At 39.2% G+C, this 57,671-nt stretch carries 39 protein-coding genes (1 of these 39 running past the window's edge); 14 read left to right on the forward strand and 25 right to left on the reverse strand.

The window, feature by feature from the left end; genetic code table 11:
- Positions 1–290: 290 nt before the first annotated feature.
- The 11 genes from AB5217_RS03215 to AB5217_RS03265 form a co-directional block, all read right to left on the reverse strand.
- Entirely contained in the window at positions 291–2,138 is a 1,848-nt protein-coding gene (locus tag AB5217_RS03215; RefSeq protein WP_195647021.1) for a S41 family peptidase, read from the reverse strand.
- Positions 2,139–2,170: 32 nt separating this feature from the next.
- Complete coding sequence (locus tag AB5217_RS03220) at positions 2,171–4,705, reverse strand: PL29 family lyase N-terminal domain-containing protein (protein ID WP_229115776.1); 2,535 nt, start codon at positions 4,703–4,705, stop codon at positions 2,171–2,173.
- 82 nt (positions 4,706–4,787) lie between these two features.
- Positions 4,788–7,010, reverse strand: coding sequence for a hypothetical protein (locus tag AB5217_RS03225; RefSeq protein ID WP_368112650.1), 2,223 nt, complete (start codon positions 7,008–7,010; stop codon positions 4,788–4,790).
- 21 nt (positions 7,011–7,031) lie between these two features.
- A complete protein-coding gene (locus tag AB5217_RS03230; protein ID WP_195647023.1) occupies positions 7,032–8,087 on the reverse strand; it encodes an Omp28-related outer membrane protein in 1,056 nt (351 codons plus the stop codon).
- Between the two features lie 9 nt (positions 8,088–8,096).
- Positions 8,097–9,215 (reverse strand): Omp28-related outer membrane protein, encoded by a 1,119-nt coding sequence (locus tag AB5217_RS03235; RefSeq protein ID WP_195647024.1) that lies wholly within the window; start codon positions 9,213–9,215, stop codon positions 8,097–8,099.
- A 5-nt stretch (positions 9,216–9,220) separates the two neighbouring features.
- Complete coding sequence (locus AB5217_RS03240) at positions 9,221–10,315, reverse strand: Omp28-related outer membrane protein (protein WP_195647025.1); 1,095 nt, start codon at positions 10,313–10,315, stop codon at positions 9,221–9,223.
- A gap of 35 nt (positions 10,316–10,350) precedes the next feature.
- A complete protein-coding gene (locus AB5217_RS03245; RefSeq protein ID WP_195647026.1) occupies positions 10,351–11,955 on the reverse strand; it encodes a DUF6029 family protein in 1,605 nt (534 codons plus the stop codon).
- 34 nt (positions 11,956–11,989) lie between these two features.
- Positions 11,990–12,478, reverse strand: coding sequence for a TlpA family protein disulfide reductase (locus AB5217_RS03250; protein WP_117933654.1), 489 nt, complete (start codon positions 12,476–12,478; stop codon positions 11,990–11,992).
- Between the two features lie 37 nt (positions 12,479–12,515).
- Positions 12,516–13,409, reverse strand: coding sequence for a Calx-beta domain-containing protein (locus AB5217_RS03255; protein ID WP_234115677.1), 894 nt, complete (start codon positions 13,407–13,409; stop codon positions 12,516–12,518).
- A 37-nt stretch (positions 13,410–13,446) separates the two neighbouring features.
- Positions 13,447–15,030 (reverse strand): RagB/SusD family nutrient uptake outer membrane protein, encoded by a 1,584-nt coding sequence (locus AB5217_RS03260; protein WP_229115777.1) that lies wholly within the window; start codon positions 15,028–15,030, stop codon positions 13,447–13,449.
- A 20-nt stretch (positions 15,031–15,050) separates the two neighbouring features.
- Entirely contained in the window at positions 15,051–18,020 is a 2,970-nt protein-coding gene (locus AB5217_RS03265; RefSeq protein ID WP_195647029.1) for a SusC/RagA family TonB-linked outer membrane protein, read from the reverse strand.
- Positions 18,021–18,958: 938 nt separating this feature from the next.
- On the opposite strand from AB5217_RS03265, the gene AB5217_RS03270 reads away from it, so the two are divergent.
- From AB5217_RS03270 to AB5217_RS03295, 6 genes are all read left to right on the forward strand, one after another.
- Entirely contained in the window at positions 18,959–19,447 is a 489-nt protein-coding gene (locus AB5217_RS03270) for a hypothetical protein (protein WP_195647030.1), read from the forward strand.
- A 251-nt stretch (positions 19,448–19,698) separates the two neighbouring features.
- On the forward strand, positions 19,699–20,856 hold the full coding sequence (locus tag AB5217_RS03275; protein WP_195647031.1) for a PD-(D/E)XK nuclease family protein: 1,158 nt from the start codon (positions 19,699–19,701) through the stop codon (positions 20,854–20,856).
- Positions 20,857–20,877: 21 nt separating this feature from the next.
- On the forward strand, positions 20,878–21,780 hold the full coding sequence (locus tag AB5217_RS03280; RefSeq protein WP_195647032.1) for a helix-turn-helix transcriptional regulator: 903 nt from the start codon (positions 20,878–20,880) through the stop codon (positions 21,778–21,780).
- A gap of 66 nt (positions 21,781–21,846) precedes the next feature.
- On the forward strand, positions 21,847–22,971 hold the full coding sequence (locus tag AB5217_RS03285) for a hypothetical protein (RefSeq protein ID WP_234123146.1): 1,125 nt from the start codon (positions 21,847–21,849) through the stop codon (positions 22,969–22,971).
- Complete coding sequence (locus tag AB5217_RS03290; RefSeq protein ID WP_195647034.1) at positions 22,961–23,245, forward strand: HAD domain-containing protein; 285 nt, start codon at positions 22,961–22,963, stop codon at positions 23,243–23,245. Before AB5217_RS03285 ends, AB5217_RS03290 begins: the two co-directional genes overlap by 11 nt.
- Entirely contained in the window at positions 23,220–23,447 is a 228-nt protein-coding gene (locus AB5217_RS03295; RefSeq protein ID WP_195647035.1) for an HAD domain-containing protein, read from the forward strand. The genes AB5217_RS03290 and AB5217_RS03295 overlap by 26 nt, the downstream gene beginning before the upstream one ends.
- 99 nt (positions 23,448–23,546) lie before the next feature.
- On the opposite strand, the gene AB5217_RS03300 is transcribed toward AB5217_RS03295, so the two are convergent.
- Positions 23,547–23,771 carry a hypothetical protein gene (locus AB5217_RS03300; RefSeq protein ID WP_195647036.1) on the reverse strand — a complete coding sequence of 75 codons (225 nt, stop codon included), beginning with the start codon at positions 23,769–23,771 and terminating at the stop codon, positions 23,547–23,549.
- A gap of 356 nt (positions 23,772–24,127) precedes the next feature.
- Here AB5217_RS03300 and AB5217_RS03305 point away from each other — a divergent pair, with 356 nt between their 5' ends.
- A complete protein-coding gene (locus AB5217_RS03305) occupies positions 24,128–26,617 on the forward strand; it encodes a hypothetical protein (RefSeq protein WP_234123148.1) in 2,490 nt (829 codons plus the stop codon).
- A gap of 234 nt (positions 26,618–26,851) precedes the next feature.
- Here AB5217_RS03305 and AB5217_RS03310 read toward each other — a convergent pair whose 3' ends face one another.
- Genes AB5217_RS03310 through AB5217_RS03325 form a run of 4 tightly spaced genes read right to left on the reverse strand, consistent with a single transcriptional unit; the run spans position 26,852 to position 30,340 of the window.
- On the reverse strand, positions 26,852–27,529 hold the full coding sequence (locus AB5217_RS03310; RefSeq protein ID WP_195647039.1) for a hypothetical protein: 678 nt from the start codon (positions 27,527–27,529) through the stop codon (positions 26,852–26,854).
- Positions 27,526–28,125 (reverse strand): transglycosylase domain-containing protein, encoded by a 600-nt coding sequence (locus AB5217_RS03315; RefSeq protein ID WP_195647040.1) that lies wholly within the window; start codon positions 28,123–28,125, stop codon positions 27,526–27,528. Before AB5217_RS03315 ends, AB5217_RS03310 begins: the two co-directional genes overlap by 4 nt.
- 58 nt (positions 28,126–28,183) lie before the next feature.
- Positions 28,184–29,344, reverse strand: coding sequence for a restriction endonuclease (locus AB5217_RS03320; protein WP_195647041.1), 1,161 nt, complete (start codon positions 29,342–29,344; stop codon positions 28,184–28,186).
- A gap of 54 nt (positions 29,345–29,398) precedes the next feature.
- Positions 29,399–30,340: a hypothetical protein gene (locus AB5217_RS03325; protein ID WP_118418858.1), complete on the reverse strand. Its 942-nt coding sequence runs from the start codon at positions 30,338–30,340 to the stop codon at positions 29,399–29,401.
- A 181-nt stretch (positions 30,341–30,521) separates the two neighbouring features.
- Here AB5217_RS03325 and AB5217_RS03330 point away from each other — a divergent pair, with 181 nt between their 5' ends.
- Positions 30,522–31,511 carry a DNA-methyltransferase gene (locus tag AB5217_RS03330; protein ID WP_118418835.1) on the forward strand — a complete coding sequence of 330 codons (990 nt, stop codon included), beginning with the start codon at positions 30,522–30,524 and terminating at the stop codon, positions 31,509–31,511.
- Positions 31,492–34,275 (forward strand): N-6 DNA methylase, encoded by a 2,784-nt coding sequence (locus AB5217_RS03335; protein WP_004326016.1) that lies wholly within the window; start codon positions 31,492–31,494, stop codon positions 34,273–34,275. Before AB5217_RS03330 ends, AB5217_RS03335 begins: the two co-directional genes overlap by 20 nt.
- A 50-nt stretch (positions 34,276–34,325) precedes the next feature.
- Here the strand turns inward: AB5217_RS03335 and AB5217_RS03340 are convergent, their stop codons facing one another.
- From AB5217_RS03340 to AB5217_RS03360, 5 genes are all read right to left on the reverse strand, one after another.
- Positions 34,326–36,089 carry a helix-turn-helix domain-containing protein gene (locus AB5217_RS03340; protein ID WP_234115679.1) on the reverse strand — a complete coding sequence of 588 codons (1,764 nt, stop codon included), beginning with the start codon at positions 36,087–36,089 and terminating at the stop codon, positions 34,326–34,328.
- A gap of 385 nt (positions 36,090–36,474) precedes the next feature.
- Positions 36,475–37,089, reverse strand: coding sequence for a DNA polymerase ligase N-terminal domain-containing protein (locus tag AB5217_RS03345; protein WP_004327293.1), 615 nt, complete (start codon positions 37,087–37,089; stop codon positions 36,475–36,477).
- Between the two features lie 262 nt (positions 37,090–37,351).
- Positions 37,352–38,143: a head GIN domain-containing protein gene (locus AB5217_RS03350; protein WP_195647042.1), complete on the reverse strand. Its 792-nt coding sequence runs from the start codon at positions 38,141–38,143 to the stop codon at positions 37,352–37,354.
- Between the two features lie 70 nt (positions 38,144–38,213).
- The gene (locus AB5217_RS03355; protein ID WP_195647043.1) at positions 38,214–39,008 is read right to left on the reverse strand and encodes an alpha/beta hydrolase; all 795 of its coding nucleotides are present in this window, start codon (positions 39,006–39,008) and stop codon (positions 38,214–38,216) included.
- Positions 39,005–40,012 carry a quinone-dependent dihydroorotate dehydrogenase gene (locus AB5217_RS03360; RefSeq protein WP_195647044.1) on the reverse strand — a complete coding sequence of 336 codons (1,008 nt, stop codon included), beginning with the start codon at positions 40,010–40,012 and terminating at the stop codon, positions 39,005–39,007. Before AB5217_RS03360 ends, AB5217_RS03355 begins: the two co-directional genes overlap by 4 nt.
- A 252-nt stretch (positions 40,013–40,264) precedes the next feature.
- Here AB5217_RS03360 and AB5217_RS03365 point away from each other — a divergent pair, with 252 nt between their 5' ends.
- The 5 genes from AB5217_RS03365 to AB5217_RS03385 all read left to right on the forward strand — a co-directional run bounded on the left by AB5217_RS03365 (position 40,265) and on the right by AB5217_RS03385 (position 50,328).
- Complete coding sequence (locus tag AB5217_RS03365) at positions 40,265–42,733, forward strand: glycosyl hydrolase family 95 catalytic domain-containing protein (protein WP_234115680.1); 2,469 nt, start codon at positions 40,265–40,267, stop codon at positions 42,731–42,733.
- A 13-nt stretch (positions 42,734–42,746) separates the two neighbouring features.
- Positions 42,747–43,949: a glycoside hydrolase family 105 protein gene (locus AB5217_RS03370; protein WP_195355709.1), complete on the forward strand. Its 1,203-nt coding sequence runs from the start codon at positions 42,747–42,749 to the stop codon at positions 43,947–43,949.
- Between the two features lie 20 nt (positions 43,950–43,969).
- On the forward strand, positions 43,970–45,436 hold the full coding sequence (locus tag AB5217_RS03375; RefSeq protein ID WP_195647046.1) for a glycoside hydrolase family 140 protein: 1,467 nt from the start codon (positions 43,970–43,972) through the stop codon (positions 45,434–45,436).
- 31 nt (positions 45,437–45,467) lie between these two features.
- Complete coding sequence (locus AB5217_RS03380) at positions 45,468–49,328, forward strand: family 78 glycoside hydrolase catalytic domain (protein WP_070782962.1); 3,861 nt, start codon at positions 45,468–45,470, stop codon at positions 49,326–49,328.
- Between the two features lie 112 nt (positions 49,329–49,440).
- Positions 49,441–50,328 (forward strand): SDR family NAD(P)-dependent oxidoreductase, encoded by an 888-nt coding sequence (locus AB5217_RS03385; RefSeq protein ID WP_070782964.1) that lies wholly within the window; start codon positions 49,441–49,443, stop codon positions 50,326–50,328.
- 79 nt (positions 50,329–50,407) lie between these two features.
- Here the strand turns inward: AB5217_RS03385 and AB5217_RS03390 are convergent, their stop codons facing one another.
- From AB5217_RS03390 to AB5217_RS03405, 4 genes are all read right to left on the reverse strand, one after another.
- Positions 50,408–51,199, reverse strand: coding sequence for a patatin-like phospholipase family protein (locus tag AB5217_RS03390; RefSeq protein WP_004327282.1), 792 nt, complete (start codon positions 51,197–51,199; stop codon positions 50,408–50,410).
- 202 nt (positions 51,200–51,401) lie between these two features.
- On the reverse strand, positions 51,402–53,366 hold the full coding sequence (locus AB5217_RS03395; protein ID WP_004327281.1) for a DUF3826 domain-containing protein: 1,965 nt from the start codon (positions 53,364–53,366) through the stop codon (positions 51,402–51,404).
- Positions 53,367–53,372: 6 nt separating this feature from the next.
- Positions 53,373–54,713, reverse strand: a complete 1,341-nt coding sequence (locus tag AB5217_RS03400) for a glycoside hydrolase family 28 protein (RefSeq protein ID WP_004327280.1) — start codon at positions 54,711–54,713, stop codon at positions 53,373–53,375.
- 200 nt (positions 54,714–54,913) lie between these two features.
- On the reverse strand, positions 54,914–57,671 hold the 3' portion of the coding sequence (locus AB5217_RS03405) for a glycoside hydrolase family 78 protein (protein WP_070782966.1). The gene runs 77 nt beyond the window's last position; the window shows 2,758 of its 2,835 coding nt (coding positions 78–2,835); the start codon falls outside the window, past its right edge — the gene reads right to left on this strand; the stop codon is at positions 54,914–54,916.

Genomic DNA, 57,671 nt, shown 5'->3' on the forward strand with positions numbered 1-57,671 from the left:
GGAAAAGGCTAATGACTAAAAAGGGATCATTAGCCTTTTTATTTTAATACACTATATAGAATCGCGGAGACGCTTACATTCACTTTCAGAATCATCATCCGAACAACTACTTATTAATCCTAACATTCCAATGAATATGATTAATTTATATAACGATTTATTCATCATAGTATCCCATTTTATTTCTATTTATTTATAGAGCAAAAATGGGGATGCCCTCACTAACACCTTACCGAGAAGCATCCCCTTAAACTTAAGAGAAAATTTATTTCACAAGAGATTTAGTCTTACTAATATAAGTTTTCCACTTCCGGCTTGTTATAAATGAGCGAGCCAAAAGTTCCCACAGGGCGTTTCAAAGGTACAGATGGTACTCTAATGATTTCATCTTGTTGCGAGCGGGTCATTCCTGATCTTCCGCTACGTTTCACAGGTTCTCCTGTAGTCGGATCCACTCCTTGAACATCACATAGTGCCCAATATAATGGATAATTGAAATCAAAATTATCCCAATCTCCGAAAGCATAAGGAAATACATTATCAATATCATCCTCATAGCTTGAGTTTTGATTGTTCAACATGACATCCGGATCAATGCCATCAGCATAATCACCCCAATCCTTAGCATTGAAAGAACGGAAAGTAATCGGAGCAAATTCATAATATTTATTTCCATATTTATACTCTTGCACTTCCATTCCCACGTTCTTTCCCTCCGTGCGGCTACCAAATAATTTCACAGGGAAGTCGATTCCTCTTAATCCATTAATTATCAATTCACTGGCGGAAGCCGTTTCTTCTGAACAGATGATTCTTACAGAATTAAGATTTAGATCATCACCATCTCCAAAACGGATATATTCATCCGCACCGGAACTACGTTGCATTTTCATAAATACATCCGAACGATGTGATGTACCAGCGATGGAAGCTGCTAAATAACGGGCTAATTCAACTGAACCTCCATTATTGAAACGCAAATCTAAAATCAAATCTGTGATACCTTCTGCTTTGAACTGTTGAATTACATATTTCAAGTCTTCCTCAAAGTTCAAATCAAAACTTAGATAAACCAAATAACCGATGTTGAATTTATTCTCTTTTTTATCTTTTATAAACATCGAATTCAAGATAGGACTATTGTTGTAAGCACCGGTAGTTAATGTAGTCGTTCCATCCACTAAATCATAACCACCCTGTTTTTCATCAAAGATTTTGCGTCTATAGCCGATCTTAAAAGTTTCACCTCCACCTGCATAAAACAAAGTACTCATATATTGCTGGTAATTATTCTTATTCAAAGTAACCCCATCAACAGAAACAATCACGTCGCCCCGTCTCAATCCGGCTTTGGTAGCAGGAGATTCTAAATACACATATCCAATAGATAACCCAATAGTTGTTCTATCCGGCATATAAGAAGAGAAAAACGTACCAAGCCCCGATCCTACGACACTTGTTGCACGAGTATTTGCACGCGTTCTACCGGAACCAGTAGTCTCCGTAATATAAGAATAGATATAACGCTTGCCGGCATTGACAGAGAATGCACGATAAGTACCTCCATCCTCCATGTTGGTTTTCATCGGTAAAAGATAAGTTGTCAGAAATTTATCATAAGATACTGATTTATAATCTATATCCAATGTATTATATTCATCCTTAAAGAGATAATGCTCCTTCAAATATTTATCCATAAACTCATTAAGAGCCAGATCTACTGCTGTTCCGGAGCCTCCTTTTTGTGTAATAGTACAAACAGTAACAGGAGTTTTATATCCTTCTACTTGTACGACTACTGTCAGTATTCGTTCCTTTTCGGTTTCATTTTTATCAACCTTTACTCTGAATCCTCCCTTACCAGCAGCCGAATTGCCACTAATATTAGTCATTGAGGCCCAATCCGATCCCGTAGAATATTGCAGGGAAGGAGTCCATTTACCTACAGCAGTAAATGAAATATCAACCGTCTCTCCATATTGAGAAACCGCTTTTTCGGTTTCATTGCTGATTGCGGTAATTCCGTTATCCGTATCGTCTCCCACTTCTCCGTCGTCACTATCCGAACAGTTACTGAACGTAAACAGACACAAGACAAGTAATACTACACTATAAAAACTATAAAATATATTTTTCATTTATCTTTTTATTAAATTGGAAAACTAAAAAATTATTCTGCCGGGGCTTCCACGACAGTTTTGGAAACTTCATAAAAGCGTCCTTCCTCATCTATCCAGGTTACATTAATATTCGTTGGTAATGAAGTATATTTAGAACCTGAATAAGTAGATGTTTGCTTCTCCCCATGTGCCATCACAGATCTTATCTGTTCATCATACATGCCGGTCAGATAGTCGGCAGGTGCCACATATACGTAAAACATCTTACATGCAGTTTTAGGAATTACAGTATACGAGATTGTATAAAACTTATCTTTCACTATCTTATCAATCTTCACCTCCGGAACACTGGCATTCCACAAGTCCGTATCTTTTATCCGGACATAGGTTACCTTTTTGCTCGTATATTCCTTTTTAACCATTGTTGTAGACGGATTACCGTCAGCATCAACCGCTATCATATAGAGTACATATTCTGTATTAAACTGTATATCCTCAATGAGCAATTGATGGTTGTTCAAGTCAGCTACCGCAATTTCAGTCACTTCATTGTTCATTATCAAAGCTTGCTTTACCATTTCTTCATCTCCCCAATACGGATAATTCTTGAACTCGCTCATTTTCATGTGAATATATCGGTATTTCACAGGGTTACCAGTCGGTGTCAATGTCAAAGTAGTAGATAAGGTTCCCGCTTCGATAGATACATCAACCGAAATAGAAGAATTATACGACATTTCTTTTGAATCGGCCTGTACTTTAATTAATGAGCCCAATTGTCCTTTATTATCCAAAGCCACCGCAACCAAAAATCCCTTTGTTCCCGGTTCTAAAGAAGCCCTTTCAAAATCAACAGCCTCTTTAGATAAATTTCCGTTCTCGATAAGATACGAAATAATCTCTTTTTCTGTAGCATAGTGGGTTATAGCCTGTTCTGTCATATAAGAGTAATAAAATTTGTAACAGTTTGTCCCCGGAGTGATGGGGGCGTTAACACTAGTTACCGTAGATTTTATTGTCCCTATATTCACTGTAGCAGTTCCACCATACGTCAGCGCAGGAATTGAAATCTCCACTGCTGCCAGTTCTTCTGTTGTATATCCCTTTTCTATCTTATAAGGAATAGCCCAAAGTACATAAGTTGTTCCCGGTATAACTCTTGGCAAAAAATCCAACACCTTACCTTCTAATGGTCCGTTATAATCAGAAGACTGTTTGGTTCCGCCACCAAAGGCAAGATCTTCTATTACCATATCGGGTGAATAGTTGGCTTTATTCGTAATCCCGGTATAATAAGACTCACAGCCTTTTCTAGTCGCAGAAACCGTTGCACCTTCAAATGTTATATCCGATACCTTCAATTCTACAGTCGCAGCAGTCTTTATCACAGTTGCAATCACATCATCAGGCAAACACGCTTCATCCATTTCCGGTGATGGCACTGCCCAGATCATATATGTCATTCCGGCTTCAGGATCCTTGCCCAGTAATTCTGCCAACGCAACTTTATCAAGAGCTTTTGTTTTCATATACATACGGGCAGAATATCCGTTTACCAGTTCAGCTACAGATTCTGCACTATATTCACTGATTTCCAACACTCCCAGATAATACACTTCTATTCCACTTGCCAAAGTGGTGGAAACCATCTGTCCCTCAACTGATATATTCACAGGAGCCTCCCCTATCACTACCGGAATTTCCGAAATAATACTCTTTCCGTTAGATGCAACAGCTACTATAGCAACCTTACCACCACTCTCTGCATACTGATTCTCTTTCACAGGAGCAATAATGGTCAGTCCTTTTCCTGTTAACGAAGTTTTCCAACCGTCGGGTTTCGTTACAGTATATTTTGAAATACCACTCATCTCAACCGGTATCAGTTTCTCTTCACCGTTCGCAAAATATTGCTTTCCTGACAACATCTCGCATTTCAAATCTTTAGATTTCAAGACTTTCAATACCGTACCATCCTTCAGTGTGAAATAAGCATAATCATCGTCCTCACTTACTCCACTAAAAAGAGAAGTATCTCCCGTAGATTCACCGGAGGCATACACACCAGTAGATTCCCAAGTCTTTCCACCATCAGAAGAAATCTCCCACTCCTTCGTTTTTGTATTGATACGAATCTTAGGAGCAGTGCCCGTCACAGGCATTTTATTGCCTTCATCATCTTTTAAAAACGTTTTCTTACCATCCGTACCGGTCATTCCCCAGTAATAAATGCCATCTTCATCTTTTATCACGGTTATTTGTGGAACATCTTCCCCATTTCCTCCATTCCGAATGGTAATCTCTGTCTTATCCGAAAATTTAATAGTATAACTACCATCTTCATTCTCCAATACAGAAGCTATTGATTTATTTTGTGAGAGAGCATCAGTCAGTGTCTTCAACGTAGAAATATCGCTTTGTACATTTTGCAAGGAAGCTTCTAATTTATCCATGCGATCTTCCAGACCGGAAATAGAGTTTTTTAGATCATCGTCGTTATAACATGACGAAAACATTACTATACATACAGCCATCAGGAAAAACATCTTTTTCCTGCACTCCATAAAAAATTGAATTCTTCTCATATCCATATTTTTTTGATGATTAGAGAAAAGCCGCACGACAGACTTTCACACCATCGTGCGGAATAATTTATTTTAGCAACCCCTATTTAGCATGAGGATGTTTACCCAGTTTTTTCAGATCAAGATAAATAGTACTTCCACTCATCATCGCCCCCGGAGTATTCTTTTTCACTTCTTCCTTAATGATCATATTGGCAGGAATCCGTTTATCTTTCTTGATAACCTGTGGTTTTGCCGTTCCTATCATCCCCTTTGCTGATTTCGGAGCATCCGGGAACAATACGGAAGGATCTGTTATTATACCTTTGTCCTTATCATAGAATACTGTATAAAGGTCACCGATCACTTCATTACCATCACTATCAGCACCGATAGGCACACATAAAGCGACTAAACGTTTGGCTTCACTTGTCTTGTCGTATGATTGAGTAGTGGAGTTCACTGTTGTCAAACCATAATCCAAACAATATTCTTTCCATACGTCCATACACTCTTGATAAGTATAGTCACCACTGGCAGAATATTTGTCCTCAAGAATTGTATGATAAACCTTGGCCACATCCTTTACAATAGAGAAATGTACAGTGAAATTACCGATTTCACTCATATACCCATCCAGCTCCATTGTTGGATTCGGACCTGCTATAATTGCCTCTGTATTAGCTTTCACAATCTTTACATCTGTCAATACACCGTTCCAATCTTCTGCCAGATATGCAAACGTATATTCGGTAGCCGGATTCAGTCCTGTCCAAGTGAAGCTCTCCACTCCTCCTGTCGCTTCGGCAGGCCATACATTTGAATCTGCAGATAACAGATATTTTATCAACTCCGCTTTATTACCATCTTCCAGCAAATCCGGTGTCATGATATACTGATGATAGAATACTGCAGTGTTCTGGTTGTAAGAATAATTCAACATCAAGCTTGTACGTCCCGGATCGCTGATTGTTATATTAATATCAGCTTCAGATGCATCCGGAGTATCCGTAATGCGCGCTATAGTAGAAAAAGAAGCATGCTTCACTCCAGATAGCTGACCATATTTATTGCGACCAACGTAAGCCACTACATAAGAAGTATTAGGAGCCAAATCATATTGGAATTGTGTGCCTTTAAATGAACCTTCCTGTGCAAAATTTGTGTTTTTCACACCCCATCCTTCTTGATCTAGAGCTTGTGCTAAAGCAGTCATGGTTGCTTCATCCCCATTTTCATAAGGAGCCCAATCCGAGGCGCTGAATATACGGTAGAACATAGCAACACAATTCTTTTTCATTTCCACATTCATATCAACCATGGATGCACCGGCTCTACTAACAACCAAGCTACATTCCGGCTTTTCTGCATTCTGATCTATTTCCTTCAGATGAAAATCCTGACGAACATATTCACCCGGAGTCTTATTCTCATCCAACCCGATACTGGTAGCAGTTACCATTCTCTTAGGATCAGCCGTATACCCAAAGTTTACCGTATAATACAATTCCTCTTGAGGAACCTGTGCCTCTTCTGCGGCCTTAATCCAATGTCTCATAAAATCTATATACAATGGTTTACCATACGTATTTATAAATGCATCAATAGGCTCCGCATCTCCACAAAACTGATAGAAGTATTTACAATCCTCATTAGGACGATATTGAATACCAACTGCACGATAACCTGTAGTTACATCAATATCCACACGAGGACTGCCTACCACACTCTGAACCGGTGTCTTCAGATGACATATTTTCATATCCGCCGGATTCTGTCCACCTTCATCATTACAGCCAATAGTAATAATCAAATATTCTGCACCGGGCACAATTTCCGACTGGGAATATTTTGAGTTAGCCCAATAGAATTCCGCATTCGGATAACTATCTCCTAAAGTCGACCGGCTAAATGTATATGCCCCCGCTCCTTCAGAATTGTAGAGAGCTTCTATTATCAGGTCTTCCACTTCTTCCTCTGTTGCTTGTACCCCTTTGCCTACACTTTCAAACAAATAATTATACATACGGCATAAAGGATATACGTCCAACCGATAAGACTGGACTTTAGATCCCGGAGTACACTCAAATACAAAATTATGTTCGGTATTGCTAGTAACTTTAATACCTACTCCACGCTCACCGCCATCCACTTCATTTTCACCCCATTTTATAGGTGTAGGGTTGGGAGGAAGCGATGGGTCCGGATTTACCGGTACATCAGGTTCTACGCCCGGTTCGTCACTATCCGAACACGAAAAGACCATGGGACTTACAACTAAAATAAATCCCAACATGAGTAATAAACTAAATAATTTTTTCTTCATAATTAAAAGTGATAAATGTGACTAATCATTTACATATTCATAATCGGTATCGCCATTGATTGCCTTACAAACTGCCAGGTTATTTACATAGCCGTTTTTATCAGTAACCAGTGCATAAAAAGAAATATTCTCTGCTTTCCATCCTTCGTCCATAATTACAGTATACTCTATGCCTTTTTCCATACCTGCTGCTATCTGCCCCAACTTATCGCCATCGACACTAGCAGACAGTAATTTGCGTACTACATGGTTATGTGTGTAATCACGATAGATCCCTCCGTCATTCTGTTGATATTTCAATCCATCTTCTACTGCGTATAAGATCAAACGATATTCAGCATCCTTTTCCGATTTAACTTTCACTGTAACGGTTGCTTGTCCATCATATTGCGACTGGATACCCACTCCACAATGGGCAGGGTAGTTATCCAGTGATTCATTGAACACAGACCTCATGACATCATAGTTTTCAGACAATCCCATTTTTCCACGCATATCAACGACACACGAGGGGTAAGCAGATAAACCAAATTTATTGGACAGGATAGAAGACTGATCGATAACCATCGGATCAGCAGGTGAACCATTGACGTGAAAAGCCATCATATAAACAATACCTTCATAGCTAGAACTTATCAGATAATTCAAACGAGTCATTCCAGCCGGGCACATAGCACACCACGTCCCGGTAAATTCCATTGCACAAATGCGCCTTACAAACTTGGAGGGCGTGCCAGGTGCTTCACGCGCAATCACCGTTATCAATTTGGATACATACTTGCCGTAAGATGCCTCAAAAGCATACATCCCGACTTTGGAAGTAGAAAATGTGCTTCCATCCAAAATTTGCCCGTCCATTACGGAACGGATGACTGCATCAGCAGTGATGTCTACTCCGGCATGTGTTACCGTAAAGGTTATAACATCCTTTCCATCAGCAATCAGCGTATTCTTACTGACATTCAAAAGCACTTCCGTCTCTTCCGAATCATCAGAATTACCTGAACAGGAAATCCAGAATATACCTATGCCGCACATGCAGACCAACAATAGTATTTTATAAACATTTATATACATAGCTCTTTTTTATTCGTTATACAGGTAATCTGCCGATTCTCCAAGCTTACACTCATTTACATTGTTACATGTATAAGTTTTTCCCCCATCCAGCGTTGTCAGCATCGACACAATAACACGCATATTATCCACATTCCATCCCGGTTCCAATTGGCAAGACCGTTGCATGGTAGCTTCTGTTCCTGCCTTTACCTCCCCATTGAAACGGTCACCGTTCAATGACGTAGATACCACCGCACGAACCACATTGTTATGCGTATAATCATTCCCTCCATTCATTTGGGTATATTTAATTCCATCCTCTACCAGATAGATAAGGCAACGATAGGTATTTGTCACGTTAGAAGTTATTTTGGCGGTAACCATTACTGTACGGTCAGCAGCATTATGCACTGATTCAATGGCCACACCGCAAGAGGCGGGATAGTTACTCAACTCATTTTGAAGTTCTTTTTCAATCTGGCTCTTAATACTGATCATTTCTTTCGTACCTTTTCGCATATTATAAAAGAAACGGGGCAGTCCCGAGAAGTTACCGAGAATATTAGTCCGGTAGTTGTTAGTAGCTGCTGTACTCATGGGATCGGTCACCCCACCGAAGTCCATGTGGAAAGAAGCCACCGCTAATCGTCCCGGTTGTTCAGTCTGAATGGCTTTCAATGTAGTACTAAGTGCCGGACAGGCCTGACACCCGACAGAGGTAAACTGCATCCCCAGCAATTTATGATAAAAGCTGACTCCTCCTGATACGGAAGTAGCCTGAACGGTAACTTCATTTTCACTGACTATTGACTTTCCTTCATAATAACGGGCCTTAAAAACGTATGTACCCGGCACTGAAGTACTGAAAGCACGAACACTGTAATCCATATTTTCCTCTCCCGATTCCTTTACCAAAATCAGGTTCATGGTGCTCTCGTTACTTACATCTTTTGTGCCCAACTTAACTGTAAAAGTCACCTTCTCCACCCCATCTGCCTGTATAGCCGTTTTATCGGCCGTAATACGCAGAATGCCGTCATCCGTCCCTCCGTTCTCCGTTTCGTCCGAACTGCCGGAACAGGATGACAGCATTGATAAACAAAGGATCATTACAATTGGTAGAATTGTCGAGTATAATTTATTCATAGGATCTAATCATTATAAAGATAGTCTATACTACCATTGATAGAACATTCGGTTATATTATCCACCATATATGCATCATCAACTTTCCGCAATGCATAAACCACTACCCGCGATGTTGCAGGATTCAGGTTCTTGGCATTAGAAATAGTGAAAGTTGCGGCAGTATGCTCTTCGTTTGCATTTACAGTGAATCGTCCGTCTGTTGACATTGACAGGTAATTATTGGAGATAGCTCTGACTGTATAGTCATACGAGGATTCATTTCCTCCGGATGCGGTCAAACCATCAGTAACCAAGACATACACCAGATCATATTCTCCTCCCTGGCTTGACTTCAATGCTGCATTTACCGTTATCTCACCAATAGAAGTATTATAAGATGTATTCACCTTGATTCCGCATGTAGCCGGATATTTTCTAATCTGATCTTGTAAGGTCTGTTTGATTACACTTACATTTCTATCTATCGACATCACCTTCAAATCATAGATGCAAGTAGGAAAACCGGATGCTCCGAAACGGCTCATAATTGTGCTTGTTTGTGACAGGTGGAACGGGTCGGTGTCAGAACTGCTGGAAGAGTGAAAAGCCATTTTCACCATACGTCCCGGTATCTTTTCTTCCACTTTCTTCAATGATGAAGTCATAGCCGGACAATAAGTACACCAAGTTCCGGTCATCTTAAAAACACCCACCTTGCGGTAAAAAAGCTCATAATTCTTACGATTCTGTACAGTTACGGAAACTTCATCCGACTCCCAGTCCAAATAATACGCCTTAAACTTATGAGTCCCGTTTTCTACTGCCGAGAATGTACAGGTACGTCTTTCCAGATAATCACCGGTAGTAAGATCTTCAAAATATACGTTTTTAATATATTCGGAAGTTGTCAGTACTTTCCCATTAGCATCCGTCACCATGAAAGTCGCCATATCTGTTCCATTGGCTTCAATCTTGGCTTTATCCACAGTCAGAGTAATAGGTCCCGTCACTTCACCGTTATCCGGCACTTCATTGTCGTCAGAATTGCCACTACATGCCATAAAACATCCGCACAGGCATATCAGGCTTGACATAAAAAACATTGTAAATTTTCTCATATTCTATATTCTAATTAATAAATGATTCGCTGCACTCAAAAAGAAGTAGTTATCGTCAGGTTAGCACCTGTATATTTAGGAATCGTCCGGCAAACTCCACCTGAACAGACATACCCTTCCTTGTTACGCCCATAACTCAAAGCGACACGTGTACGGGATTTGGCATAACTGGCTCCCACATTGTAATAATGGATTTTATCTTTACCGTGATTATACATGTCACTTCCATAAATACTCCATGCAGGAGCAAAGTTTATTTCCAGTAAAGCGGCCATCCAATCTTTCTTATCTTCCTGTGTAGTAAGATATTGTAACTCCATACGGGTTGAGAAAGAAGGGGTAAACTTATATTGTAAGTCTGCCACAAAAATATTCGACAGGTTGGTTGTCTTACTCGCTCCGTACGAAGGACTATATTCTTGCATGGAGTAAAGCAAATTCATTTTGAATGACTTCGTCCATTGTTTTTCCACATCAATACTAAAATCACGGAATGACAAGTTGCCCATCTGTGCTGTACCTTCTTTTTCTAAAGCATAATAGGTAGAAAAGTTAGCATGTAATTTCAAACCGCGTTTGCCTCCGATAACCGTTCCTCTTTTGAAATGATAAAAAACATCCAGTTGTCCGCCCATCTCCCCGCTGATTGCTTTTGTCACATCTCCTATTTGTGGAGTGTGAGGGTGTAAATTGGTCAACATATAGGTATATTGCGTACTCATAGCCGGAACATAATTCAACAGATTCGAAGTGGAGCCATTACCGGCAATAATTTCACTGCTCATCCATTCCAAACGACGTCCGGTCAGGTTTATCCCTAATCCGTTGCCGCTATATCCCAGTTCCAGCAATTGTGCATTGGCACGCTTCTTTGCATAAAGCTTGTCATCATGAATGAAATTATAATACTTATTACCTCCGTCTACATACTCACCCTTCGCTGTAAATCCGAAACGTTCAAAATTTACCTGTCCCGAGAAACCATTCGAATAAGGTTTTCCTCCCTCTTCTTTCAGGTCAATATTTATTTTCTCATATCGGTTTAATGCTCCTCCTTCGATACTCAAAGAAGAGTTTTGCCAACGAAGCAAGTCAGATAGGGAGAAACTTACATCTACACCACGTACCTGCGTATCAGAAAAATCCATACCGAATCGTGGAGTTCCCCAAATAGCTTTCACACCTACAATATTCTTGTAATTGTAGGTAAAACGTGCTCCCATCACCGCATTATTCAATCCGAGCATACGGTCCTCCCAACTACGGAATAACAGTCCACTCCCGAACTGCTCATAAAATGTACCCGCTGTTACGGAGAAGTCCTTATCTGCCCAAGATACATAATAGTTGGTCAGTTTTGCTTTCTCCAGTTCTGCGGGATACCCTACCAGTACAGGTTCATAGGCTTCCAATTGCACACCTACGGCAAATTTCCCCTGATAGTAATCCAACTTCAGATAATTGTTCGAGCCGAAATGATCTTCCGGTGACTTTGCTTCCGTCTTGCTGTCATCCCGGTAATAAATCGTATTTGTTTCAAAGCTCCCTGTCAGATAACCTTTCTTGTTATCATCCTGCGCATGGGCCAGAGTTGATGCCAACGCTAATAAAGCCAACACCTGAATTCTTATTCTAGTCATGTCATTGCGTTTATCTATGAATAATAATAGTTCTCTATTTCTGCAGTTTCTTTATCGCTTTCAGTAGTTCCAGTTCACTACCCGGAGCATACCCGGTGTGTGAATAAACGATCTTTCCATCCGCATCCACCACGTATACCTGTGGAGTCAGGCTCACATTCATAGCCCGCATAAATTCCTGATTTTTATCATACAGCATGATAAAATCATCCCATCCGTGTCCTTCCGCCAATGCACGTGCTTTAGCCGTAGAACGGCTGTCATCTGTAGAAACAGCTACCACACGGAATTTGGCTTCTTCCAGCCAATCGGGCAATTGTTCATTAATAGCATCCAACTCACGAATACAAGGTTTGCAGGTTGTTGCCCAAAAAGAAATAATCATAGGTGTTTTGTGATTAACCAGGGAGGCGGTGTTAACTTGTGCTCCTTTAGTATCTTCGACCTTGACTGATGGAATCTGTGCCATGGCACAGGTTAGAAAAGCAAACAACAGGGTAATGCAGACAATTAATGCTCTCATAAATTCTTATATATTTGTTATGTTAATAATTTGATTCTTATCTGATGTATTCCATCTTACAACCAAATAGTCTGAATTTTTGCATTTGTATCAGACCGTCCTTATACATATCACCAATCAGATTGGCATTCTCAAATGTGATTGTGCTAGTTTCAGCATCATACTCTCCTCGATACACGTCGGAAGTACTTCCGTCCAAAGCCAGTCTCCTGAATCGAATGGTGTACGGGCCATAAGAAGCGACATCTTCATCCGGCACAAGAGATATGTAAGTTTTCTGTGTTGCCGAATCATATTCATAATGTAACCGCCAGCTGAATTCCCACTCAATATCGTTATCCGGATCAAATCCGTTTTTATTCGAACAAACCAAATAGTGCCCATATGCTTCCGTACCTTCTTCCGCAGTATTTACCTTCACGGAAAATCCCACCGGCGCATTAGTAACTTGGTTAGTAGAAGCCGTTCCGGTAAACACCCAGGTTCCCAAAAGCGTCTCATATAAACTGGAATCATTGTCTTTGATAGTCACTGCCAACCGCTTATTCTCACCGATAGAGGCTCCTTTCACATCGGCTATTTCAATATCAAAAGAACGGTCGTCATTGACAAGCTTGTCATCAACGGTTTTAAATTCAAAATTTATAGTTTCTTGTCCGGCAGGGATAAGCAATGTTTTTGTTGTAACAATATAGTTTTCGTCCTCTTTTGCTGTATGATCAATTAATTCGAATGTCACGCGGATAGTTCCGGTATGTTCGCCTGTCACTACAACGGGCACAGTGCATAAACCGGCAGACTCCTTCACCGTCATTACTGTCTCCTGTAAGTTTACCGTAGCCGCTCCGGAATTAAACTGTTCCTCATCGTCCGAACAGGCAGTGGTCAGGACGGTGCACAGAAGAAGGGTGTATATTTTCAGATAGTTCATTTTACTCAAGTGTTTGATGATTTACATTATTCATTTATTAATATCCCGGATTCTGCTGACCTGCCAATTGAGGGTTGGCATCCATTTCCGTTTTTGGAATAGGCCAAAGCATTCGCTGGTCATCAACGGGCTTATCCAGTCCGTCAGTACTTGCCTGTCCCGGAAAAAGCACTAATCCTTTACTTTGCGGTTTTCCGCGTTTCACACCTTTTCCCCAGCGTTTCAGGTCCATCAGGCGGTAGCCTTCACCTACAAGTTCCCGCTCCCGTTCATTCATAACCTCATTTAACAAAGCTTCCTTATCGTAGGTTGCATTGGTGAATCCTTCAATTCGCGCTTTCTTTAATGCATTCAAGGTATTGTTGCCTTTTTCCACAGAAGTTGCACTCCCGATTCTGGCATTAGCCTCCGTGGCAACCAGATACATTTCTGCAATACGGAATGGTTTCGGCTGATTCAAATAGCGTGTTTCATTCCCTAATGCATTGTAATATTCATTACCCGGATATTTATTAAAGAAATAGATATCCGCAGCATTACCGGACGATACGGTTAAGTGATACTTTCCGAAATAAGTAGTCAGCCGGACATCCTTCTCATTGTATAAGTCAATCAATGTTTGTGTTGGAATATAATCTTTCTTGGTAGTCGGATAACCGATAAAAACAGTTCCCAAGGGTACGCCGGCATCGTCGGCACTAGTCATCGCAATCTGCCAGATAGTTTCCGTTCCCTTGTCATTCTTCCATACGCTTTCAAAATCTGTTGCTGTGTTCGATAATGGATATCTGTTCGAATTAATCAGGTCACCTGCATATTTGGCAGCATTTTCATAGTCATCCATTTGCAGAGCAACACGCGCTTTCAAGGCAGTCACTACATCTACTGTGATATAATTTCCACAGTTCTTGGGAGCAGTATTGACCGTCACGTATGCGCCATTGATATATCTGTCATAATCAGCAATGCCATTTTTGGCTGTTTCTATACGCACCTCGGCTTCTTCAAGGTCCTCCAATATCTGTTTATAGGTATCTTCCAGTGAGGATCGTCCCGGATACTGGGTAGCAGCAAGCTGGGGTTCATATTTCACCTGAAGAGGCAGTCCCGGAGTGTTTGCTGCGGTAGCTACATCGTAATCGCGGCAAAATAAGGTAGCCAGATAAAAGTAGCAGTATGCTCTTGTAAAATAAGCTTCCCCCTCATATACATTAATCTGCTGTTTTTGGATTTCCGTCAACTCTATCTCCGGATTTTCATCGATCTTGCCTACCCCGTCAATAAAGAAGTTGGCACGTCCGATGGCAGCATAGCAATTTGCCCAGATTGTTTCTACGGTAGAGTTGGTGCTCTCGAAAGTCCAACGGTGCAACTCACCATATTTATTAGAAAAATCCGCTACTGCATTAAAAGCATCCGCCTGAACTTCCGGAGCCAGTACATAGCTTCCTCCCGTCAGTCCTAAATATACGGAATAGATACCGGCACGCGCTTCTTCAAAACCGACTATGGTTGTTAATGCTTCCTCTGCCGGAATAGCATCGTAAGGCATTTTATCCATATCACAGGAAGTCATTCCAAATGTCAGTACAGTCAATACTATCATAGATATTTTCTTCATATTCACCATTCTTTATATTGTTAGAAAGTTAGTTCGACCCCGAAAGAATATTGCTTGGTATTGGGATAGTTACCCAGCTGGATATTACTGTCCACTTCCGGGGCATATCCTTTATATTTAGTTACCGTGAGTAAGTTACGTCCCACAAAATAGACTCTGGCATTACTGATTACCCCTGTTTTCTGAATCAGTTTGGCAGGGAAAGTATACCCGACAGTCAGGTTTTTCATACGCATGAATGAAGCATTCTCCAGCAAATGCGTATCAAACTGCATCGGGGAGTCGGGAGTAGAAATTCGGGTTACATCTCCCGGTTTTTGCCACATGGTAAGCATTTCTACCGTCTGATTGTCCGAGCCTGCGAAAGTGGGGTTCTCTGTGAAAAAGCGTTCATTATTCAACATATACTGGCCGAGCATAAAGGAGAAATCGGCACTGACGGAAATTCCTTTCCATCCGAACTGGGTACCAAAACCACCGGACCATGGAGCATAGCGTTGCTTACCTACAAAAACGGCATCTTCTTCCGAATAACTTTTCGTCAGATTTCCATTTTTATCATACCACGTATTATATCCGTCACGCGGATCAACCCCTGCCCATCTTACATAGTAGTATTCTCCCCAAGGTTTGCCAACTTTCATTTTCAAACCGGTATCAGGTAAGGTATATTCATCCAGTCCGTTAAACAGTTTGGTTATTTCATTCTTATTATAATTCAGATTTCCGGAAACACTCCATGAGAAGTCTCTCATTTTTAGAATATCCACCCCCAATGTAATATCAAAACCGCGGTTGCGCATACTTGCTACATTTTCTACACTACTGCCATGTCCGGTAGTATACGACAGCGGATAACCCATCAGCATATCGTCCGTCTGACGGTTATAAAACTCCAATTCTACTGAAAAGCGGTCAAAGACTTTGGTACTGATTCCTATATTCAATGTCTTCATGCTTTCCCATGTCAGATTATCATTGCCGACGGTAGAAGGAGCAATTCCCGGTTGCCCGTTATACAGCAAACCGGAGCCGACCAATGCCAACGCATTATAGGCACTGATACCGGAATTACCTGTTGTTCCATAGCTCACCTTCAACTGCAGACTGTTCAACCATGAAACGTCCTGCAGGAAATTTTCTTTTCTCATATCCCACATGGCTCCCATCGAATAAAAGTTTGCCCACTGGTTATTTTTAGCAAACAACGAAGAACCGTCTCGCCGTGCTGCCAGATCGATGTAGTAGCGGTCAGCGAAACTGTAGCTGATTGTACCGAAATAAGAATTGAAAACCTTGTCATACATAGTATGTAACGGCACTTCTGACTCTGCCCCTGCTGCCATTAGCATCATTCGTGTGTCTACCATTTTTTTAGAAGTTGCCGAGAAATTCTCATTCTTTGTGATAATGGACTCCTGCCCAGCCAATACAGTAAAATGATGTTTACCAGACAGGCTGAACTTATATTCCGCTGTATTGGTGAACGTAAAGGAATAATAACGTTCAAACGACTCGGATGCCACTCCTGCCCCTTCAAACGGTCCTTCCGGATAGGCTTTATGTGAGTTACGATAATCAAAAGCATCGACTGCCTGTGAGGTACGAATGTTCAAGCCTTTTATCGGATTTATATTAAAGAAGGTATTGCCATTGATACGCACCGTACTCCGGTTGTTGGGTTGAAGTTCTGCCAGATAATACGGACTATAATATCCCATATCGTTTAAATAATCCAGACGTTTGCCATAACCAGTGAAATTACCTTCTTCGTCGGTCAATATCTCGTTCATCGTCTGGTCGGGACGATAAATACGTGCGGCATACGCTTTGTTATAAACGCTGTTGGCTTCCGTTCCAAAGGTTGTCGTATTATATTTCTGATAGGAAAGGTTCACATTAATCCCGGCTTTCAGCCAGTCGGTCACCTTTACTTCTACATTACTGCGTAAAGTCTCGCGACGCAATGAGGAGTCGTCCATAATTCCCTCCGTGTCATAGTGTCCAAATGAGATATAGTAGTTGATACCTTCGGAACCACCAACCACATTTACATCGTACTGTTGGGTGGGAGCTGCATCTCCGAAGAATACATCCGCCCAGTCGGTAGATATACCATTATCTATATAGAACTTCTTCCGTTTTTGAAATGTAGTGTCGTATGCTTTTCCCGGATCTAGCATTTCCTGCAGGTTAAGCCATTGTTCAGTGTTCATCATCTCTATATTATCTCCTGTCATTTTCGACCAGCCATATTGTGCATTGATGCTAACGCGGGCTTTCTGTCCCATTTTTCCTTTCTTACTAGTCATTATCACGACTCCGTTAGCAGCACGGGAGCCATATATAGCTGTTGAGGAAGCATCTTTCAATACCGTCATGCTTTCGATGTCGTTTGGATTCAATGCTGTAAATGCTCCGGAAGAAATGGGTGAACCGTCGAGAATAAAAAGAGGTTCTGTATTTGAATTGATCGAACTAACTCCACGCAATCGCATTACAACACTTCCACTTGGTTCTCCACTGGGAGTAAACACCTGTAAACCGGCAACTTGACCTTGTAATGCATCTCCGGCATTAGCCACAGGCCTGTTGGCTATCTTACTGTTATTTACTGTTGTCACCGAGCCGACTACCGAACCTAGCTTCTTGGCAGAACCGTAGCCAACTACAACAACTTCATCCATCAATTGTGTATCAGATTTTAAAATAACTCTAACAGTCGGCTGAACAGGAACCGACTCCGTTTTCATACCTATATATGAGATTTGCAATATTTTTGCAGAATTTGGCACATTCAATAGTGTGAAATGCCCGTCTATGTCTGTTATTGTACCTAAGTTAGTGCCCTTTACGACAATTGAAGCCCCTACAACAGGTTGTTTGTCATCATCGGAAATCACCGTTCCCGTGACTTTCTGCGTTTGAGCTGTTATCAGCCCGATACCTATAAAAAGGTACCCAAATAGCAGCGCTAATTTTTTCTTCATAAATCTCTTTTTAAATTATTAAATAGCCCTAAAACAATTAAACTCACTTTTCACACTTCGATAAGTTCTATCAGAACTTAATTACGATTCATTGCTTTTGTTGTGTTTTTGCATCAAATATGTCATCTAGGGAGGAAATGTTGCTTGATTTTACTTTTTCGATCAATCCATATAACGATTTCACAAAAAAAATATGTCTTTTCGTTGTTTTTTGCAAAAAGAATATATACTTTTGTTCCATTATATAATACCAAATAGGAATTGTTAATAAATAGAATCTGAAAAAGATTGATAATTTTTATTTTAATAACTATATATTTATTTTAATATAAATAGAGTATAAAAAATCACCAAGTTCTGATAGAACTTGGTGATTTTTCTTTTAATGAAGCAATCTATAGCCATTTTACCTCAATTAGCTTCCTATTAAACCTTTCATCAACATTATAATTAAATTTCAAATTTACCTTAAACATAAAATAAAATCAAAATTATAAAAGAGTCTCGTTTAAACTATGTTAAATAGCTATTATCTGAAAATTCTTCATATATGACACTCGGTATGTTTCTTTATACAGATAAAAACACTCAAATACATAGTGATACAATTTCTTTACATTGAAAAAGATTAGATTATTTCATGATTTCATTTTTTTGAGATATTTACTATAGTTTTATCTCTTGATTTTAAGGAGCGCCTCGTTGCTTTAAAACCAACGGGGTGTTCCTCGGTGTGTAATGGGTCGTTCCTTTTAAAGGAACGACCCGTTGGTTTTAAACCAAAAAACACTTATGTAACCATCTGAAAACCAAATTATTACACAAGCAATCTATCGTACTTTTCTTTTATAAGAAATTTCTCAACACAATAATGCAAATACCAATACTAAAAGCAGCACTCTTCTGATAAATATTTTACAAATCAAATCTAAAAAACAATGGTTACAGTTACTTTCCAAATTAAGCCCTATCTAGCGGCTTACATGTACGTGCGTTATAAAAATCACCTCGATGTACCTCCAGACCGCTTTTCTTCCTCCCTTTCCGCTATCCATCTTCTCGACACCCAGCCTATCTACCACTTCCTCCACCAACTTTCCATCCCACACCCTCCCAATGCCTCATGGCACGAAACCGGAAATATCACCTTCACTCTCCCCCACCCTAGAAACGGCAAAAATCCAAATGTATATAATTATATAGGTCATGACAGTGCACTTATCATTGAAAAAGCAATGGAAGTAGAAATGAAGGCCGAACTTTATGAATTTCTCCTGGAAAATAAATACTGCCACGGCATCATGTTCAAAAAATCAATGGAAACTTTTGTCGCACATTATAATATGGTAGAGTTAGTGGAAGAAGAAAGTTTGATGAGGGCGTTTCAGAGGTGGAGAAAGATGGTGAAGGAGGAGAAAAACATGTGATTATATTATAGGTGTCACATAAAATGAGACACCATACTTTTATTTTTGCACCAAACTTCATTAATAATCAGAACAAAAGTATTATGGCAATAAAGAGAGTATCAAATGAGTTTATGGATAATCTCCTTAACGATGTAGTTTGGAAAGAACTTTTCAATAATCAAGTTATATAAATATCAATTAAATCAAAATTATGATACAGTAAATGAGGCTATCTTTTACTACTTTTGTATTAACAAAATATTTAAAACATGGAATTGAATGATCTTTTAATGGAAATAAGCAAGATTTGTCTTATTGAGCAAGAGCGAATGAAGCACAAACAGCGAAAAGGTGATTGTTTTAACATTTTCAACACTCTTGGATTACGGTCTAACGAAGTTAGATTGCATTCCGCATTTCTTGCAGAATTGCTGAATCCTAACGGAAATCATGGCCTAAAGGATGCTATGCTTAAAGAATTTCTTGTAGCCATTGGCTTAAAACGAGATTATATATCCAAGTGCAATACCGGCATAGTTGAACGAGATATTGGTAGGCGGACGGAAACTACCGGTGGACGTATCGATATAATCTTGGAAGATGGTGAACATGCAATTATTATTGAGAATAAAATATATGCTACGGATCAGCACCATCAATTACTGCGATACAATAACTATGGTAAACAACGTTTTCCAAAAGGCTTTAAGTTGATTTATCTTACCCTTGATGGTCGTGAGGCAAGTAAAGATTCATTAGGAGATAATGAGATTGACTATCACTGTATCTCGTACAAAGAACATATCCTAAATTGGCTATCAACATGTGCAATGTTGGCATACGACAAACCTCTGGTGCGAGAGATAATTTCCCAATATATAACACTTATTAAACAACTCACAGGACAAGATATGAATAAAGATAGTAGTGATAAAATTGTAGATTTAGCCATCAATAACATGGAAGCAGTAGTTGCCTTGATGGATAACAGAGCTGAAATAAGTAGCAAATTAAGAACAGAATTCATTTTTAAACCGTTAAACGAATTCGCAGTTAAAATGGGGATGGAATTTAAGTCCATCAAAGAAGGAAACGAAGGTCCGGCTCTAAAATTCAGGATGCCTCAATGGTCCCATTACATAGTCATTACAAGAGATGACGGAAGAGATTCGGATTGGAAGAACCTCTATATCGGTATTTCACAAAGTTCACTGCCGGGGACCAAGGATTTACCAATACAGCAATTATCATGTCTTTCAGAATGTGGCAATACATACTGGCCTTATGGATGGGAATGGATTCCATACACCGATTGGCACTCCACCAGTAGCTACTTACCAATACGTACAGGGGAGGTTTCAAATTGGATTATCTCCAAAATCAAAAAGATCATAGAAGAGATAGAAGATAAAGGTTTGCCTATGTAACAATCCGAGAAACAATAATTCATGTCACTCATACAAAAATATATTTGGGTCATAGAAACCATTTACCGTGCCCGTCAAATCTCATTAAGAGAACTTAGTGAGAAATGGATGGACACGGGAATGAGTGGCGGATCGCCTATATCACGCCAAACATTCGACCGCTGGAAAACAGGTATTTTAGATATATTTGGGATAATTATCGATTGTAATCTGAAAGCGGGTTACAAATACTTCATATACAATCCTGAAGTGTTGAGGGAAGGCGAACTAAACAAATGGTTGCTCGATTCATTCTCCACTATCAATACCCTATCACAAAGTATTGCATTAAAAAACAGAATTCTCGTAGAAGAAATCCCTTCAAGTAAAAATTTCTTAAAGGACATAATCGGAGCTATGCAAAATAATAAGATAATAGAGCTGACTTACAGAGGCTTCCAGCGGCATTATGCCTGCACCTTTCCTATCGAGCCTTATTGTCTGAAGATGTTCCAGAAACGATGGTATATGTTGGCCCATAGTATCAATGATGATGAGATACGACTGTACGCTATGGACAGAATAGAGAACGCCAGTGTGACCGATACACGTTTCACTTTGCCAGAGGACTTTGATGCTAAATCCTATTTCGCTTCTTTCTTTGGAATTGTGCTTGATAAGGATATTAAGGAAGAAAGAATCGTGTTACGTGCTGACAGATATCACCAGCATTATCTTCGCACACTTCCACTCCACCCCTCACAACGGGAAATATACACTTCTGATGAATATGCAGATTTCGAATTGCATCTCCGACCGACATACGACTTCTGTATGGAGTTACTAAAAGTTGGTGCAATGATCGAAGTATTAGAACCACAATCACTTCGTCATCAACTTCATGACTGTATTAAAGATATGTGGGAAATATATGAAAACGATTAATGAAAGTCATTTAAGTGTTGATAGTTAGTACTAAAGACTGCGTTTTATCTTATAAAATAAATAATTATGAAAGTATACACTCACTTCTATCCAATGGATGAGAACACTGCCATAGGTTTTCGATGGAGGACATTGTTGCAATATAGTAATTCATGGGAGGTTATCGGATCAGTGGTAATGAAAAATCCAGGTGGTGCCAAATTTAAATACTCCACCCACCAAGCAATTGATGATGCCGAAACGTTAAGACAACTCCAACACTTTGACGAAAGCAAAGACGAATGGTATGAATTTGGTAGTGACACCACAATTGACTGTGTAGGTGATCTCTTCGCTTTCTACTATGATCTACCAAGACGTGAAAATTTGAACGGTGTGATACAAATTTTCAATCTCTTCTATATCAAAGAAACAGATCTAAGTAAGGCTTTGGTACATTCAGAAACAACCAGCAATACATTTCGTTTTGCCGATGAAGAAAATATGACCAATTACGACATAGAACACCTTGTTCCCCCAGTCTACCTTGGCTTTGGAAATTTGGCTTGGCATAAAAGATATAGCAAAAAGGCTGAACTGTTTTTCAATGCCGCCATTAATAAGTGTGGAATGAAATATCTTGACCCTATATTCCAACGCAATAATTTTACACATCCACTTTATCTCATGCGTTATGCAAAGAATAATTCCAAGTATATAAAGTATCGGATGAAGTTCAAACAGAACACGTTGGCACCAACAGGTGTGGAAAATGCTATCTTTGACGCAAGATCAACCCCAAGTAAACATATACCTAATATGGAAAGAGCTATAAGGCAAGAACAGCGACAAAAGATTGCAGATGAAGTTTTCGACTATTTGAAAAATCAGAAAGGGTATCAGGTGGTAGCAATAAAAGGTAAGAATGGTATTTCACTGTGTAATGGTGCTGTACTGCTTGTTATTAATAGTAACAAAAATGAAGCCGTACATCTATTTGTTAACCGTGAGACCAACGGCATGAGTAAAGAAAGCATGGAATCTTTTTTCAACAAGATGGAAAATTCGTTTGGATTCCAGCGAGCATATGATATACAAAAATACGAGAATCGAATGCATCTTTCATTTGCAAAATTGACAAGCAAAAAACCACTTGAGAAGATAGAACAAATAACATCATTTATAGAAACGTCATTATCAAATGAAAAATAAATATCTTTTTCTCGATTTTGACGGTGTACTCAATTCAAATAAGAATTATCGAACATTACAGATGTTGGGTGTACCTACACGAGATGAATATGGCACTATCTTTGATTCCAAATGTGTAGAATGTTTGCGTGACATTATAGATACAATCGAAATAAAAATTGTGATTACCTCATCTTGGCGTTTCATATATGATATGAATATGTTATGCGGTATGTGGAGAGTAAGAGAGCTTCCCGGATATATATGGCATGACTCCTACAAACCTACTTCTTGATCCAGCAGAAGAGTACATCAAAGGAAAAGAAATTGATTACTGGTTTAAAAGAACAGGATGCTACTGCGAGGAGAGCAAATACGCAATTCTGGATGACGAACAATCATTTCTTTCTCACCAGCAATCACATTTAGTATTAACTAATCCGGAAACTGGTATTATCAAAAACGATGTGAATAAAATTCTGGAAATTCTCCTCTAACGTACCATCTCATCTGTAAACAGCTGTAGATTATTTGTCTATAGATATATAAAAGAAAGAAGCATACATCCCTATCAGAATACGTATGCTTCTTTCCTTTTAACCAATCTTCTCTGATATCAAATATGAAGAATTCATCTTTGATTTATCGAAATTGGTAGAGTACTTCGTATTGAATGCTTTCGCAATCACATCTAAATACTTAGTTTGTCCCAATGGATTAGAAGTACTAGGAGTGGATAATTCAATAAACATTCCTTTTACAAGTTGTTTACCTACACCCCAATTCCAATTGTTTTTAGCTGAAATTTTCCAAAGTGCCATAATTAAACATTTTAATCGGTGAGAACTATTTCTCAATACAAAAGTAGTGTCTGGCTGTCTCATTTTACGATACACCTTTTAAAAAAAAACGATACTTTTGCTGTAGGCTTTGACATTTTGAGAAGATATATTTGTAGAGAATCTACAGAAAACATTTATATTAAATTATATAACCGATCTTTGATCCCCTAAATATTCTTTTATTAATTCAAGATATACGAAAATATTTATGGTTGTATATAAATTACACAACAAACTGTTTTACAATAAACATTAATAAATAATTTTAATATTAGGTTTTTCAATATGCCTTAATATTCATATATTTGCAACATTAATAATCAAAACTAGAAATCATGAATATTGATTGGGTACAAATAAAGCAAAAGATTGCAGGATATTGCACTAAAGCCTTTTTAGAGAACCATATAGTTGCTTCAAGAGAGGCAATTGATGAAGCTGTTAATATATTCAACAATTTTATATCTTTAAAATGTAACTATGCTTTACTAAATGGACTAAGCAGAGAAATTATGCCTGCATTGCAGACTTCTTGTATTTCTAATGTTGGAGATTTACCTGCATTAAAGTCACTACTCAACTGTTTTGATCCCTTTTTAAAGAAAATTTTGGTATTATCTGGTAAGTTTTCATATACTGAAGTACAATTTGACACATTTATGCCCTTATTTAAGAAAACAAATATCACACCTAACTTTGTTTTAACCAATCCTCGTATTGAGGAATCAACTTTATCCTTATTTCTGGGAGATTCAGAAGGAACTTATTTATTTGCTATAACATATTTATCTAGGAATCAAGTCCATAATTCTCCAGATTGGGATGATAGTGATATAACTTTTCGTCTAAAGAATTGTTTATCATTGTATATTTTCATTATCCTTAAGTTAAAGGAAAAGCTATTGACCAATTATCCCAGTCTTAACAGTTCTACATATTATACTTTTACAAACAACAAGGAAGGACGTTTGTTATATGATTTCATTAGTTTTGGGAGTTCCTCTAATGTAATAAAAAATCAAATTGTAAACTCATTTATATTACATTTACTACAAAACAAAAAAAAACTATCATTAATTAAGCTTCAAGAGCACATTGATAATTTTTCACAAAAGACACTTTCTGAAAGTTCTTGTAAGCGTCTTATTGAGAAGCTTATTAATAACAAAAAAATTGTTTATACAAATAATACAAAACAAGAAGTTACATTATCATCAGAAGAACGAGAGCGACTTGACTCTATAGCAGAAAATTTTAATGAGAATCTAAAATTGTTTCATGCGGAAACAGATGAATTACTAAACAGTTATTCATTAGAGAGTCATAAGAGGGAAATTATCGACAAACTAGGACTATTTTTTGAAGAAAATTTCACCCTTGATATTGATGAAGCAACTGATACGCTTTCTTCAAACACATCGCTAAAAAACTATCAAAATTTTATTTCATATTTATCCTCTTTGGGCAAAACTCAAGAAGATTCAGAGAAATTTTTTAAAGAATTGGTAGAAGTATGTAAAGCCAATGATGTCATAATACGTCTCAGTATAGGTAAGGTATTTAGCAAGATATCAAACCCTGACCTGTTTGACAATTATATTAGACAAGAATCCCGAGTCGCATATTTAGATACGCAAATTTTATTATATGCACTATGTATCAATGAAAACTATCCTCCATACGATAATGTTCATTACAAAATAGCAACTAATCTAATCGAGTTGCCTAAAAGTAATGAGTTTATAGAATTAGTTGTTTCAGATCATTATCTAAGTGAAGTGACACATCAACTAAAGCAAGCATTACTTTTGATTCCATTTACCACAAATCCTTTATTTTCCCGAATACAAATCTCTACTAACGTGTTTTTTAAACACTATTTTTATCTTCATGAAAACAATCTACTACCTCAAGATATTGAGACTTTTGCAGACTATATGGAAGATAATTTTAAATTAAAAGAGGAAGATGCATACGAACATGATTTCCATAGAATTGCATATGGAATAATTGAATATAAGTTAGAGTACGAACTAGGTATAAGAATAGAAGATATTCCCTCATATGATAACACAATCATAGAAAGTACACAAAGCCTATTCGAAAGTGTAATAAATAATGAACACCTCGATGATAAGCCTTACAAAGCATTAAAGAATGATTCTTTAATGGGGTGTCACTTATTTAATAATCGAGTACATGAAATTGAACCCTTCTTTTTAACATGGGATAAGAGTTTTGTGTTTTTTCGTAGAAAATACTTAGAAAAATACAAAAGAGGTATGAGCTTGTGTTGGCATTTATTTAGTCCAGCAAAATTTTTGAATCATATAGACCTAATAAATTTTAAGGTTAATGTAGATACTTTATCTGATGACCTGATATCTGTAATAGAAAGCGTTAACTTTAAAGACAGAACTCATTCAGTCGTTGATGTTGTTAATAAATTCCTAGATATAAAAAATATAAATAAGAATCAAAGAACAAGATATATTGAATTAACAAAACAGATTTTCAAAGATGAAGAGTTTCCAAATACTGTTGAAATAATTAGTGCAGAAAATGAAATTGCAGTAAAACGATTTTCGACTATTCTAGATGAAATTTCTAATTACTATAGAGATAAAGGTGAGGCATTTATTTCAATGTATCGTCTAATGTTATTGCAAGAGAAGTATTTTCAAAAAATAATAACAATAATAAAAGAATATGTCAATTCTGATAAAGAGATGGAAGTCGCTCCTTTATTGGAAAAAATAAACAAAAATATAGAAGAATTTAAAAACAAGCAATTAGAAAATACCCAAGAGCCTGAAAATAAATAGAACTAACTACAATTTTGCGCAGATATACTATCAAAAAAGTACAAATAAACAACAGAATTCAGTTTATTTATGTCTGAATTCTGTTTAAGACATGAATATAAATCAATATATTCCCCAATAAGATACCATTGCTTCTTTTGACTTAGACAATCACTTCACCTTAAAATAAAGTATCAAAAATATTCTCTAAATAAAATAACGAATAGCTGAAATACTTATCATTTTTCAAGTTGATTATACTATCCGATCTGTATTAATTTTAAGTTGATTATAAAAATAATGATAATTTTTATACACTCTAACAGACGCTTTAGATGTTGTAATATCATGATATTCTTTTAACTTTAATGGAATAAGATACATTGCATTATTAATTTTCTTTGTTGTAGGACAAATTTCTATATTAGGAATCTTATTAGTATCAATAAAACCTCGATTTATAGTATTCTTTAATTGTAAAACATTATCATCCCAATAGCGTTTTGCTGTTTCACTTTTAGGAAAAACTATCCTATCTATATAAGCATCCTTCCACGATTGATACTCATTTTCAAGCTTATCAAAAAGAGTATTATTAATTATAGTAAAATCCAAATCACTTTTATCTGAGAATTTTTTACCATAACAAGGAGGAGGACTGACAGAAAATCCTGTTTTTGCACTCCCAATAAGTTTTATAGACTCACCTTCTATATCCAAAGAATCTGATAGATATTGAATAATTTGTTCAAATAACAATGGTTTATCCCGAAAGAGATAAGGAATGTTTTTTATAATAACATGAGTTATTAATGATTTTTGTTCAATACCTTCCAAAGAGGTATAGCATTTTTTAAATATTTCAGGAGAAGTATATGTAGAATTTATTTCCATACATACCTTTGAGATATTCAGATACTTTTTGATATTCATATTATTAATATTTTTGATTTCGAATGTTTATCGTATAAATATAGTATATGTTGTACTCTTTTATTTATTTGTAATAGGCGATTAAAGTTGTAAGATAATGGCTCAGGATATTTTAACCGTGCTATTATCTCTGCACAAGTTCGATTATCTATGTGGTCAGATTTTGTAAGATCAAATTTTTCCAATATTGCATCTAATGATTGATATTTTGTTCCATAATAGGCTATATTTAAGTAAATAAGGGCTATTCTTTTTTTATTGATAATACGTTTAAGTAGAATTGCTAAAATAATTTCTTTTATTTTCCTATTTAAAGTATATCTATAATCGTTGGTAACAACCCTTACCAGTTGTTGTTCTATTGTACTTGCTCCTTCTTTTTTGCCATTTATTAATAGTTTAAAGCACGCTCTAATAATTGCAATTATATCAAAACCTATATGATACTTATACCTATGATCTTCAGCTACAATAAGAAAACTTATTAGTCTTTCCGCTGACTCTTCTTCAATAAAACACTCAATCTTGCTATTCTCCTTGGGTAATGTTTCTTGCAATAGTCTCCAATCTTTTCTAAGTTGAGCAATTAATTTCATATGTAACAAGTGTTTCTGCAAATAAATGAACTATTATAACTCAATATTGGAATAACAATCAATCAACATTCTCTTCTTCTTCAAAATACTTTTCGTCAACAAGATAATAATTGGCGATTTTAGGAGTAATGCCAATATTATTTTTAATCAGAAGATCAATAAGTTTATCTCCATTAATAAGGGTAAGAGGTGCTGCCCCTTTTTCAATAGCTGCCTCCTTTGCTCCTTTTGCAAAGTCCGATAATGTTATTATAGTACCTTGGAATGCATCAAAACGATGAAGAGAACCACGAAGAGCATCCAAGATTGGACGAGTTACATTTGAGGTAATGTTACGTTTAACTTGAATAACTTCTTTTACCGTAGTAATTCCATTTTGGCTGATTCCAGTAACATCAACCCCTTTATCATTTGTAGGAGTTGTTACAGTAACGTCATCGTACCCCATCGCTACAAGAAGATCCTTTATTATATTCTCAAATCTATAAGGAGTAGTCTCTTCAAGATACTTTTTTAATAAATGTCTTTGTTCCTTATTAAACGACTCGACTGTCTTTATTAACTGTGTCTCCTTATTTATGGTAGAATCTGGATTAGATTGCTCTACAAATTGAAGATAATCCAACCCCTTATTCGTTATATAATAAGTATTCCCTTCACGTTTTACATATTTTCGATCAAGCAAATTTACAAGTCTTCGTCGCAAATAGTCTTTACAAACAGAATCTTGTTTTATATTTGAGTTGTATTTTATAAATTCCTTCCATTCATCCAACAAATCAGCACGTTTACCATTACCAATCAAAGATAATTGACGAAGAACTTGGATCACTCCTTCTTCAATATCTATTCTCCTTACGACTTCATTAGTTAAACTAGAAATAAAAACTTTTCCATCTTCCGTTAATTGATAAATACCATCACTCTCTGAAATAAGATTATAACCAGAAATAAGAAATTGACAACCGCGAGTCCAACGAGGATTCACCGTTTTATTACTTTCTTGCCAAATCTTATTAGCAATCTCCCTATCTCTCCCAGATAATCGTTTATCGATCCACTCATCAGGATTAGTCCAGTCCACAGTATTTTGCGGTGTTCCTCGCAACCCCCAAACTGTGTTCCACATATTTTTAAAATCGGCGACAGGCATGCCTGCAATTATCTCCAACAGTGTAATTGTAGTACTGTAATCTGGATACAATGGAATTTTTATCATAATATTATTCAGTGTTTATATGTTTAATCAATAAAGTAAAGTTTCTATCTAAATCTAGCTATGAGCAGCAATTACCTGAGATATTTTTTCAATAACCTTTTTGTATTCATTATCTGATTTATCGGCAGGTAATTCAAAGATAAAACTATCAGTTGCTCGCAAACTAAAGGCATTACCTTCTATTACCTCCAATTTCCATTGTTGCTCAATATATGTTTGAGTTGGGTAATAAAGAACAAAAAATAAAATACGACTATTGGATTTAGAAGCCAAATAATCTCTTAATAAGGCCAAGCGTTTATACTTGCGCCCGTCAGGACGTGGATAATAGTTTGTGAAACATTGCTCCGAGATAGGACTGGATAATGTGTGTTTTTTAAATTCAAGAATGCAAACCGCTTTATTATCTTCATTCAAAAGTAGAAGGTCTGCATCACCCGGATATAAACTATCTGTCTTAGACAAACTGCATTCTAACCTTGAGGTACCATAAATAAGTCCTTTGGAACCTATTGAAACTGGACCTCCGGAATGAGACTTTATCAGCTCTTTAAATTCTGACAAGCTATATTTTTGAGGAGAAAAGCTATAATGCCCTTCCTTGAAGAATAAAGAGACAATTAGCAACTCATTTCTGTCGTTGGACCAATCCAAATCATCATGAAACACAATAAATTGAATTTGCATATCATATTCTGTTGCGAACCGTCCTAGTCTGCATAGATAATCTTTACCAAATTCTTTTTCCATTTCAAAGTCCAACTTACCGATAAATTCATCATAAGTATAGTTAGGCAATAGTATTCTTTTAATCCAGACATAAGGAGAAATTTGATTAATCGCCCAATCAACGAAGAAATCGAAAGTCAAACCAAACGTATTAGACTTGGATAATATATCATTAGACAGCCAAGCCTCCGGTGAGCCACTCATTATATTTGTTTTAGCTAGACAAGCCCTATTGTCGCAACGTGCTAAAAATGTTTTCTGTAACATAAGCGTAGTTATCTTTATATTCAAAGTTTCAAAAATCAGACAAAGATAATCAAATCGAATATATACTCTTCGAAATATGAAATGAAAAAGATTCATTCATACCATTATTTCATATAATAAATTTGGGAGATAATCCTATTATTTCTACTTTTGACAGAAAATGACAATTTAAATATTTAATATGCAAACCATGGGTTCTACATCCAAAGATATAAAAGAGAAAGATAAACGATTGTTAGAAGGAGTCATACAAAAAAAGAAAAAACAGCAGAAAGGCATTAAACCTTTTGTAAACAAAGTCATTCAGGGCGACTGTCTGAACATATTGCCATCCATTCCTGATAAATCCATAGATATGATACTTTGTGATTTACCGTATGGTACCACACAAAATAAATGGGATTCCGTGATTGATTTGCAGGCTCTTTGGGCTGAATACGAACGTATTATTAAAGATAATGGGGCAATCGTTTTAACTGCACAAGGTATTTTTACAGCCAAATTGATTTTAAGCAGGGAGAAATTATTCAAATACAAGATTACCTGGATCAAGTCAAAACCGACCAACTTTTTAAATGCCAAAAAACAACCGCTTCGTAAGCACGAAGATATTTGTATTTTCTATAAAAAACAGCCGGTGTACAATCCGCAAATGACTAAAGGGGAAGCGTATGATAAGGGGATCAGAAAAGATCAATATACAGGAAGTTATGGAGAGTTCAAGCCACAGCATGTAAAAAGCGACGGTGAACGTTATCCCAATGATGTGGTATTCTTTGAGGAGGATCATGACGACTTTGTATATGTGAAAACGGCCGAATCGGAAGGCGAAGTTTATCATCCGACACAGAAGCCTGTTGAATTGGGTAGATATCTAATCAGAACATTCTCTAACCCGGGGGATATCATTCTGGATAATGCTTGCGGCAGCGGCAGCTTCCTGCTATCGGCCATTCTGGAAAACAGAAGTTTTATCGGAATAGAAAAAAATGAAGATGTATTATTGCACAGAATACAGCCTACTGACTATATCAAGATTTGTATGGATAGGATTTCAGAAACACTAAAAAGAGAAGAAGTGACTCCATCGACTCGCAAACTTTTCAAAAAACCAATCACAAAATATCACACCTTAAACTATTTAGAAACGGATGCCACAAATCAACTATAATGAAAGAAGTTGGGCCATTGATGTCATTAGCGAAATCAATCTTTACCTGGCTAACAAAAGTTGGCATGTAAAAAGTGCCGGAGGAGAGAATACAATCAGAAATGAAAAATCGAGTTTATTTCCGGATGTGCTTATCTTCAAAGACTCTGCTAAAAAGATAATTTTGCAGGGATGGGAACTCAAAATGCCTGATACCCCTATAACCGACACGGAATTAATAAATAACGCCAAGATAAAATCAGAGATACTGCACAATAATAGTTTTATTCTTTGGAATGTGACAAGCGCAGTTTTGTATGTTAAGAAAGGGAATACATATTCTATCTTGAAATCATGGAATAGTATCGACCTTCATTCGCGTTCAGAGGTGAAAGAAAATGAGAATCTTTGGAAAGATCTTCTACATACCATTCTGGAAGATTTAAATGATTATTTCGAGCATGGAGAAATAACTGAAAGTGGATCTTCCGAGATATTGGCAATTGATAAAATAATCGATATCGTTCTCGAAAATATAGATTCGACAGCAGAAAACATAAAAGAGAATATAAAAAGTAGTGCAGTACTCGATGCGCAAATAGATAATTGGTGGCTCTCTTCTGCAGCAGAATATGGATTTAGCTCGCAAGCCCCAAAAGACGCTAAGCATAAACTGCCCACTCTATCAAAGGTTATATTGACCGACTGGTTTTTCAAGATTATTTTTGGCAACATTATCAAACGGCATTTCAATGAGGCAAAGATTATTGAAACAATTACTTTCGATACAACTGTCAGTGAAGCCCTACAAATAATAGCCAACATCTCGGAGCACTGTAATTTTTGGAATATTTTTGGGAATAATATCGCTAATGAATTAGTATCTGATAATGCATGGAAGCAGCTAGTTCAATTAAATGTATTTCTTTCAAACCTTAATATTGAAGGGGTTGATATTCAAATCTTGCAAAACTTACTGCAATCGTCCATCGCCTATGCCAAAAGAAAAGTGGCCGGACAATTTGCGACTCCTCCTCAACTAGCCGATTTATTAACAAGGCTAACGATAGATAAAAAAGATGGAATTACCCTCGACCCTTGTTGTGGAACGGGAACTATTATTAAGCAGGCTTATTCTCTTAAAGAAGAATATGAAATTGGTCAAGAGCAAATTATTGAGAGTATCTGGGCTTCGGACAAACATTCATTTCCTATCCAGCTATCAACACTGACCTTATCCAATCCCGGCAATATTGGAAAAGTTCTGCATATCTTCAGGTCGGATGTAATTGAGTTGCACGCAGGACAAACTATTGTATTTAAAGATCCCAATAATGGAAATCAAGTAGAAAAGCAACTGCCTAAGGTAGATTATATCATATCTAATCTTCCTTTTATAAGAGAGAAAGAGATCAAAAAGCTCAATCCGAATATAAAGGAAATCAATAAATTAATCAAGGAACAGACTAAAGCGAAAAAGACACTAAGTAAAAAGAGTGATATATTTGCATATATTCCTTTCTACTTGTACGACATTATCTCAGACAATGGAAAAATTGGATTAATACTTTCTAATGCATGGCTTGGAACAGACTATGGAGAAATATTCTTAGAGTTAATTCAAAAATATTTCAATATTGACTGTGTTGTTATTTCCGGGAAAGGACGATGGTTCAATAATGCAAAGGTTGTCACCACATTATTAATAGCAACCAAGAGGGAGATTTCTGATCCGGTAAATTTAGACAGGAGAATTTCTTTCTGTACATTAAAAGAGAAACTTGAGAACATAGCAGATATTAAGAAATTAAGTAGTGAAATCATTCTTAATAAAGAGTCTGATTGGGTCAATATTCAATCTTATTCAATAAATGAAATCAAACAATTGGAAAATATCGGAATCCCATGGTCCGGATATTTTGCTAATTTGAATTGGTTGCCTACGATAGCCGAGAAGCTTATTGACTCTAAAAAGTTTTTCGATTTTATACGTGGAGAAAGAAGAGGTTGTAATCGTATGTTTTATCCTGCAAAAGGACACGGAATAGAAGATGAATATATTGAGCCTGTTCTAAAAAACTTAAAGAAAGCATCTTCATTCATTGCAACTAGTCAGACGCAGGCTTTCTGTTGTTCAAAAAGTATCGAAGAACTCGAAACTTTAAATCATACCGGGACTCTGAATTGGATAAGATCTTTTGAAAACCAAATGGATAAAACAAATAAGAAGCTATTACCTATAGCTTTACGTAAACCAAATATGTTTTGGTATGAAATGAGCACAAAAAACATGGCAGATTTTGTCGTTAATATTAATTTCGACAAAAGTTTATTTATAGCCATGCTTGATAAACGTTCTTTCTTCGATCAACGGATGATTGGCTTTTCAATAAAGGAACAGTACAAAGATGAAAACAAGATTTTCCTACTTGCATTACTGAATAATATTTTGAGTATGTTTTTCATTGAGAGTTTCGGATTTGGCAGGGGACTGGGAGCACTTGACCTTAGAGAAACTAAATTCAAGAAGGATTTCAAGATACTCAATCCGGAGTTACTGTCTGATGCGCAAAAGAAAGAAATCATAAAAGCATTTCAACCTATTTTCAATAGAGACAGATTACCTCTTGAAAAGGAATTACAACAAAAGGATAGAATCGACTTTGAGCTGATGTTATTAAAGATCTATGGATTGGACAAGTACTATGATACAATAAAGCAGACTTTATTACATCTGTATAAAACAAGATTTGCAGTCAAAGAGAAAAAACGTAAAAAGGCATAAAGAAACGAGGGTGCACTTCACTTTTGGACACCCTCGTTTTCTATACTCTTTTATCCAACAATGCTCTTTATATAATCGGACGGACATACATGATAAAAGTCTTTGAACTTCTTTCCAAAATATTTAGCATCGCAATAGCCCAGTATACTTGCAACATCCGAAATACGATACTGCTGGGAAGCCAGCAATTTAAGTGCTTTGTCCATTTTGAATGAATTGATATACTCTTCAGGAGGGTTTCCCGTAATCTCTTTTATCTTATTATAAAAAGCAGTACGGCTCATCCCTATATCAAGGCTTAATTTATCTATTGTATATTTATCAGTAGAGAGATTTTTTTCCAGGATTTTATTGACTTTATCCATAAATTTCCGGTCGGCATTTTCTGTTTCTATTTCGGCTTTTGAGGGTATCATCGGAGAAATGGCATCTGACAGAAACAGCCTGATCCGTTCGCGCAAGACCATGCGGTTTTCGACAAGCATACGTATGTCTGCCCTAAGTTTACAAATACTTTCCGTACGTAATTCCAGACGGTCTGCCCCACTCTCTAAATGAGATAAATAGCTTTCGCTGTCAAAGGTTCTTAATAGAAGAATGATTGGTATGTAGCCCATCATTTGATTTTCTTTAATTTGAGTACTAAGTGTATCTCCGCTTATTCCATTCACATTGTCGTCAATAATGATCGCATCAGGATTTTGACTGATAGCTGTATTGATTAGCAGCTCCGGATTATCAAGGACTGAAATCTGAAAATAGCGTGATAAAGTTTTCTTCAAATAATCACTGAATAACTTATCTGCCATCACTAATAGGATATGAGAAGTTTCTCTCGCTTTAGTGTTTTGTTTATCGCTCTTAGGACTCTCGCAGGAATCATCTATTTGGGTCTTCGTTTTTGCAGAAGAATGTTTCAATACCGGGCATGACTGATTCTGGCAATGGCAGTCTGTCGGAATAACGATTTGGAAAGTAGCAGCTTTACCATGTCTGCATCCGGTTATTTTTCCGCCATGCAGACGGATGATTTTTCTTACCGTCCATAAATCACTATATCCATACACGGGAAATATAATAGGAATAAAGGGAAACATTTTCCCTGCTCTTTGCCCGGCTATTTCGTTATTGCTAATCTGCAACTGCCAGGAATTCATTGTGTGGGTTACGTTGATCGATATGCAACAGCCTGACTCGGAAATCAAAATCATCTTGTTGATAAGATGTTGAAGTGCTGCAGTCATTATGTTTTCGTTTATCCTGCAACTGACACAATCCGAACATTCACCGACAGTCAGCCGTATCTGGCGGGAATTGGCATGAGCCCGGCATTGATTGACAATGGAAGTAACATAAGTGGAAAGTTCCAAATTTACCGTTGACGTTTTAGGAGGAATTCTCTTATTTACTTTATTTAGAGTTGCAATATTCCGGTTACAATATATGATACATTCGGCATATCCCAATGCTTCTTCCACTTGTTGGGAAAGGGGTTCAGGAAGATTGCCTGTTTTAAGTTCTTCCAATTGATTCCGCAACAATATTAACGGTGTATGTGCAGTATGGAGCATATTCATAGCAATCTTAAATTTTTCATGTGATAACAACTGCACATTGTATTCTATTATAAGGTAGGCAAACAAAATCACAAATAGCCCAATGCCGAAACTTTCCACAGGGACCGCATATCCGAGCAACGACAAATCGGGTAAAATGATGCCAATAGTTTGTTTACTATTTACTAAATTGGCTCCAACATCTAAAGAAAACAAAGCTCGGAAGCTTACTAAGAAATTCAGGTAACAATCATTCATACTAATATCGGATTTGATTAATATTTTACACCTTTAGTAAAACACGCCTAAGAATCTTTTAACGTGCTTAAAACCCGATGCAAGTATAAACTTTTCAATGTATACACAGGAGGTGGTTTCCGACAAAAACAATGGGTGTTTTCTATCAAAAATGGTAACAATGTCTTTTGTTACCGAAATATTAAGAGGGTATACCATCAAGCCTTCATTTTACCCAGGCAATCCTCATTAGTTAATTATTTTCATCGTAAATAATACGGTCATAATATCATAAAAGTTAATTGAATCATCAAAACAATAGAGTATATTGAATTATAAAGCTACATATATAATTAGAAAATTATATATGCAAGTGAGTATCGTTTAATCATAAGAAACATATATATCATAGAAATACCTCATCATACAATGGAATTTTCTTCGCATCGTAGACATGAGTGACTGCAAAGACATCATCTTTCTTGATTAGTAACCAGTCTCTGTCCTGGTCGTCCATATTAGTATGGATAAGAGTAAACAGGCCTTTGAGCTTATGACCATGTAATTTGAATTCAAGTATTCCGTTTTTAATGGCAGCGGATATGTTACGATTATTACCGACGTAAGCATAGGTTCCGCTATCCCATATTTCCACTGTACCTGCTCCATAGTTGCCTTCGGGTATAACTCCCTCAAAGTGTGCATAACTCAAAGGATGATCTTCTGCCTGTATAGCCAGTCTTTTATCTTTCGGATTCATGGAAGGGCCTTTAGGTACCACCCAACTTTTCAACACTCCATCCACTTCCAGACGAAAATCGAAATGAAAATGACTGGCTTCATGCTTTTGGACAACAAAAACAGGTATCCGGCTTGGAGTCTCCACGGTATCCGCCATCGGTTCCGGAGTCTCACTGAATTGTCTTTTTGCCCGGTACTCTTTGAGGTTGTTAAAAGAGGGATCTACCTGCTTTTCTACCATCTTTGTACTTTTCCCTTCATCGGGAGAATTCTTTGCCATAGTCTGTATTTTTTCAGGTGAATAAAAAAAACGAATGATTCATTGACACAACAATCAGTATATCTGTTTGTTGCCGGAATTCATCTATTTTAATAGCTTTAAAACCGTATTTACGTTTGCTTACTTATTTTTCTACTCGTTTTCACCTTTCTCCCAGAAATGTATGCCCCCAATTATCATGTATTATGTTTGTTTATAGCAAAAGCGGGTAAATATGTACTATGTTACATATTTACCCGCTTCCTGTAAGGGATCTAATTTTTTACTTGCCGGAAATTAAGTCTTTCTTGCCTTGCTTATTTACAATAGAAGGACTTCCTTTATATTCAATATCTCCACTACCACTGGCTTTTGCGTCCAACTGTTTGGAAGCGTAACAAGATATATCACCGGAACCCGAAACTGTAGCAACTACATTAGTAGCCGTCAATTTGTCGGCACTGATATCGCCGGAACCATTCACAGTCAACATAGCCGTTTGAGTGGAACCTTTCATCTTCACGTCACCAGAACCGCTAACTATCGTTTTTACAGTAGTGGCCTTCACATTCTTCACATCAATATCTCCACTACCTTTTATAAAAGCAGATAGATTGGTGTATTGTAAATTCTCGGCTTCAATATCTCCGGAACCTGTTATATTCAGATTTAAATCAGCTCCTTTGAGGGTACCTTTCAGATATACATCGGCCGAGCCTTTAATATCTACATCATCTAATGAAGGAGAAGAAGCAATCACTTTCAACCGGCGTTCTCCACTAAGAATCTTAACGCCTTTCTTTATATTTACCTGCAGCACTCCATTTACCGTAGATACTTCCAACAGGTCAACCAGGTTATCCGAACCATATATAGAAACTGTTGTTTTAGAATCACTACTCTGACGATACTCAACGTCGGGGCTACCCAGGACCCTGATTGAACTGAAATTACTCACATTATTCAGTTCTTTCGTGATATACTTCTTACTGGGAGTAATACTCTGCGCCTGCATACTTGTAATACACATGAACATCAGCATTACTAGCATAGATGTAACATTAAAATTTTTCATAACTTCTTATTATTAAATATTCTACTGACAAATATAAGAAGTATATTTCAAAGTATGGCAACTAAAAGAATTAATAAATTAATTTCTCCAACCATACATCGAGTTCCTGAAGCCATTCCTGTTTGTACACAAAGCTATCATTGTAACCAAATCCATGCCCTCCTGTAGGATATATATGCAAGGATATAGGAACACCAGATTTCTGTAATTGGGCAGCAAATTGTATTCCATTCTGGGGACTGACCACACTGTCATCTGAGGCAGCCACTATAAAAGCGACGGGTGTACTTGAAGTGACATGTTCAATCGGTGAATATTGTACCATCTTATCCGGTGAATAAGAGTGACCAAACATCCGTTCACGGCAGGGAAGATGCGTTAAACGATCATCAATACTAACTACCGGGTACATCAATATCTGAAAATCAGGCTTTTCCTTATCAGATAATATCGTAGCCGAACAAGTGGCCAAATATCCACCAATAGAAGCTCCCATTACTCCTACCCGTTTGCCAAATTCCGGGAATTTTTCTCGTATAACTGCTAATGCCAACCGGATGTCCTGTCTAGGAATATCAGGATTTTCATGAGGCATTCTATATTTGAAAAGCACATAAGTCATTCCCTTTTGGGTGAACCATTCGGCGAAATCAAGACCTTCATGTTCCAAATTGGTCTTTAAGAAGCCGCCGCCGGGACACATAATAACACTGCTACCATTTGATTTTTCACTGGTAAAAACAAATAAAGTTCCTTCAGGAGCATTTTCCACTATCCCCATCAGCTCTTTATTATTCACTTCCGACAAGTTATATACCTTCATCGATAAATTATCGTACAGGCTTACACAAATTAAATTCTTCATTTCAATTCGTTTTTAAGTTTATTTCCTAACTTATGAACAATAGACGGACCGGAATAGATGAAAGCCGAATAGATTTGTATCATGTCAGCCCCTTGAGAAATCATTCCAGCTGCATCTTCGGCTGTCATGATTCCTCCTGCTCCGATAATCAGAAAGTGCCGATCGGTATGTTCGGATAAATAACGCACTACTTCCTGCGATTTCTTTCCAATACCCCGGCCACTCACCCCGCCGTTGCCAATCTTCTCCAATTGTTTTGTTTCTGCCTGATGCAATCCTGAACAATCCATTGTAGGTCCCGTGGCTATAAAGCCCTCTATAGAGTATTTATATGCAAGCGAAATGACTGTATCCAGTGCTTTTTCATCTATATCTGCCGGAAGTTTAATGAAAATACTACATCTTTTGTTCGCCGCCTGACGAAATATTGTGAGCTTTTCTAAAACCATAGCAAACAGGTCGTTATCTATACTACCCCAGTTTAGGGTAAAATAATCCACACAATCATATAAATGGATGAAAGTCGACTCAAAATCTTTGATAATTTGATCTCCTGTAGAAAGCGGATTCTTATTAATATTTACTCCTAATACATAAGAATGCTTTCTATATTTCCTGATATGTTGCCGGACAGCATCTACTCCACAATTATTGAAGCCCGTACGTGAAATCAACGATTCATCATCCACCAATCTAAAAATACGTGGGGAAGGATTTCCTGATTGGCTGTCAGGAGTTACTGTACCTACTTCCAGAAAGCCGAAACCAAAGTCTGCCAACTCATCAAAAGCCTCTGCATTCTTATCAAACCCGGCAGACAGTCCAATTCGGTTCTTAAATTGCAAATGCCCATACGAAAATGGATCAGAAACTCTGCTGTAGCCTCTCACGCAAGCTCGGACCGGAAACAAATAGCGATAAAACTTCAACCAGCTTAAAAGCATCCGGTGCACTTTTTCCGGATCAATGCAAAATAATAACGGCCTAATGATTAAATTATACATATTCATATACTTGTTTAATAGTAAATACATAAGTCTATATCTGAAATTATACTTTTCAGGAGTATTTTTACAGATGCAAAGTAAGTTCTTTTTAGCCGGATATTGAAGTTCGTTTTTTTTTATACCCGATAACTTTTAATTATTCCTATTTCTTATTGCTTGTGCAATGGGTACAAAAAGAACTTTCAATCGTCTCTTTTATAAAAGTATGTAAACAACAGGTTTATATAAGAATAAAAGCAATAGAAAGAAATGAATAAAAAGAGATTAATCGGATATCTGTTGGTAATAGTATCTGTAGGTTGTATTCATGCACAGGAGAAAAAGTTATCTGTACCCGAATACAAGCTATGGTATGACTGTCCCGCGCAGGTATGGACCGAGGCATTACCCCTTGGAAATGGTCGTTTGGGGGCCATGGTATATGGAACACCGGGCACAGAACAAATACAACTAAACGAAGAAACCATTTGGGCGGGACGTCCCAATAATAACGCTAATCCGAATGCACTGGAGTATATTCCCAAAGTGCGTGAACTTGTTTTTGCCGGAAAATATCTGGAAGCACAAACTCTCGCTACAGAAAAGGTGATGGCAAAGACGAATTCAGGAATGCCATATCAAAGTTTCGGAGATTTACGAATCGCTTTTCCCGGACATACACGTTATTCTAACTATTACCGGGAATTAAGTCTGGATTCCGCACGTGCAATCGTACGTTATGAAGTAGACGGAGTGCAGTATCAACGCGAAACGATTACTTCATTTACCGATCAGGTAGTAATGGTACGACTGACTGCCAATCGCCCCGGCCAAATTACTTTCAATGCACAGCTTACCTCCCCTCACCAGGATGTTATGATCGCTTCTGAAGAGGGAAACTGTGTAACACTCTCGGGAGTCTCTTCCTTGCATGAAGGATTGAAAGGAAAAGTAGAATTTCAAGGCAGATTGACTGCTAAAAATAAAGGTGGAGAAATAGCTTGCGCCGATGGAATACTTTCTGTAGAGAAAGCCGACGAAGCGATCATCTATGTATCTATTGCAACTAATTTCAATAACTATCAAGACATCACCGGTAATCAGATAGAACGGGCAAAAAACTATTTGGCAAAGGCAATGGTTCATCCGTTCATTGAATCGAAGCGGAATCACGTTGATTTCTACCGACAATATCTGACACGTGTTTCTCTTGATTTAGGAGAAGACCAATATGCAAATGTGACAACCGATAAGCGTGTGGAGAATTTCAAAAACACCAATGACGCACATCTGGTTGCTACTTATTTTCAATTCGGACGTTATCTGTTGATCTGTTCTTCCCAACCGGGAGGACAACCCGCCAATTTACAAGGAATTTGGAATGATAAATTAGTTCCTTCCTGGGATAGTAAATATACTTGTAATATCAATTTGGAAATGAATTACTGGCCTTCGGAAGTAACGAATCTAAGTGAACTGAATGAACCGTTATTCCGTCTGATAAAAGAAGTGAGTGACACAGGAAAAGAGACGGCCAAGATTATGTATGGAGCCAACGGATGGGTGTTGCATCATAACACAGATATATGGCGTATTACAGGAGCAGTTGACAAAGCTCCTTCGGGTATGTGGCCCAGTGGTGGCGCATGGCTTTGCCGACATCTTTGGGAGCGTTACCTATACACCGGGGATGTGGAATTTCTGCGTTCCGTTTATCCGATACTGAAAGAGTCCGGACGTTTCTTTGATGAAATTATGGTGAAAGAACCCGTGCACAACTGGCTGGTAGTCTGCCCCAGTAATTCACCGGAGAATGTACATTCGGGAAGCAATGGAAAAGCTACCACAGCTGCCGGATGCACCATGGACAACCAATTGATTTTCGATCTTTGGACAGCAATTATATCTGCTTCTCAAATACTAGATACAGATCAGGAGTTTGCCTCTCATCTGACACAACGTCTCAAAGAAATGGCTCCCATGCAGGTGGGACATTGGGGGCAATTACAAGAGTGGATGTTCGACTGGGATGATCCGAAGGACGTGCACCGCCACATTTCTCATTTGTACGGACTCTTCCCCAGCAATCAGATTTCCCCTTACCGTACTCCTGAACTATTCGATGCAGCACGTACCTCTCTGATTCACCGTGGCGACCCGTCGACCGGGTGGAGCATGGGATGGAAAGTCTGTCTCTGGGCACGCCTGCTTGATGGCGACCACGCCTACAAGCTGATAACTGACCAGCTGACTCTCGTACGCAATGAAAAGAAAAAAGGAGGCACCTACCCTAATCTGTTCGATGCGCATCCGCCATTTCAAATTGATGGGAACTTTGGTTGTGCCGCAGGTATTGCAGAGATGTTGATGCAAAGTTACGACGGTTTTATATATTTACTTCCTGCATTGCCTGCCGTTTGGAAAGAAGGTTCTATCAAAGGAATCATTGCCCGTGGAGGTTTCGAACTTGATTTGAGTTGGAAAAACGGGAAAGTAAGCCGCCTGGTCATAAAATCCCATAAAGGTGGCAACTGCCGCCTGCGCTCGCTTAACCCGTTGACAGGCAAAGGGCTGAAACGTGCCAAAGGGGCAAACACAAATCCTCTCTACGCTGTTCCTGCCATTCCCGAACCATTAATCAACGAAAAAGCCAACCTGAATAAAGTGGTTGTTGCAGATACCTATTTATATGACCTGCCCACCAAAGCAGGACAGGAATATATATTGACCGGAAAATAATAACTCAACCGATATGAACAGAAACTTATTAAAACTGATTGTTGCTTGCGGAGCTACTTGTTTTATCGCATGTACGGCACCTCAGAAAGCAGAGACTGAAAAATGGAGTGAACGCATGGCACGCTCCGAAATGAAACGTTTCCCCGAACCCTGGATGATTGAAAAAGCTAAAAAACCACGTTGGGGATATACCCACGGATTAGTAGTGAAATCCATGTTGGAAGAATGGAAACATACCGGGGACAGTACATATTATGAGTATGCCAAGATTTATGCGGATAGCCTGATAGATGCTGACGGGCATATCAAAACCATGAAGTATCTTTCATTCAATATTGATAATGTCAACGGCGGAAAGATCCTTTTCGATCTTTATGCACAGACCGGAGACGAACGCTACAAAATAGCTATGGATACTTTACGCAAGCAAATGGCGGAGCAACCCCGTACCAGTGAGGGAGGATTTTGGCATAAATTGAGATATCCTCATCAAATGTGGTTGGACGGAATTTTTATGGCTTCTCCTTATCTGGTTCAATATGGTGCTACTTTTGATGAACCTGCTTTATTTGACGAAGCAACGAAACAAATTCTTTTGATAAAGAGCAAGACTTATGATCCCGCAACAGGGCTTTATTATCACGGATGGGATGAAAGTCACGAACAGAAATGGTCCAATCCTGAAACGGGTTGCTCTCCTAATTTTTGGAGTCGCAGCATCGGATGGTATGGAGCAGCTATTGTGGATGTACTGGACTTCCTGCCACAGGAAACTGCCGGACGCGACAGCATTATACAGATTCTGCAGGGATTGGCTAAAGCGATTGTGAAATATCAGGATCCTTCATCCGGAACCTGGTATCAGGTAACCGATCAGGGAGCGCGTGAAGGTAATTATTTGGAATCATCTGCCACTGCCCTGTTTATCTATACGCTTGCCAAAGCTATTAATAAAGGATATATTGACAACGAATATATCGAACCGACACAAAAAGCCTTTGACGGAATGGTAAAGACATTTACCCGTTTGGAAGAAGATGGCAGTTATACAATCACCAATTGCTGTGCTGTTGCAGGATTGGGTGGAGATTCAAAAAGATACCGTGACGGCTCATTTGAATATTATATCAGTGAACCGATCATAGAAAATGATCCGAAATCGGTAGGTTCATTTATTCTGGCTGCCATTGAGTATGAGAAAATGACAAAGAAATAAACTAAAAACGATAAAGTACAATGAGAAAATTCAAAATTCTTCCTCTTTTGTTGCTGCTATTGACAATGGCAACTTCGGTCGCAGCACAGAAGAAAACACAAAAGACGTATATCCCCTGGAACAATGGCAAGCTCGTAGTTTCCGAAGAGGGACGTTATCTGAAACACGAAAACGGCACTCCTTTCTTTTGGTTGGGAGAAACCGGTTGGCTATTGCCCGAACGCTTGAACCGGGATGAAGCCGAATATTACCTGGAACAATGTAAACGTCGCGGATATAACGTGATTCAGGTTCAAACGTTGAACAATGTTCCGTCTATGAATATCTACGGACAATATTCGATGATTGACGGATATAACTTCAAAAACATCAATCAAAAAGGTGTATACGGTTATTGGGATCACATGGATTACATCATCCGTACAGCAGCAAAGAAGGGACAATATATCGGCATGGTCTGTATTTGGGGAAGCCCGGTAAATCGGGGCGAAATGACTGTAGAACAGGCAAAAGCATACGGCAAGTTTTTAGCGGAGCGTTATAAGGACGAACCCAATATTATCTGGTTTATCGGTGGGGATATTCGCGGAGACGTGAAAACAGCCGAATGGGAAGCATTAGCAACCTCTATCAAGGCTATCGACAAAAATCACCTGATGACATTCCATCCACGCGGAAGGACAACCTCCGCAACTTGGTTCAATAATGCTCCCTGGTTGGATTTCAACATGTTCCAAAGCGGACACCGCCGCTACGGACAACGTTTCGGAGATGGTGACTATCCTATCGAAGAAAATACGGAAGAAGATAACTGGCGTTTTGTAGAACGCAGCATAACCATGGAACCCATGAAACCTGTGATTGACGGCGAACCGATCTACGAAGAAATTCCTCATGGCCTGCACGATGAGAATGAACTGTTGTGGAAGGATTATGACGTACGCCGTTATGCTTACTGGTCTGTATTTGCCGGAGCTTTCGGACATACTTACGGTCATAACTCAATCATGCAATTTATCAAACCGGGTGTAGGTGGTGCTTACGGTGCAAAAAAGCCCTGGTATGATGCTTTGAATGATCCGGGCTACAATCAGATGAAGTATCTGAAAAACCTGATGCTGACTTTCCCGTTCTTCGAACGCATACCCGATCAGTCTATCATTGCAGGACAGAATGGAGAACGTTACGACCGCGCTATCGCTACACGTGGTAATGATTATCTGATGGTATACAACTATACCGGACGTCCGATGGAAGTTGATTTCAGCAAGATTAGCGGTGCGAAAAAGAATGCCTGGTGGTACACTACGAAAGATGGTAAATTGGAATACATCGGAGAATTTGATAATGGTGTGCATAAATTCCAGCACGATAGCGGTTATTGCAGCGGGAACGACCATATCCTGATTGTAGTGGACAGTAGTAAGAACTATATAGGGAAAGACTGGACAGAGTTACCGGACGCACAACAAAAATGGAATAAATAATCTTATATAAACGAATGATGAAAACATACTTATGAATAAAAGGATAGTATCATTCTTCTTTCTTCTGCTCTTTACCGGGGCCATATACGCAGCCATAGATATCACTGATCTGCGAACGGAACTGCTGAAAAGTCCGGAAGGTATCGACGTGCGCCAGCCCCGATTGAGTTGGCGCATCGAATCGGATGAACAGAATGTGATACAGACTGCGTATCACATTCTTGTCGCATCTTCCCCGGAGCTATTGGAACAAGGAAAAGGAGATATATGGGATTCAGGAAAGATTGAATCTGACGCTTCCCAATGGATCACTTATCAGGGAAAAACATTAAAACGTAATGCTTCCTACTATTGGAAAGTGAAAATCGACACCAACAAAGGTGCAACGAATTGGAGTGCTCCGGCTTTCTGGACCACAGGACTATTTAATGAAGCGGACTGGCAAGGACAATGGATCGGCCTGGATCGGGCCGCTCCCGGAGAAAGCGAAACACAATTGAGCCGTTTGGCAGCCCGTTATCTTCGAAAAGAGTTTGCGTTAAAGAAAGGCGTGAAACGTGCCACAGTACATATCGCCGGAATGGGATTATATGAGCTGTTTATCAACGGGCAACGCATCGGCAATCAAGTACTGGCACCTGCTCCTACCGACTACCGGAAAACGATTCTGTACAACACATACGATGTGACTTCACTGCTTCAGGCAGAAAATGCTATGGGAGTAACTCTCGGAAATGGCCGCTTCTATACGATGCGTCAGAACTATAAACCGTATAAGATACCGACTTTCGGTTATCCTAAGCTTCGGTTGAATCTGATTGTTGAATATGCAGACGGCAGCAAAGAAACAATTGCTACAAACACTTCATGGAAATTAACTACTGAAGGTCCTATCCGTAGCAACAATGAATATGACGGCGAAGAATACGATGCCCGTAAAGAGTTAGGAGACTGGACTCAAACCGGATATGATGACAAGGGCTGGATGCAGGCCCAACGCGTCAGTATTCCTTCGGGAACATTGCGTGCACAAATGATGCCGGGCATGAAAGTCACAGAAACCTTGAAACCCGTTTCTATTAAAAAGCTCGGTAGCAAATATATTCTGGATATCGGTCAGAATATGGCGGGATGGGTACGTTTCCGGATAAAAGGGCAAGCCGGTGACAGCATCCGTCTCCGTTTTGCAGAAAGCCTGCAAGATAATGGTGAACTTTATACAAGAAACTTCAGGGATGCCCGTTCTACAGATGTATATGTTGCCAACGGACGCGAAACAAAAGATGCTACCTGGGCGCCTCGCTTTATTTATCATGGATTCCGTTATGTAGAAGTCAGCGGTTATCCGGACGCCAAAGCAGAAGATTTCGTTGCCGAAGTAGTAGAAGATGAAATGGAACATACCGGTACTTTCAACTGTTCCGATGAAACTCTGAATAAGATTGTCCGTAATGCATTTTGGGGAATCCGGAGCAACTATAAAGGGATGCCGGTTGACTGTCCGCAACGGAATGAACGCCAACCCTGGTTGGGTGACCGTACCATGGGTTGTTGGGGAGAAAGTATGCTTTTCGATAATTACGCCATGTATACCAAATGGGCGCGTGACATTCGCGAAGCGCAACGGGAAGACGGTTGTATTCCTGATGTAGCCCCGGCATACTGGAACTACTACTCGGACAATGTGACTTGGCCTGCCGCCTTACCGATGGCCTGCGATATGCTTTTCACGAACTTTGGAGATAAACGTTCGATCGAAGAGAATTATCCGGCTATCAAGAAGTGGGTATCTCATATCCGTGAATACTACATGACAGAGGATTTTATCATCACCAAAGATAAATATGGTGACTGGTGTGTTCCACCCGAATCACTGGAGTTAATTCATAGTAAGGACCCCTCCCGCAAGACCGACGGTGCCTTGATCGCCACCGCTTATTATCTGAAGGTATTACAACTGATGCACCGCTTTGCAAGCCTGCAAGGGCTGAAAGCTGACGCAGAAGAATGGGAAGATTTGGAACATCGTATGAAAGATGCATTCAATGCCCGTTTTCTGCACATAAAAGAAGGTACTTCTCCCGTACCGGGACATACTTTATATCCCGACAGCATTTTCTATGGCAACAACACAGTTACTGCCAATATCCTGCCACTTGCTTTTGGACTGGTACCTAAGAACTACATCCATGAGGTAGCTAAAAATGCCGTCACTTCTATTATCACCACCAACAAGGGACATATAAGTACCGGAGTAATCGGTGTGCAATGGCTATTGCGCGAATTGAGCCGTCGTGGCCATGCCGATGTAGCCTACCTGTTGGCTACCAATAAAACATATCCATCTTGGGGATATATGGTTGAAAAAGGTGCTACCACTATTTGGGAGTTATGGAACGGTGATACGGCCAATCCTGAAATGAACAGCGGTAATCACGTGATGCTTTTAGGCGATTTATTACCCTGGTGTTTCAATAATTTGGCAGGTATTCGTGCAGACCGCTGGAAGTCCGGTTACAAACATATCGTTTTCCAACCGGCTTTTGAAATCCAGGAATTGAGCAATGTGGATGCCTCATACATGAGTATCTACGGGAAAATAATCAGCCGGTGGACAAAGACTCCTACTCATCTGGAATGGGACATCGAGCTTCCTGCCAACACAACAGGTGAAGTGCACCTACCGGATGGACGGAAGGAAAAGATCGGATCGGGAAAATATCACTTCAGTGTAGACATACCCACCCGGAATACAGCTATTCTAAGTGATGAATTCCTATACAAAAAAGCTTCTTTCCCCGAATGTCACGGAGCTACGATTGTAGAACTGAAGAACGGCGATCTCGTAGCCTCTTTCTTCGGAGGAACCAAAGAGCGCAATCCGGATTGTTGCATTTGGGTATGTCGTAAGCCTAAAGACTCAAAAGAATGGACCGCCCCCCAACTTGCCGCTGACGGTGTGTTCTCGCTCAAAGATTCACAAGCTGCATTGGCTGGAATCGATTCAACTTGTACACCTGTGAAAAATGAAAAAGGAAAACTTATTGCCCGCAGAAAAGCTTGTTGGAATCCGGTTCTTTTCCAGATTCCCGGAGGTGACTTGATTTTATTCTATAAAATAGGTCTGAAAGTGAGTGACTGGACAGGATGGTTAGTTCGTTCACGCGATGGAGGAAAGACCTGGAGCAAACGCGAACCGCTTCCAGAAGGTTTTCTTGGACCTATTAAGAATAAGCCGGAATATATCAATGGGCGTATCATCTGCCCTTCCAGTACGGAAGGAAGTAACGGATGGAGAGTTCATTTCGAGATTTCCGATGATAAAGGCAAGACCTGGAAGATGGTCGGACCACTGGATGCCGAGTTATCCGTCCCCACCCAAAACCGCAAAAAGGGGGATATGAATGTGGATGACCAGGAAGGCGGAGAAGCTATCAAAGGAGAAGGAGCCAAACCTGTTTATGCAATACAACCCAGTATTTTGAAGCATAAGGATGGAAGATTACAGATACTCTGCCGCACACGTAACGCACAGGTAGCAACTGCGTGGAGCAGCGATAATGGTGATACGTGGAGTAAAGTAACGCTACTGGATGTTCCGAATAATAATTCCGGAACGGATGCTGTGACAATGAAAGACGGTAGACATATACTTATCTACAATAATTTCTCTACATTGCCCGGAACTCCGAAAGGTCCGCGTACTCCGCTCTGTGTGGCCGTTTCAGAAGATGGTATCAATTGGCAGCCTGTTCTTACATTAGAAGATAGTCCGATTAGCCAATACTCTTACCCTAGCATTATTCAAGGGAAAGACGGGAAACTGCATGCCATTTACACTTGGCGCCGTCAACGAATTAAATATGCAGAGATAGATCCGACGAAGTTTTAAATTGAATCGTCTTCTAAATAAAATCGACCGCTCCTTTGTCCGCAAAAGAGCGGTCGATTCTTTGTATTTATCCATTTTATATTTTACATTTGCCAATAAATAAAAAAGAACGATGGCAGATAATTATATAGAAAGACAACAGGAACAATATGAGGCCAGAAAGGCTGCTTGGAAACAAGCACAGAAATATGGCAAGAAGAAATCTACAACAGTTCATCCGGCAGAATCGGCTTCGTGTACTCCAATGACCTCAAAATCATCCCCCTCCAAAAGAAGAGTATTTATAACAGGAGGAGCGGAAGGTATAGGCAAGGCAATAGTAGAAGTTTTTTGCCTGTCCGGCGATCAAGTCGCTTTTTGTGATATAAATGAAATAGCGGGACAAGAGACTGCAAAAGCAACCGGATCTATATTCCATAAAGTCGATGTCAGCGATAAGGATGCGCTTGAAAGTTGCATGCAACGTATTCTTTCCGAATGGAATGATATTGATATTATTATCAACAACGTCGGTATTAGTCAATTTTCGTCTATCACCGAAACGAGCGTAGAGGATTTCGACAAAATTCTTTCTATCAACCTACGCCCTGTATTTATCACCTCCCGCCTGCTTGCCATACATCGTAAAGAGCAGTCCTCTCCTAACCTATACGGCCGGATTATCAATATCTGCTCCACACGTTACCTGATGAGTGAATCGGGAAGTGAAGGTTACGCAGCTTCGAAAGGCGGTATCTATTCTTTAACTCATGCACTGGCTTTATCGTTATCTGAATGGAATATCACCGTCAACTCTATTGCTCCGGGATGGATACAAACTCATGATTATGACCAACTCCGGCCGGAAGATCATTCACAACATCCTTCGCGACGGGTAGGCAAACCGGAAGATATTGCCCGTATGTGTCTGTTTCTCTGCGAGGAAAACAATGATTTCATCAATGGAGAAAACATCACGATTGATGGGGGAATGACGAAAAAGATGATTTATATTGAATAAAAATCTATCACTTTAATGAATACTATCGTATTTGTTAAAGTCTTTTGGGCACGATAACAAATACGATAGTATCCACTATTTATTGCATTAATATTCTTCGAGTAACTTCCACTCCTGTCTTTACAATCGAAGCTGCATGATGGAACTCCAACATATCATACGTATCGCCAGAAATCTGAATTAAGATATCCGGCTGACAACGTTCTATCTGATAACGGGTGATTTGCTGCATCATCATCCTAGAAGATTCTGTCAACAGATTATAAGGAGATACTTTCTTTTTCTTTCCAGTATCAATGGGTGCATTCACATCGACAGCTATCAGAATGTCTCCTTCAGTGCGTTGCACATGACTCAATGGAAGAGGATTCAGAATACCTCCATCAATCAATACCATACCGTCTTTTCTCAACGGACGGAAAAGCATAGGGATAGAAATAGACGCACGAATAGCTTCATGTAAGCTCCCTCTGTCAAACCTGACTTCCTGATCGCGGACAATATCCGTAGCCATCGCTACATAAGGGACAGGCAGGTCTTCGATATTCATGTCCGGAATAATTTGTTTCAGTTCTTTAATAAAACGGTCACCTTTCACTAATCCATCCCGGCTTAAGGTAAGATCCGCCAATTCCCACATTTTGCGTTTGTCCCAACTATACAGCCATTCTTTACATTCTTCCATTTTTCCTGAAGCATACATTGCTCCCACCATTGCTCCCATGGAACTTCCTGCAATGGAAGTAATCTCAAAGTTGTGACAAAGTAATTCTTCAATTACTCCTATATGTGCTATTCCACGTGCTCCCCCCATGGAAAGGACTAATGCTACTTTTTGCTTATCCATATCATATACATTTCTGTTAGCCATCTACAAAATAACACATTTTCTGCGAAAAAGATGTTTAGTAATCGTGAAGAAATAAGTGATAGCAGTGTTTTAGGGGAACTAAAGCATAGCTTTAGATATGATAAAGCTATGCTTTGTCAGTTGCAAAGCATAGCTCTATTATATTCTTCTATTACCCCGGAGATATTCCGGCTATGTAGAAGGTTAAGGGTTTACCTTCATTTTATTTCTTTCCTTGAGCCTTCTTTTCTGCGTTTCGCTTATTCACATAATCTTTGAACATCTGACGCCAGTTGCGACCATGCTCATTGAAATACTGCTCACATTTGGTTTTATAAATTTCGAAGATAGCAGAAATCTGCTTCATATTCTTGTAGTCAATAGCCTGTTCGCGAGCCAGTTTCAACTGTTCCAGAACGAAAGCCGTTTCCTCCTCCGTCATATTGGGTACAATGGCCTGATAACCTTTTAAGGTAAAAGCAACCTTACCTACCGTGTATTTATCCAGGATTTGTTCAATCTGTTCTTCCGTCAATACTCTGCGTAAATCTTTCATTAGCCTTTCATGCACTTCTTTCGGCATAGCGGAATCTGCAATCATTTCACGGTCGAGCTTGGAAAGCGGTTTGCCTGTCAGAGGATTGATACCCCCGGGGATTGTCGTATAAGGGTGCTCATTGTGCCAGTCACGTACTTTACGAAGATGATTATAAATGGCAGTTACTGCAAAACCTGCCTTTTTATCATCGTTCAACTCTAAAGAAGCTACCCAGTCGATGGCTTTCTTTTCGAGAGAAGCATCTGATTTTAAGTTAGCATAAGCCTTCTTGTCAAAATAAGCAGCTACCTTGTCAAAAGAACGGATGGCGCCTTCAGGAAGCAAAGCTCCTTTTTCACCAAAACTATACATAGCGGATTCCGGTTCAGTGGTGACCTTGCTTTCATCCAACATCTTTTTATCCAATTTGAATACTTCTGCGAAGAAGTCATAAACAGCATTCCGCTTATTCGGACCAAAGTCATGTTTCTCTTTGGGAAGATGTACATTCGTTACTTTATCTTTTGCTTGGTAGAATCCGTAGATTCGTTGCAGATAAGGAAATTCAAGAGTAGGAACACTGGCCGTCCAGTCGCCGCCATCCGATACGATCAGTTGTGGACGAGGAGCAAAAGTAGCGGCTAATTCCGCATTGCAGGTTCCTCCTGCAGATAGTTGAATGGACATTCCGCTTTCGCAGGGACAGCCACCGTCGAAGTGAGAAGCCAGGCTCACTACCGGAGCTGAAGCGGTGAAACGATCATCCAATACGCTCAATAATACAGTATGGGTACCTCCACCCGAACCGCCATTCGTACCAATACGGCTGGTATCAATGTCCTTACGGGAAGCAAGCATGTAGTCAAGAATCAGTAAGCCGTTCATTGCCTGTATAGTGTGCGCCGCACTGCTACGGTGTGCCGCACTGCCAACTTGCAAAGCCGACTCTCCCCATCCAAACAAATCATAGTCTACACAAACAGCTCCCATACGTGCCAAAGTTCCCATACGTTGTTGTTGGTCTTCCCGATAACGTCCGCCACCAAAATGTCCGTTAGGGCAGATTATCAACGCATGTTTCCCTTTCGATTGGGGCGTATAGATAGAACCGCAAATGTATAATCCGGGAAGTGTTTCAAGCGCGAAATTCTGCACGGTATAGCCATCAAACTTACGTATCTTTGAAAGAATAGGTTTGGATTTGACACATTGAGCCAGCAAAGTATCGATACCTAAACGCTGACGTACCTCTTTTTTCAGAGAATCGGCACGAAGTTGAAAAGACTGTCGGTCTGTATAGAGTGTATTCAGATAAGCCAACATCTTCTCTCCATCTGCATCTGTACGACGTGGATACTCGTATGCTTTCAGCTTATACATATTTCCTTTCTGCTTGACAAATTTATAATCGAAAGGTGCCAATACATTCGTCAAGGACTCTTCCACGGAATAAGGACGAATACGGAAATCGGCATAAGGCAGCACTTTTCCCACCGTATCAATGTCATATTTCAAACGGACTCCGAAACGGTTCTGTATATCCGTCAGTACTTCATTCAAGGGACGGGCAAATTCTGTCTCGTATGTTTGCGTCTGGGCTTCGGCCGAAAGAGATGCGGCAAGAAGCATAGTAAAAAGGATTCGTTTCATTTATTTTTAATTTATGCTAGTTGTTTTTTCACCATTGACGATTACGTCATCCATCGTGATACGTTCACAATTTTCGAAGATACATTTCTGTTTCCCTCCCTGAATATGAATATCACGCAAAACGATGTCAGATATCGGCGCTTCTTCCAAGCCCACTATTTTGATCGGAGTCTTTACGTTTGTCACAGTCATTCCACTGATATGTACGTTACGGAATATCGGAGTGCGTTCACTCTTAGGTTCGGCAGGCATTTTACTGTATTTCAAATTCAATACAACAGCTTCCTGTTTAATGTTGCTCATTACGACGTTGCTGACACGAATATCTTCAACGACTCCTCCCCTTCCACGGGTCGACTTAATACGGATTCCACGATCTGTTCCGTCAAACACGCAATTGGAAATAGTAACTTTACGCACACTCCCACTCATCTCGCTGCCGATAACAACGCCTCCATGACCGGAAAGCATGGTGCAGTTGGTGATAGTGATATTCTCGCAAGGTACTCCCAAACGACGGGCCTGCGCATCTCTTCCCGACTTGATTGTGATGCAATCGTCTCCTACTGATATATGGCAGTCGCTGATATGTACGTTGCGGCAGGATTCCGGATTCACTCCGTCCGTATTTGGTGAGGGTGCATTATCTATGGTGATCCCCTTTATGGTTACATTGTCACAAAACTCCGGATTGACCGTCCAGAAGGGAGAATTTATGATTTTCACTCCTTCAATCTTTACTTTCTTACAACGAACGGGCTGAATGAACGGAGGACGGAAAAAGCGACGTTGCAATGTATTTACATAATCCTTGTTCGTTTCAGCATAAATCGCTGTCGTATCGTTTGCCGCATCCCATAGGGGCTGATATTTATTCACATCACGCATGCCATTGTCTTTCAAATCAATCATGACACGAAAGAACTCCATCCACCATTTCTTTCCTTGTCCGTCTAAAGTTCCTTCTCCTTTGATCGTAATATTCTCGGCATCTACCGCATAAATCAAAGGCTGGAAACTTTTCATCATCACTCCTTCGTGGCGAACCTCGACAAAAGGAAGATAGTCATCAAAGTTGTCAGAAAAGAGCAAGGTAGCTCCGGCTTCCAACTCCAGTGTAATATTACTTTTCAGATGGATACTCCCCGTCAGATAAGTCCCGGCAGGAAAGAAAAGAGTACCTCCGCCCCCACGGTTCAGACGGTCAATCGTTGAATTGATTAGTTTTGTATTAAGAGTCTTGCCATTTGCTTTTGCACCGGCCTTCAGCATATCTACACGCTCGGCACGAAGAACTGTGGTTGCACAGAAGCAAAGAAAGACGATAAGAGTTGTTCGTAAATTCATAATCGATATTATTAAAGTATAATTTCATTGTTACCTTCTAAAAAATCATGCTAATAGAATCTTTTTTTCTTCCCAATGTTTGAAGACAATCATTGAGATGTTTTTTTCAAACATGCTACATGATTAAAATAAAGATGCTGCATGATTTTTTATACGAATACATTGTTTTTCATTCTACAAATATATATAAAATGTCTCTTTCATTTTGCACAAACCAATTGATATGTTCCGCTCTGTATCTCTTTCGGTTCTTTTTCGCCCGGGAGGTAAACGACAGCGGTAGTATTCACCGGAACAGACACGTTTAAAGTGAAAGTCCCATTCTCACAAGTCCAGTCCACATTAATGGTACCGTATAAAGTATCATACGACGCTTTGACATATTTCAAATCTCCCACAGGTTGGGGAGCGATGATGAACTTCTGATAACCTTGTTTTGGAGTGGTAGAAGGACGAATACCGACCAGTGAATTAAAGAACCATTCATCAATCTGTCCCATCATAAAGTGATTCCAGGAAGAACCTTGACGGGGGTCCCACTGCTCGGTCAAAGTTGTAGCGCCGAATTTTAACAGGAAACCATATCCGGGAGCTTCTTCATGATTGAACATTTTATAAATAAGTTCATGTTCTCCATTACGCGCCAATGTCTGAATCAGATAACGGTTGCCCACATCACCGGTAGTCAAACGGTTGCCATGTGCTTCCACATCTTTTATCAGATTCGTGAATACTTTCTCATGCAAATCTGCATCCGGTCGGTAGTTACCTTGTTCATCTACATCCTGCGTCATTTGGAGGAACAACGGAAGCGCATTACTGCATTGGCTTCCTGTACCATATTGTGCAGTATCTTTATGAAGAAAATATTTATTAAATGCAGCCATTATATCCTGTGCCAACGAAGTATAATAACGAGTGTCAAAGTCATTACCCACCATTTTCGCGGCTTGTACCAAATACATGACTGTCATGTAATAATGCGCAGTAGCCACCAAAGGAACGGGTGTATTCCGTGAGAATCCCGCACGAAAATCTCCGTAATCATACCAGTCTCCCAATCCGAAAGACAGAATACCTTTATCTGCACGAGTCTTGAGATAATCCACGTAACGACGCATATTCGGATAATATTTCTTAATCAATGAATCGTCTCCATAAGTCTCATAGTACATAAAAGGGAAAATAACCAAAGAACCACCCCACTCCGGAGATTCGGCAAAAGCATCCATACCCGGACCTTCAAAAATCACGTATTCCGGAGCAGTTGTCGGCATGGCTCCGTTGGAATGTTGTGCATCTACCATATTCTGCATAATCTGCGGAGCGTATGCTGTCAAATCATAGTTATACAACAAACCCGGACCATTCAGATGTACCTGTTCCAGCCACCCAAGTTTCTCACGATGCGGACAATCCGTAAACACAGACTGCATATTGCTGCGAACCGCTTTCTCGATCAATCGATGGGCAGCATTAAATATCCGGTTGGATGATTCGAAAGTGGAAACTTTCCTGGCTGAATTATATACGAAACAGGATTGAATATTCTTTAATACAGGCAATTTCTGCGGATTCTTTTGTCCTTTTAAGACAGCACCCTCTACCTGGATATATCTAAAACCGTAATAAGAGAAACGAGGGTGCCATGTTTCATCTCCTTCCCCTTTCAGAATGTATTCGTAATAGTGTTGACGCCCTGTCTGACGCTGATTGCAAGCACCTTCCTCTGTCAATGCTTCGGCTACAATCAGAGTTACTTTCTGACCACGTTTGCCACGTACTGTTATTTCCGGAAAGCCAGCCAAATTCTGTCCCATATCCAACACAAAAGCAGAAGGATCGACTGTTCTCTTTGTTGATACAGAGGCTGATGCAACTTGCTCTGCATTTAGTTTAGTTACCTTTTGAATATCATACCGTTCCATGATTTTCACCGGAGCCGCCATCTGTGGACGAAGTATTCCTTTAGGAGCTTCCTGTATGACTACCGGACGCCAGTGACTGTCATCAAAGCCAATCTGATTCCATCCTTTCTGTTCACGACGCGCATCATAATCTTCCCCTCCATATATGCAATTGAAGGTTACCGGACTAAAATCATATTTCCAGTCATTATCTGAATGAACTGTCGTACATGTTCCATCTTCGTAGTTAATAACCAGCTCAAATAAAAGTGTGGGAGGACCAAAGCTGATCTGTAATTTGCGATAACGCCCCCCCTGCACATTATAGAATCCATTCCCCAATAAGATTCCTACGACATTCTCACCACGCCGCAATTGTTCCGTTACATCGTATGTGTTATAGTAAACAGTTTTATCATAATCACTCCACAATGGAGCAAACTCACTGTTACCTACTTTTTTGCCATTCAAAGAAAATTCATAAAATCCCAGCCCACAAACGTATGCCGTTGCTTCCACTATTTTCTTGCCCGGTTTACGGTTTGTACCCCCTTCTGTCGCATCTCCTACCTGGAATGTTCTTCTCAAACAAATACTTTTCTTTGCCAAAGTGTCCACTGCTTCCCAAGCTGCTTTCACTTCCGGCTTCTTCAGCTCTCCACCGTGGAACTTACGCCCTTCCGGTAAATGAGCATTTTGTCGGGTAATAGCTCCAATCCATTGCCCCGAAGATAACCTTTCGGGTACTGCCCGGAATTTCGCTTCACTGCTCCACTCGGAAGGCGTATCTGTTTCATCCCAAACACGAACGCGCCAACTATAATTAAATGAGTTATCAGGACGTATATCTGCCCCCTTTGTAGAAACTAACTGGCTCTGCGAAGAATAAACCTTCCCACTATTCCAAACGGAACGTCCTGTAAAAGCCTCCCGAATGTCAATCTCATAGGCAGATTGTCGTGTCCCATTTTCCGGCGATTCCATCACCCAGCCCAAACGGGGTGAACCTTCGACCACTACCAGTCCCTCCTGCATCTCACAGGTAAGACGA

Source organism: Bacteroides sp. MSSM.1001136sp1_RTP21357st2_D2_RTP21359_211015 (assembly GCF_040913205.1).
GTDB lineage: Bacteria > Bacteroidota > Bacteroidia > Bacteroidales > Bacteroidaceae > Bacteroides > Bacteroides ovatus.

Excerpts from the sequence above, each read along its gene's own strand:
- AB5217_RS03360 (WP_195647044.1), bottom strand. The coding sequence starts at position 40,012 with ATGTATAATTTAATCATTAGGCCGTTATTATTTTGCATTGATCCGGAA.
- AB5217_RS03355 (WP_195647043.1), bottom strand. The coding sequence starts at position 39,008 with ATGAAGAATTTAATTTGTGTAAGCCTGTACGATAATTTATCGATGAAG.
- AB5217_RS03395 (WP_004327281.1), bottom strand. The coding sequence starts at position 53,366 with ATGAAACGAATCCTTTTTACTATGCTTCTTGCCGCATCTCTTTCGGCC.
- AB5217_RS03330 (WP_118418835.1), top strand. The coding sequence starts at position 30,522 with ATGCAAACCATGGGTTCTACATCCAAAGATATAAAAGAGAAAGATAAA.
- AB5217_RS03215 (WP_195647021.1), bottom strand. The coding sequence starts at position 2,138 with ATGAAAAATATATTTTATAGTTTTTATAGTGTAGTATTACTTGTCTTG.
- AB5217_RS03400 (WP_004327280.1), bottom strand. The coding sequence starts at position 54,713 with ATGAATTTACGAACAACTCTTATCGTCTTTCTTTGCTTCTGTGCAACC.
- AB5217_RS03350 (WP_195647042.1), bottom strand. The coding sequence starts at position 38,143 with ATGAAAAATTTTAATGTTACATCTATGCTAGTAATGCTGATGTTCATG.
- AB5217_RS03260 (WP_229115777.1), bottom strand. The coding sequence starts at position 15,030 with ATGAAGAAAATATCTATGATAGTATTGACTGTACTGACATTTGGAATG.
- AB5217_RS03345 (WP_004327293.1), bottom strand. The coding sequence starts at position 37,089 with ATGGCAAAGAATTCTCCCGATGAAGGGAAAAGTACAAAGATGGTAGAA.
- AB5217_RS03340 (WP_234115679.1), bottom strand. The coding sequence starts at position 36,089 with ATGAATGATTGTTACCTGAATTTCTTAGTAAGCTTCCGAGCTTTGTTT.
- AB5217_RS03220 (WP_229115776.1), bottom strand. The coding sequence starts at position 4,705 with ATGAGAAGAATTCAATTTTTTATGGAGTGCAGGAAAAAGATGTTTTTC.
- AB5217_RS03370 (WP_195355709.1), top strand. The coding sequence starts at position 42,747 with ATGAACAGAAACTTATTAAAACTGATTGTTGCTTGCGGAGCTACTTGT.
- AB5217_RS03335 (WP_004326016.1), top strand. The coding sequence starts at position 31,492 with ATGCCACAAATCAACTATAATGAAAGAAGTTGGGCCATTGATGTCATT.
- AB5217_RS03320 (WP_195647041.1), bottom strand. The coding sequence starts at position 29,344 with ATGATAAAAATTCCATTGTATCCAGATTACAGTACTACAATTACACTG.
- AB5217_RS03365 (WP_234115680.1), top strand. The coding sequence starts at position 40,265 with ATGAATAAAAAGAGATTAATCGGATATCTGTTGGTAATAGTATCTGTA.
- AB5217_RS03250 (WP_117933654.1), bottom strand. The coding sequence starts at position 12,478 with ATGAGAGCATTAATTGTCTGCATTACCCTGTTGTTTGCTTTTCTAACC.
- AB5217_RS03385 (WP_070782964.1), top strand. The coding sequence starts at position 49,441 with ATGGCAGATAATTATATAGAAAGACAACAGGAACAATATGAGGCCAGA.
- AB5217_RS03295 (WP_195647035.1), top strand. The coding sequence starts at position 23,220 with ATGACTCCTACAAACCTACTTCTTGATCCAGCAGAAGAGTACATCAAA.
- AB5217_RS03280 (WP_195647032.1), top strand. The coding sequence starts at position 20,878 with ATGTCACTCATACAAAAATATATTTGGGTCATAGAAACCATTTACCGT.
- AB5217_RS03225 (WP_368112650.1), bottom strand. The coding sequence starts at position 7,010 with ATGAAGAAAAAATTATTTAGTTTATTACTCATGTTGGGATTTATTTTA.
- AB5217_RS03310 (WP_195647039.1), bottom strand. The coding sequence starts at position 27,529 with ATGAATATCAAAAAGTATCTGAATATCTCAAAGGTATGTATGGAAATA.
- AB5217_RS03300 (WP_195647036.1), bottom strand. The coding sequence starts at position 23,771 with ATGGCACTTTGGAAAATTTCAGCTAAAAACAATTGGAATTGGGGTGTA.
- AB5217_RS03390 (WP_004327282.1), bottom strand. The coding sequence starts at position 51,199 with ATGGCTAACAGAAATGTATATGATATGGATAAGCAAAAAGTAGCATTA.
- AB5217_RS03265 (WP_195647029.1), bottom strand. The coding sequence starts at position 18,020 with ATGAAGAAAAAATTAGCGCTGCTATTTGGGTACCTTTTTATAGGTATC.
- AB5217_RS03290 (WP_195647034.1), top strand. The coding sequence starts at position 22,961 with ATGAAAAATAAATATCTTTTTCTCGATTTTGACGGTGTACTCAATTCA.
- AB5217_RS03245 (WP_195647026.1), bottom strand. The coding sequence starts at position 11,955 with ATGACTAGAATAAGAATTCAGGTGTTGGCTTTATTAGCGTTGGCATCA.
- AB5217_RS03285 (WP_234123146.1), top strand. The coding sequence starts at position 21,847 with ATGAAAGTATACACTCACTTCTATCCAATGGATGAGAACACTGCCATA.
- AB5217_RS03305 (WP_234123148.1), top strand. The coding sequence starts at position 24,128 with ATGAATATTGATTGGGTACAAATAAAGCAAAAGATTGCAGGATATTGC.
- AB5217_RS03275 (WP_195647031.1), top strand. The coding sequence starts at position 19,699 with ATGGAATTGAATGATCTTTTAATGGAAATAAGCAAGATTTGTCTTATT.
- AB5217_RS03315 (WP_195647040.1), bottom strand. The coding sequence starts at position 28,125 with ATGAAATTAATTGCTCAACTTAGAAAAGATTGGAGACTATTGCAAGAA.
- AB5217_RS03240 (WP_195647025.1), bottom strand. The coding sequence starts at position 10,315 with ATGAGAAAATTTACAATGTTTTTTATGTCAAGCCTGATATGCCTGTGC.
- AB5217_RS03375 (WP_195647046.1), top strand. The coding sequence starts at position 43,970 with ATGAGAAAATTCAAAATTCTTCCTCTTTTGTTGCTGCTATTGACAATG.
- AB5217_RS03380 (WP_070782962.1), top strand. The coding sequence starts at position 45,468 with ATGAATAAAAGGATAGTATCATTCTTCTTTCTTCTGCTCTTTACCGGG.
- AB5217_RS03325 (WP_118418858.1), bottom strand. The coding sequence starts at position 30,340 with ATGTTACAGAAAACATTTTTAGCACGTTGCGACAATAGGGCTTGTCTA.
- AB5217_RS03235 (WP_195647024.1), bottom strand. The coding sequence starts at position 9,215 with ATGAATAAATTATACTCGACAATTCTACCAATTGTAATGATCCTTTGT.
- AB5217_RS03230 (WP_195647023.1), bottom strand. The coding sequence starts at position 8,087 with ATGTATATAAATGTTTATAAAATACTATTGTTGGTCTGCATGTGCGGC.
- AB5217_RS03270 (WP_195647030.1), top strand. The coding sequence starts at position 18,959 with ATGGTTACAGTTACTTTCCAAATTAAGCCCTATCTAGCGGCTTACATG.
- AB5217_RS03255 (WP_234115677.1), bottom strand. The coding sequence starts at position 13,409 with ATGAACTATCTGAAAATATACACCCTTCTTCTGTGCACCGTCCTGACC.